Genomic DNA, 57,671 nt, shown 5'->3' with positions numbered 1-57,671 from the left:
CCGTGGCTGACGGCGTCAGTGCCGATCAGGTGCTTGATCGGATTCTCGACAAAGTGGCGATTCCGGCATGAACGATGAGGGTCTGGTCTACGTCTCTCTCGCGCAATTGATGGCGCTGGAGTTCAAGGCCCGTGACCTGAGTTTTCTTGCGCGCCAGCCTCGGGGCAGCATCCTCGCCGGCAACCATGCTTCACGCTTGCGCGGACGCGGCCTGAATTTCGATGAGTTGCGCCGCTATCAGCCGGGCGACGACTTGCGTCACCTGGACTGGCGCGCCTCGTTGCGCACCGGCAAACCGGTGGTACGCACATTCACTGAAGAGCGCGACCGCCCGGCGTTGATCGTCGTTGATCAGCGCATGTCGATGTTTTTCGGCTCACAACGCAGCTTCAAATCCGCCCTCGGCGCCGAACTCGCAGCGTTGGCGGCATGGATGGTGTTCAACGCCGGCGACCGGGTCGGCGGGCTGGTGTTCAACGATCAGCGAATCGACAGCATTGCGCCGCTGCGCAGCCGTAAACGTGTGGAAGCCTTGCTTAACCGCATCGCTGAACAGAATCGGGCACTGAGCGCGGCCAATCCCGACGCCGAAGACGAAGACCAACTGGACAAGGTCTTGCAACGCTGCCTCGCGCTGGCCGGACATGATCATTTGATCTGCATCGTCAGCGACTTTGCCGGGGCCGGCGAACGTACCTTGCAACTGATGCGACAGCTGTCAGCGCACAACGATGTCATCGCGTTGCAGGTCTATGACCCCTTGGCGATGAAGCTGCCGAACAATGGCCGCCTGCTGATCACTCAAGGCGAGTTGCAGGTCGAATTGGCGGTAGAAAAACGCAATGTGCACCAGCCCTTGGGGGATTTCCTCAGCGGCCGGCTAAAGGACGTCGCCACCCTGCTGCGCCGCAGTCAGGTGCCGTTGATGATGTTCAGCACCGCCGAAGAGGCCCACGCACAACTGCGCGCCGAACTGGGTAAAAGTGCCGGAGCAAAACGGTGAATCCGCAGATCCCCAGCATCGAACAGCTTAAAGAGCTGGGCCTGCCGGCGCCGGTCAGCTATGCGCCGCAGACGTGGGGTTGGTGGGTGTTGCTCGCCCTTTTGATATTGGCCGCGTTGCTGATCGGTATCCGCCGTTATCGGCAATGGAGAAGAGACACTTATCGGCGTGAAGGCCTGGCGCGTCTGGCGCAATTGCGTGGTCGCAGCGATGACCTCAATGCCTTGCGCGAATTGCCGGAACTGCTCAAACGCGTGGCGCTCTCGATGCCCACCCACAAACCTTTCTTGTGGAATGCAACCCCTGTGGGAGCGAGCTTGCTCGCGAAGAGGCCGGCACATTCAACATCTGTGGTGTCTGACACACCGCTTTCGCGAGCAAGCTCGCTCCCACAGGGGGTTGCGGCGCTTGGGAGGGAGGATTGGCAAGGCTTTCTGCAACGGCACTGTAAGAAACCGCTCCCGGCCGACTTCAGCACCCAACTCGCGCAACTCGCCTACGCCCCCGAGGACACCCTGCGCGCCCTCCCCGCGCCGCAACGACTGGCGCTATTCGAGACCTGCCAATACTGGATGGAGCATCACCATGTGGCAGTTTGATTACCCGTGGTTATTGCTCCTGCTGCCGATGCCCTGGCTGGCTTACCGCTATCTGCCCGCGTACAACGAGGCCCGCAGCGCCGTGCGCGTACCTTTCTTTGCGGCGATGAGCCGGGCCGTCGGTGAGGCGCCGGGCATCGTTGGCAGTCGCCGTAATCTCTGGCAACTGCTGCTGAACGTTCTGGTCTGGGCTTTGATTCTATTGGCCGCCGCGCGCCCGGTGTTCGTTGAAAAACCCATTGAACGGCAACAACCGGTGCGCGACCTGATGCTCGCCATCGACCTCTCACAGTCGATGGAAACCGAAGACTTCACCAACGCCAGCGGCGCAAAAATCAATCGCCTCGCCGCCGTCAAAGACGTCGTGCAAGGCTTCATCGACAAGCGCAAGGACGACCGCCTCGGACTGATCGTATTCGGTAGCGGCGCCTATCCGCAGGCACCGTTGACCCTCGATCACGCCAGCCTCTCACTGTTGCTGGCCGACACTGGCATCGGCATGGCCGGCCCGAATACCGCGATCGGTGATGCCATCGGTTTGAGCCTGAAGCTGCTGGACAAGGCTCATGAACAGGAAAAGGTGCTGATCCTGCTCACCGACGGTAACGACACCAGCAGCGCGATCACCCCGGATCACGCCGCTGAAATGGCCGCGAACAAAGGCGTGATCATTCACACCATCGGCATCGGCGACCCCAGCGCGTCCGGCGAGGCCAAGGTCAATCTGTCAGCGCTGGAGCAGATCGCTAAAACCACTGGCGGGCAGTTCTTCCGCGCCGAGGACCGCAACGCACTGGATCAGGTTTACGCCACCCTCGATCGCCTCACCCCGCACCAGGTGAAAACCCTCAGCCATCAACCACAACGCGAGTTGTTCTACTGGCCGCTGGGCGCGGCGTTTGCTCTGTTGGCCCTGTATCACCTCGGCGCGCTACTGCGGGTGCGCCTGGCGTTTGCCCGCCAGCGGCAGGTGGCCTGAGATGGAGATCAACCTCAGCGACTTCCATTTCCTCCGTCCCCTTTGGCTACTGCTTGCGCTGTTCGGCACGGTGCTGCCGCTGCTCTGGCGGCGTGGTCGCGACCTGCAACGACGCCTGCGCGGCAATATCGCCGAGCACTTGTTGCCACACTTACTCATCACTCCTCAAGACCATCAGCGCCTGCGCCCGGTGCATCTGCTGTGCGCACTGTTGATCCTCGGTGCGGTTGCGGCCGCCGGGCCGACCTGGGAACAGGATCGACCGGATTTCCTGGAGAATCGTGCGCCGCTGATTGTCGCCGTGGATCTGTCGCCGTCGATGGACGCCAGCGATGTGCAGCCGAGCCGACTGGAAGCGGCGAAACACAAACTGCACGACCTGATCCAGCGCCGCGCCGGCGCCCACACCGCACTGATCGCCTACGCTGGCAGCGCGCATCTGGTGCTGCCACCGACTGACGATCCGGCCCTGCTCGACACCTTCACTCAAGCCTTGGGTAGCGGGCTGATCGACAAACCGGGCAAAGATGTTGGCGCGGTGATCGATCAGGCTAAACGCTTGCTCAGCGCCGAAAAAACGCCCGGCAGTCTGCTGCTGATCACCGACGGCGCTGACACAGCGGAACTCGACGGCCTCGATAAACGTTTGGGCGACAGCCCATTGCAAGTGCTGGTGCTGGCGGTCGGCAGTGAGGACGGCGGCGTCATTCACGACGCCAACGGCCAGCCGCGCACCGATGCCAACGGACGCCCGACGCTGGGCAGTTTCAATCAAGCGGAGCTCAAACAATTGGCTTCCGCCCTTGATGCACCACTGGGCAGTCTGACACTCAATGACGATGACCTCGACTGGATCGAACTGCACGCGCAACAGCACTTTCAGAGCGCCAGCGCCGAGCAGCGCGAATTGCACTGGAAAGACGCCGGTTACTGGCTGTGCTGGCCGCTGTTGTTGCTGGCCTTGTTCAGCGTGCGAAAAGGCTGGAGCGTCAACTGGATGCCGGCGTTGGCACTGGCGGTGGGCCTTGGCTGGCCAGCGGCCCCGGCGCAGGCCAATGCGTTGACCGACGCCTTCTTCACCCGCGACCAACAGGGCCGCTGGGCCTTTGAGCACGAGCACTTGCCGCAAGCTGCCGCGCTGTTTGTCGACCCGTACTGGAAAGGTGTCGCGGCGTATCACGCGGCCGATTACGACCTCGCCTTGGCGACCTTCGCGCGGCTCGACACGCCGCAGGCATATTTCTATCTGGGCAACATTTACGTGCGTCGCTTCAAGTTCGATGAAGCCATCGCCGCCTATACCCAGGCCTTGAAGCTGCAACCGCAGTTCCCGGAAGCGACGGCCAATCTGGCCTTGGCGCAGGCGTTGCTCAAGGACACCGAAAGCGCCGAGAAAAACGCCCCGGAGACCAAACCTGACGAGGTGAAATTCGACAAGGCGCCGGGCAAGGGTCAGAGCAAAAAGGTCGAGACCGAGCAGGCCGCGTCCGATGCCTTGTGGTTGCAGAACCTGACCACCTCGCCAGCCAGGTTTCTCAAGCAGAAGTTCAGCTTGCAGGATCAGCAGGAGGCCAGACCATGAACCGAGTCGTGGCCATCGCGAGCAGGCTCACTCCTACATTGGTTTTGTGTCCGCCAACAATCCCCTGTAGGAGTGAGCCTGCTCGCGATAAGGCCAGCAAAGGCGCCCGAACACTCAGCACCTTACTCATCAGTGGCCTGTTCACACTCCAGGCTTTCGCTGCCGAACCCCACCTCAAAGTCCAGGCCCACCTGCAACCCGCCGAAGGCGCCATGCTCGGCGGTCTGGTCGAACTGCAAATCGATGTCCTCACCGACACCTGGTTCACCAGCGCCGCCACCCTGCCCGACCTGAAACTCGACGGCGCACTGGTCATGCCCCCGGACGGTCAGGCTCAGCACCTTAATCAAACCATCGACGGTCAGGCCTTCAGCGGTTTGCGCTACAGCTACCTGATCACCCCGAACGTCGCGCGCAGGTTCGACATCCCGGCGCTGACCGTGCGCGCTACACCCGGTCAGGCCACCGGAGAAATCAGTGCGCAAAGCCAGCCGGTGCAATTCAGCGCGGCCCAACCGCCCGGCTTCAAACCCGGGGAAACACCGCTGGTGGCCAGCGGTTTGCGTTTCACCCAGACCATCACAAACTCGGCAACACCCTTAAAAGTAGGCGACAGCATCACCCGCCAACTGACCCTGCAAGCGAACGGCGCATTGGCCATGGCCCTGCCGATTCCGACATTCAGTGATATCCCCGGCCTGAGCCGCTACGCCAAAACCCCGCAAGTCACCTCGCTGGATGACGGACGTGGTGACATCCTCGGTGGTCAACGCATCGACAGCGTCACCTACCGCATCGACAAGGCCGGTGCACACACCCTCCCGGCCATCGAGGTGAAATGGTGGGACACCAGCACTCGCCAATCACGCACCGCACAAGTGCCGGCGGTGACGTTCGAAGCAGCAGCCGGCACGCCTTACAAACCGGTGTTTTCGATCAGCGAAGACCTAAAGCAACTGGGCCAGAATCATCTGCGTTTCTCCACCCGCTGGCTGTTGTGGCTAACGCTGATTGCCGCTGTCGTTGCCGCCGCTTATCTGCTGCGCCCGGCGTTCAACCGCGCCTGGCAACAGTGGCAAGCACGCCGGCAAGCGCAGCGACGGGCCTGGCAGCAATCTGCTGATTTCGCCTGGCAACAAATCAATACCCAACTGCAGACCAGTCCGGCGCAATTGACGGCGCTGTACCTGTGGCTGCGGCGCAGTCGCCTGGGCCTGAAACTGGTCGATGCCGGCCCGCGCCTGCAAGGCCTGTTACGCGGGCTTTACGGTCGTCAGCCAAGTACCGAGCAAACACTCGTTCAACTGCGCGAATCATTGACTACGCTTCACAGTCAGGCCGAACAGCAACATGCAAAACCGGCCACGGCCCTGCGCCCGCTCAACCCCGTTTACGAGAAGGATTTCCCATGACGACTGCGCTACGGCAACGCCAACGTTTCGGACTGGCCCTGTTGTTTGGCCTCGTCCTGCCACTGCTGGCTCAGGCCAACGAGCCGCTGCCGTCGTGGAATGACGGCCCGGCGAAGAAGAGCATTATCGAATTCGTGCAGACCGTGACCGACCAGACCAGCAAGGACTTCGTCAAACCGGCCGACCGTATCGCCGTGTTCGACAACGACGGCACGTTGTGGAGTGAACAACCAGCGTATTTCGAATTGCTGTTTGCCTTCGATGAGGTCAAGCGCACCGCCGCGCAACATCCGGAATGGAAGACCACCCAGCCGTTCAAGGCCGTGCTGGAAAACGATCACAAGGCCCTGGCCGCTTCCGGCATGGAGGGGCTGCTGAAAATCGTCGGGGCGACCCACACCGGCATGACTACCGACGCCTTCGATGACTACGCCAAGACCTGGCTCAGTCAGGCGCGCCATCCTAAAACCGGCAAGCCGTACACCGAGATGATCTTCCAGCCGATGCTGGAAATGCTCGACTACCTGCGCAAACAGGACTTCAAGACCTACATAGTCTCCGGCGGCGACACCGGGTTCATGCGCGCCTTCGCCGAGAAGGTCTACGGCATCCCGCCGGAACAGGTGATCGGCACCACCTTCATCACGTCATTTCAGTACAAGGACGGCAAGGCCTCGATCGTGCGCACAGCGAAACTGGCGCACAACGACGACGGCCCCGGCAAACCGGAAAGCATAGATGCGGTGATCGGCAAACGGCCGATCCTCGCCTTCGGCAATTCCGACGGCGACCTGCAGATGCTGCAGTGGACCGCCGCCGGTTCCGGTAAACGCTTCATGGGCCTGGTGCACCACACCGACGCCAAGCGCGAGTGGGCCTATGACCGAAAATCCGATATCGGCCGGCTCGACAAAGCCCTCGATGAAGCGAATTCCCGTGGCTGGACCGTGGTCGACATGGCGTCGGAGTGGCGCCGGATCTACCCGTTCGAGCCTGCGGTCACCGGGCAGGTGCAATAAGAAAGCGTGATGCAGGACTGCAATAAACGTTAGTCGCAATAAACGACCCCCGCGAAAAGGAGCAAGTCAGATGACTCGCATACGCAAATGGCTACCGAAACTCGCCTTGGTGGCGACTTCGGTCATGGCGCTGTCGGCTACGGCCACGGCGGCTGAAAAACCCAACATTCTGGTGATCTTCGGCGATGACATCGGCCAGACCAATATCAGCGCCTATTCGATGGGGGTGGTGGGCTACAAGACCCCGAACATCGACCGCATCGCCAAAGAAGGCATGATTTTCACCGATTACTATGCGGAGAACAGCTGTACGGCTGGACGATCGTCGTTCATCACCGGCCAGACGCCGCTGCGTACCGGTCTGTCGAAAGTCGGCATTCCCGGTGCACCGGTGGGCCTGCAGAAACGTGACATCACCATTGCTCAGGCCCTCAAGTCGCAGGGCTATGCGACCGGCCAGTTCGGCAAGAACCACTTGGGCGACAAGGACGAATACCTGCCGACCAACCACGGTTTCGACGAATTCTTCGGCAACCTGTACCACCTCAATGCGGAAGAAGAACCTGAACGTCCGTACTGGCCGAAAGATGACGCCGAGTTCGTCAAGGCTGTGTCTCCGCGTGGCGTGATCCACAGCTTCGCCGACGGCAAGATCGAAGACACCGGCGCGCTGACCACCAAGCGCATGGAAACCATCGACGACGAAACCACCGCTGCTGCGCAAGCGTTCATCGAGAAACAGGCCAAGGCGGACAAACCGTTCTTCGTCTGGATGAACACCACGCGCATGCACTTGTTCACCCACGTGCGTGATTCGATGAAGGGCCAGAGTGGCATGCCCGGCAATGAATATGCGGACGGCATGCTCGAGCACGACGCCGACGTCGGCAAACTGCTGAAAACCCTTGATGACCTGAAAATCACCGACAACACCATCGTTGTCTACACCACCGACAACGGTCCTAACCAGTTCTCCTGGCCAGATGCGGCGACCACGCCGTTCCGCAACGAGAAAAACTCCAACTGGGAAGGTGCTTATCGCGTGCCGGCAATGGTTCGCTGGCCGGGCAAGATCAAACCGGGTGAAGTCACCAACGAGATGTTCTCGGGCCTGGACTGGTTCCCGACCTTGCTCGCAGCGGCTGGTGAAACCGATGTCGCCAACAAGTTGCTCAAAGGCTGGGCGCCAACCTCCGGCGGTACCAGCTTCAAGGTGCATCTGGACGGTTACAATCAATTGCCTTTCCTGACCGGCCAAAGCCCTAAGAGTGAGCGTAAAGAGTTCTACTACTTCAACGATGACGGCGTGCTCGTGTCGATGCGCTATGGCAACTGGAAAGCGGTGTTCTGCGAACAACGCGCCCCGGGCGGTTTCAAGGTCTGGAGCGAACCGTTCGTGTGCCTGCGTGTGCCGAAAATCTTCAACCTGCGGATGGACCCGTACGAACGTGCTGACATCGTTTCCGATCAGTACTACGACTGGACCACCAAAAACGTTTATCTGACCGAAATGGCCGTGATGAAATCGGCGGCGTTCCTGCAGACCTTCGTCGAGTACCCACCGAGCCAGAAACCCGCCAGCTTCAGCATCGACCAGATCCGTGCTGCGGTTGACGCCAAAATTGCCGAAAAAATGAAAGCGCAGCCTGCGCAGTAACACCGCAAGACTGCCGCCCACCCTCACCGGCGGGCGGACTTATTGATCGTTCCCACGCACTGCGTGGGGACGCAGCCCGGGACGCTCCGCGTCCCTTGCCGAAGCGGACGCAGAGCGTCCAATGAGGCATTCCCGCGCAGAGCGTGGGAACGATCAGCCAGTCTCAATGACTTTTGAATTAAGGCCTCCGCATGTCCTCACGTATCGCCAGCAAGCCATCGGCCATACCCGCTTCGCACGCCACCTCCCAGGCCCTGCTCATCCCGGCTCTGCTGCTGTGCATCTCCGGCGCGGCGGCACTTGTCTTTCAGGTGTTGTGGATCAAACAACTGTCGCTGGTGGTCGGCGTCGAGGTTTACGCGATCACAACCGGAATCAGCGCATTCTTCGCCGGGCTGGCTATCGGTGGCTGGCTGTTCGGCCGCTGGGCCGATCGCTTGCAGCAACCGGTGTTGTTGTATGCCGGGCTGGAAGTGCTGGTGGCGATATTGGCGGTCGGTGCGACGGTGGCCATGAGCCTGGCAGCCAGTCCGTTTGCCTGGTTGCAGGAACACCTCGGTCCGCTGGCGTGGCTGTTGCCTTTTGCACTGGTTGGCCTGCCGGCAGTGTTGATGGGCGGCACGCTGCCGGTGCTGGTGCGTTCGCTGGCCACTGACCCGGGCAAGGCCGGCGGCCAGTTGTATGCGGCGAACACCTTGGGCGCGATTGTAGGCACCCTGCTCGCCGCGTTCGTTTTGATCGCCAGCCTCGGCGTACGTGGCAGTGCCTTGTTTGCGGCGATGCTCAATCTGTTGGCCGCCGTCGGTGCTTTGTGGTTTGCCCGGCAACATCCGGCGCCGGTAACCACCACCATCAAACATCACGTAGAAAAAGCCCCGGATCGAACCGCGCTGTGGCTGTATTCCATCGCTGGCGGCGTGGCGCTCGGTTATGAGGTGGTCTGGTCGCAATCGATCGTGCAGTTCATGAGCACCCGCACCTACGCATTTGCCGTGGTGCTGGCGACCTATCTGAGCGGGCTGTTTATCGGCAGCGCCCTGCTCGCGCGCCGGGTCGAGCGTATTCGTGATCCGTGGGGCGTGTTCGGTTTGCTGATTGCCGGTGCCGGGCTGGTCGCGCTACTGGAAATCGCCCTGCTCGGACGCTGGCTGGTGATCGCGCAGAGTCAGGCGGAAATCTGGCTATTGAGTCTGGGCGCCACTGAACTGGCCGGCATGAGCGCGCGCTTTGCGGTGGCAGCGTTAAGCATCGTGTTTGTGCCGACGCTGTTGCTGGGGGCCGCATTCCCACTGGCCTTGCGCCTGAGTGTCGGTCAGGAGCGCATCGGCCGTGATGTCGGTGCGGTGGTGGCGTTCAATACCCTCGGCGGGATTGTCGGGGTGATGCTCTGCGGCTTCCTGTTGATCCCGCTGCTGGGGCTGGTGCGCACCTTGGGCCTGCTGGCGATTATCGCCGCCGGCATCGGCTATTTTGCCGTACGCAAAGGTCATCACGTCAAGAAGGGCCGGCGTCAGGCGGTGGTCGCCCTCGGTCTGGTCTCGGTTGCGTTTGCCGTGTTTACCCCGGTCGACAAACTCGCCAGCCTGTTGCCCGGTGCGCGCAATGGCAGCCTGTCGTTCTACGAAGAAGGCCGCGGTGGCACCGTTGCCGTGGTTGCTCAAGGTCGCGGCGAGAACACCTTCCACCGTTTGTACATTCAAGGCGTATCGAACACCGGCGATGCCATGCCCTCGCTGCGCTATATGCGCGTGCAAGCCCTGCTGCCGCTGTTGATTCACAACGGTGAGCCACGCTCGACACTGGTGATCGGTTTCGGCACCGGCATCACCGCTGGCGCCCTGCTGCGCTACCCGGGGCTGGAACATCGGGTGGTCGCCGAGTTGCTGCCGTCAGTGGTCAAAGCCGCGCCGCTGTTCAAGGGCAACTTCAACGCCGCCAGCGATCCCGGCGTCGATGTGCGTCTGCGCGACGGGCGCCAGGAACTGCTGCGCAGCGCACAAACCTACGACCTGATCACCCTCGAACCGCCACCGCCTTCTGCGGCCGGCGTGGTCAACCTGTATTCGCGGGACTTCTACCAGTTGGCAGCCAGTCGTCTGGAGAACCAAGGCATCGTCGCGCAGTGGCTGCCATTACCGACGCAGAACATCGACGACTCGCGTTCGCTGGTGCGCAGCTTCCTTGATGTGTTCCCGTATGCCTCGCTGTGGACCAGTGAGTTCCACGAGATGTTGCTGGTCGGCTCAATGCAGCCAATGGAACTGGACGCCGCAAAAATCACCGCACGCTTCCAGCAGGACAGCGTACGCAGCACCTTGCAGGATGTCGGCATCGGCTCAGCCGCTGCCCTGCTCGCGACCTGGGTGACGGATCGCGCCGGGCTTGAACGCTTTGCTGCCGATGCGCCTGCGGTGACCGACGATCAACCGCGCATCGAGTACGCACCCTGGGTGCGCAGCAAGGAAATCACGCGCGTGTTGCCGGCACTGTTGGACCTGTATCAGGCGCCGCCACTGGTGAATGCCGATGCCGGTTTCAATGAACGTATGGAAACCCATCGCCAGCGCTTGATGCAGTTCTATCGCGCCAGCCTGCATGCCTATGACGGCGACCGCGATGCCTGGGCACGGGATATCGGCGAGGTGATGCGCGGCGATGGCGGCAACCCGTATTTCCGCTGGTTCGTCGGCAAATGAAAGGAGGCTGAGGACTTTTCGACGCGAAACAGGTAGGGTGCGCACAATCAAAGTGCCACCACTGGACCGCGTCGAAGGTTTTCATGGAGTTGTACACGCAATGAGTTGCTGGACCGTGCTTGGCCTTACGGCCGACGCCGATACGCGCAGTATCAAACGCCAATACGCTGCCCTGCTCAAACAGACCCGTCCGGACGAAGACGCCGAGGGCTTCCAGCGCCTGCGTGACGCCTATGAGCAAGCCCTGAATTACAAGGAATGGGCGCAGGCCAACGAGGACAACGAAGCGCAGGACGACAGCTGGGACTTGACCGGCCTGACCGTGGTCGAAGTCGATGCCTTGCAACAGGCGATTCGCTCGCTGCACGGCACCAGCCTTGCGCAACTGCAACAGCGCCATGCCCTCGCCGTTGAGCAGGGTTGCGCGCACATCCTCGAAGAAACCCTGCTGCAGCATTGCATCGAACACCCTGACACGTCGGCGCCGATGGTCGATTGGGCGGTTCAGACGTATCACTGGTTCGGCGCCTGGCAGCGGCTTGAGCTGGATGAAGAGTCGATCGAGCTGTTGCTCGATCAGCAGCGTGAACGCATGACTCGACCGCTGCGTGATGCCCTCGAACGTGAGGACAGTGCGGCCTTTTTGCAGGCCTACGCACAGAGTGCTCAATGCCTCTGGCTCGACGCTGAAGTACACCGGCTGTGGTTCAACCTGTTCCTCAGTCGATTGCTGCTGGACAGCGAATACTGGTCCTCTGATATTTTCGAACAGGTTTGTGCGGGCCAGAGCTGGCATCCCGGCCCGGCCAACCGTTGCCCGCAAGACGAATGGAAGCGTCTGATCGCTCGCCATGAAAGCCCGCTTTTTATCGCCCGGCAGCGGCAACTCGCCGAAGAGCCGCCCGCCACTGCCGAACACCGCGCCGCACGCCTGTTGCTCGGCACCGGCCCGTTCAGCCAGCGCCGCGCATTGGCCCGGCGCCTGCGCGAAGAGGATTGGCTGCAATGCCGCCAATTGAGCTCGGCGCTGTATGCCAATCATCCCAAAGTCTGCGCCGAGCTACCCGGTGGCACCGCGTTTTTCTGGCGCGACTGGGAGCTGAGCCGTGGCGAATGGCCGACGTACCTTGGCGTGGTGCTGGCTTGCCTGATCGGTGCCTTTGCGCACTTCATCCCGCTGGGGCTGCGCGTCACCGGGTTGTTCAATATTTTCATGGTATCGATCGTGGTGTTTGGCGTAATCGCCGCCGGCCTCAATTGGCTGGCCCACGATCTGGCGCACCGTTATTGGCTGCTGGATGACTGGCTCAGCGCGCGGCTGTGCCCGGGGATCGCGGCGCCATTCGGTGTAATTCGCGACCTGATTCCCTGTGCGCTGATGGTCGCCGGACTCACTTGGCTATTCGGCCCTGTCGGCGGGGTGGTCTATGCGACGACGTTGGCGGTGGTCGGTCTGGTCCGCCGGCGCCAGGTCCAGCCACACGTGTCCTGGGAACAGCGCAATCCGCTGCTGAAGATTTGCCTGGTGGTCCTCGGCGTTGTTGCCCTGGTGATCGCCCTCGGCGTGCTCAATGTGATCGCCAGCAAAGACACGGTGACTCGCAATCAGGGACTGCAACCCTGGGCCGAGCGCTTGTGCAGTCGTCTGCCCGCCACGGCGACCGGCTGCGGTGCACCCGCCACCCGTGAGCAATGGTATGGCGCGGAGGCAAAACCATGAGTTCACGACTGATGTTTGTCAGTGGCCTGCTGCTCGCGCTGCTGGTGATGGGGCTGTCGGGGGCAACGACGCCGTTCCTGCAACTCGACCTGTGGCTGGACAATCGCGACGCGCCCGTGACTGCTCAGGCCAACGCGCTGAGCCCGATCATCACCTGCGTCAACCGTGTCGATGTGCATTGGCAGGTCGCCTACGAGCAATACAAACATCCCAAACCGCCAAAGGATTATTCCGCCGCCAATTGGGTGCCCGAGCCACGGGACTTCGAGGACAGTGATGCGCGCATCGTGCAGGATATCCAGAAGGATGTCTGTCTCTCCAACATGAACCTGAAGCTCGACCTTCTGGGCTATCAGCCGGGACTCTCGCAACGCGCCCGTGACTATGCGCAAGCGCTGCAGGACGTGGCAACGGTATCGATGCCCTCACGATTCGATAGAAGTGCAAGTTTCGTTTCCGTGTTCCCGAATCCGTCAGGGGGCTACCGGGAGCGGTACCTGAGCGCCATTGCTGACTACCTCAAAACGTCGGCGGCCCTGAGAAAAGACCTTGTGACACTCGATATCGCTCAGCGCAGCGAACAACTGAAACGCCTCGAAGCGCGCGTGGGCAAGGAGATTCACTGGTCTCTGCTGGCGTACATGATTGAGGCCCGGGAGACACTGGAGCGACTGGAAGACGGGATGAAGCAACGAACGCTGACACCGCAAACCGTGGCGGACACCACCGCCAGCCTGCAACAGGCGTGGGATCGCCGCGAGCCTTTCATGCGATTGCGCGAGCGCGGATTACGCACCAGGGATGATGACGCAAAGGAACTATGGGAATACATCAGCGAGCCAGCGCAGCACTACCTCGACGCGCTAAACACCCTGCACAAGGACTGGCAGGACCACGCCGAACCGCAACGTTTGAGCGAAGACTACTACGCCGTCACCCGTGGTTACGACGCCCTGCTCAGCCACTACAACCGCCGGGCACGCACCAACTTCTGAGGAGCTGCACCGGCCGGAGAATCCTCGCGGACAATCCGGCCGGGCGCACTTATTTGGCAGCCTTGAGCTTCAGATACGACTGACGCATGTCCGAGGCCCAGCCATCGATCACCGGTTTGACGTCGTTGGCGCTCATCGCCTGCGAATCATTTTCCAATGGCTTGCCGGTGCCTTTGCGCACCACTTGCGAGATAACCTTGTTGCTCGCGCCATCGAGGAACACCGCTTCGGTGGCCAGGGTGGTTTCCTGATCGCGAATACCGCTGGCCGTGCTGACCGCTGCCGCCACCAGGGCAATCGGAATCACCTCATACGCGTGCAGGCCTTCGGTCTTGCTGCTCACGGCGGTGATCGCCGCACGCACCACAATCACGCCCGGGCCAGGACCGGTCGCCAACGGCAGGTCTTTGCCGATTTCACGCTTGAGTGCCTGATCGTAGTAGGAAGTGATGCCATTGAGGGTCTGCTGGGAGATTTTCGCGGTCGGTTGCGGTTTCGGGTACAGCTGGGTCGGCTCGATGTACACACTGGTGAATTTCTTGAAGTCCACCTTCGGATCGATCCAGCGCATGACCTCGGCACCGGACGGTGATTTGGCCTCCTTGAGCTGGCTGTAGTCTTTGAGGAAGCCTGAGTACTCTTTCGGGTCGACGGTTTTGCTGGAACAACCCACCATTGCGACGGTGGCAATGCACAGAGTGCCCATCATCACTGCTAGCTTCATGCTGTAACTCCTGTCAGAAGGCCAAAACTTTGCCCGGGGGAATTACAGGTATAGCTAAAACCTCAGTAATTGCGATTACAAAGCACAATATTCACGCAAGGCTGCGCGGCGGATCACAACCGTCATTTGACAGATGCGGATGATCCGGCAAAGCTGCACCGAGCTTGAACGCACGCCAGACGGCAAATGCACCTGGACTACGGAAGTCGCAATGCCCAAGCATAAAAATAAAACAGCACAACCTGACCCTGATTCGCCTCGTTCTGCAATTTCCAAGTACGTGTTCCCGATCACCATCGGTGTGCTGCTCGCCGCCGTCGCGGGCATCGGCTGGTTTCTGTTCAGCCCTGCGCCCGCCCCCGTAAAACCTGCGCCAATAAGCGTGCCGCCCCCCGTAAAGCCGCAGCCCGTTGTGGCAAGCAAACCGGCAACCATGGTCGATGAGCAACAATGCCAGGGCTGCCACAGCGAACAGGTCAAGGACTGGCAAGGCTCGCATCACCAGCTGGCGATGCAGCCGGCGAACGCTGAAACGATGCTCGGCGATTTCAACAACATCACCTTCAAAGCCGAAAACGAGACCACCCGTTTCTCGCGCAAGGGCGATGAATTCTGGGTCAATACGCCCGGCATCGACGGCAAGAATGCCGACTTCAAAGTCGCCTATACCTTCGGCATCGCGCCGCTGCAGCAATACCTGATCGAGGTCGGCGAAGGTCGCTTGCAGGCGCTCGGTGTGGCGTGGGATACCGAGAAACATCGCTGGTTTCATCTCTACCCCGGCCAGGGCGTCAACTTCAAGAATCCGCTGCACTGGAGCAAGCCGAGCCAGAACGCCAACTTCATGTGCGTCGAGTGCCACACCACCGGCTTCAAGCGCAACTTCGATGCGGCGAGCAACACCTTCAACAGTCAGTGGAACAGCCTCGGGGTCGGTTGCCAGGCGTGCCACGGTCCGGCCTCGAATCACTTGGAATGGACGCAGAAAAAAGGCGATCTGATCCATCAGGGCTTTGACGTCGACCTCAAGGACAAGAACGCCACCGTCGAGATCGAAACCTGCGCCCGTTGCCATGCGCGTCGTGCGCCGCTGGGCGATGGCTACACCGTCGGCAAGCGCCTGATGGACGATTACCTGCCGAGTACCCTCACCCGCGAATTGTATGCGCTGGACGGCAAGATCAAGGATGAAGTGTTCGAACACGGCTCGTTCCTGCAAAGCAAAATGTTCGACAAGGGCGTGCGTTGCAGCAACTGCCACAACCCGCACAGCACCGAACTGAAAGCCCCGGGCAATGCGGTGTGCCTGCAATGCCATAACACCGCTGGCAAGACGTCGGTCGACGGCGTCGACGGCAAAGGCCTGCAAGCGAAGAACTACGATTCCATCGAACACACCCGCCACACCCCGGGGCAGCCCGGTTCGCAGTGCGTGGATTGTCACATGCCCGGCAAGTTCTACATGGGCAATGACTTCAGGCACGACCACAGCTTCAGCATTCCCAACCCGGAACGGGCGCAAAAACTCGGCACACCTGACGCCTGCCTGACCTGCCATCAGGGCAAGGCTGGCGACAAGGTCACCGCGCAGTTCAAGTTGTGGAGCGCTTCCACCGCGCCGTTGGCACCGCGTTATGACGAAAGCCTGTGGTTGATCCGCAATGGCCAACCGGGCGCCGCGGATGCGCTGTATGAGCAGTTGCAGCGCAGCAACCTGCCGGCAATTCAACGCGCCACATTGCTCGCCGAGCTGCCGCTGTACCCGAGCGAACAGGCGTTGAAACTGGCCACACAGGATCTGAAAAACCCGGCGCCGCAAGTGCGCGAAAGTGCGGTGCGAGCGATCAGTGCATTCCTGCCGCCACCCGAGCGTGCGCCGCTGTTGTCGCCGCTGCTCGCTGATCCAGTAAAAGCCGTGCGCATCGTTGCCGCTCGGGACTTGTTGAGTGTTGCGCGCAATAACGGTCTCGGCGCGGCGCAAGCCAATTGGGATGCCGCGATCGCCGAATACGAAGCGGTGCAGAAAAGTCTGCTGGAGCGTGCCGAGGCCAATCTGAACCTGGCGATGCTGTATCAGGCCAGTGGCCGTGGTTCGGAAGTTGAAGGTCTGCTGCGCTCGGCACTCAAACGCGACCCGGATTTCTACCCGGCGCTGGTGACACTGGCGCAGTGGCTGGAGGCCAATAGTCGCGGTCAGGAAGCGCAGACGCTGTTGGATGACAGCCTCAAGCAGCATCCGGACGCGGCGCTGTTGCAGCACACCCGTGGCTTGTCGCTGATCCGCGCCGGCCAGGCTGGCGAGGCCATGTCGCCGCTGAAGAAAGCCGCGCAACTGGAGCCACAGAACGCGCAGTACGGTTATGTGCTGGCGGTGGCACTGCATGAAAGCGGCAAGGTCGATGAGGCGTGTGCGGTGCTGGAGGGTTTGCTCAAGGTACAACCGGCGAACCGCAATGCGCGGTTGTCACTGATTCAGTGGTATCTCGACAGTGGGCAGGAACCGAAGGCGCAGGTGCTGTTGCAGGGGTGGAAGAAGATGAACATGGGGGATCCGGCGCTTAAGTGATTGGCTGGAGATTGTCTTGCCCTCACCCTAGCCCTCTCCCACTGGTAGAGGGGACCGACCGGGGGATATTCAAGAGATACACCGACGTGAACGATTGGCTTTGAATCCATAATCGACTCGGTCTTTCACGTCGGTGCAGGACGCCAGACACCTCGGTCAGTCCCCTCTGCCAGAGGTAGAGGGGCCGATTGGGGAATATTCAAGAGTCCCGCCGACTTGAACGATTGGCTTTGAATCCATAATCGACTCGGCCTTTCACGTCGGTGCAGGACGACAGACAACTCGGTCAGTCCCCTCTCCCACTGGGAGAGGGTTAGGGTGAGGGGCTTTTCAGGGTTCACCCCATTACCAGGACGAAGTCTCGCCACTGCGCAACGCCATCTCCCGCCGACTGTTGATGTGCATCGCCTTGATCAGCGACACCGTGCCCACCAGCAAAATCGCCGCGCCCAACAGGAAGTCGATGTTGTACAACTGAAAATCCTGCACCGGCCCGATCAGCAGCACCCGCACGATCGACGCGCCCAACAGCGTGGCAAGGAAGTCGATCCCCGGCTCATTACGGTAAAACACCAGCAGCAACGGCAGACACAACACCAACAGCAGCAACAACACCACAACCTTGAACGAACCCTTGCGCTCAACGCTGAAGGCACATTCGTGCGGGCCGTAAGCCTTGTAATCCTCGTCGCGAATCATCGAGGTTTTCTCGTTGATGTAGTCGACACGGTTGTACTTCTGGATCGGTGTGAAGGTGTTCGACATTTCCATCAGTGTGGTGATGTTCTTGAAGCGCAGATCAATGCGCTCGCTGCCTTTGAGGTAATAAAGCACCGGTTTGTAGCCGTAACGGTAGGTGTCGAAGGGAAATTCGGTGACTTGACCCTGTACGCCGATAGGGCGCGGTTCAAGTTCGGCGTAGGCGCTTTTGTTGGTGGCCGACAGGTTGCGGCTCAGCGGCTGTACCTTGACCTGCTCAAGGAAGATCGGCGTGACGCCGTAGGACCACTGCAACGGTTCCAGTCGCAAACGCAGTTCGTTGCGGCTGAGGTCGTAACGGTTGAAAGTGCGCTCCGAGACCACCAGCGAACCACTGAGCATGAACTCGCCGCGCAGATTGTTGGTGACCCGCAAGGTCAACTGATCCTTGCCCAGCAGCGCTGCTTCCGTAGTCGGTGGTGTGCCACACCATGCGCTGCTTTCGCCGACGCCGCCGAGCTGGCCGTCGCGGTTTTCCTTGAATACATAAAAGTAACTGGCCCACAGCGTCACCATCAAAAGCAACGCTGTGAGGCCGAGGATTTTTTTGCCCGGACTCACTGATCAGACTCCCTTCTTCGGTTCCATCGTCCAGCCGAAAACCCGCTGGCGACGGCGACTCTACCAAAAGGCCACCACTGACCCAAGGAAAAATGCCCGATTCATCAGGTTTCTAGGGGTTTCCCCGGTGTACATCGAAGATCAAAAGATCGTCCGAACGCGGCCCGAACCTGCGGCAGCTCCTACACGCGATCCACTGTAGGAGCTGCCGCAGGCTGCGATCTTTTTTAACCGTCAACGCCGACGAAAAAGCGGACGCGGCTCGATCACCGAACGCCCATACAGCACGCTCATTCCGGCCAACCCCTTCAGCGCATCCTCGGCAGATTTGTCCTCGCGCACCGCAAAACTGTCGAACCCGCACTGGCGCATATGGCTGAGCTGATCACGCAACACGTCGCCGATCGCGCGCAACTCCCCTGCCCAGCCGAAACGACTGCGCAGCAGATACGCCTGGCTGTAAGCACGGCCGTCGCGAAAACTCGGGAAGTCCAGCGCGATCAGCGGCAATGAGCCCAGCCACGGCACCAGGCTTTCGACCTCATCGTCGGGGCCGAGCCACACGGCGTGAGTCGACGGCGATTCCAGCCAATGCGTCAGCGGCAGCATCAACAAACCATCTGGCCTTGGCGTCGATGGCTCGCGCACCAGCGTCCATGGATCGTCCGTAACAATCCGCGCTACACCCTGCTCCAGCCGCAACAGATTATTCATACCGCGGCCTCCAGCGTCTTCGGATAGACCCGCTCCTTGAACGGCTCCAGGCCGATCCGCGCCACGGTATCGACAAACAATTCCTCGTGCTCGCGATAGCGCACAAACGTGCCGATGATCCGCTCGATAACCTGCGGTACTTCGGCAGCGCTGAACGACGGGCCGATGACTTTGCCCAGCGCACTCTGCTTGCCCTGCGCACCGCCGATGGTGATCTGATACCACTCGCTGCCGTTCTTATCGACGCCCAGAATGCCGATATTGCCAATGTGGTGATGACCGCAGGCGTTCATGCAGCCAGAAATGTTCAGGCTGATATCACCCAGATCGTGCAAATAATCGAGGTTATCGAAACGTGCCTGAATCGCCTGAGCGATCGGGATCGATTTGGCGTTGGCCAAGGCACAGAAATCGCCACCCGGGCAGGCAATGATGTCGGTCAGCAAGCCGACGTTGGCGCTGCCCAGATCGTGTTTGCACGCCAGTTGCCACAGCGCGTAGAGATCGGTTTTCGGCACATCGGGCAGGACGATGTTCTGCTCGTGGGCAATACGAATCTCGCCGAAACCAAAACGCTGCGACCAGTCGGCGACGGCGAGCATCTGCGCGCCGGTCACATCCCCCGGTGGCGAAGCCATACCCGGCTTGGTCGACAGCACCACGCTGGTGTAACCCGGCACCTTGTGCGGCTGCACGTTACGCGCGACCCAACGGGCAAACGCCGGGCTTTCGGCCAGGCGCGTGCCGAAGTCCAGATCGGTGTCGGCCAGGGTGTGATAAACCGGCGGCACGAACGCACTGGCAACGCGCTGATATTCGTCTTCGGTCAGTTGTGCCGGGCCGTCCTTGAGGTGTTGCCATTCCTCTTCGACTTCCTTGGCAAACGCCTCGATGCCCAGAGCCTTGACCAGAATCTTGATCCGCGCCTTGTACTTGTTGTCACGCCGGCCGTGACGGTTGTACACCCGCAGAACCGCTTCGACGTACGACAGCAAATGCTGCCACGGCAAGCCCTCGCGAATCTGCAAACCGAGGATCGGCGTGCGGCCCAGGCCACCGCCGACGATGACCCGCAGCAACATCTGCCCGTCGCGGCCGGGGTAAAGGTACAGGCCGATGTCGTGCATCATGATCGCCGCGCGATCTTGCTTCGCCGAGCAGATAGCGATCTTGAATTTGCGCGGCAGAAACAGGAATTCCGGGTTGATCGTCGACCACTGCCGCAGAATCTCGGCCAGCGGGCGCGGGTCGATCAACTCGTCCGCCGCGACCCCGGCGAACGCCTCGGTAGTGATGTTGCGCACGCAGTTGCCGGAGGTCTGGATCGCGTGCATGTTGACCTGCGCCAGGCGTTCGAGGATGTCCGGCACCTCGGCCAGTTCGATCCAGTTGAACTGCATATTTTGCCGCGTGGTGAAGTGGCCGTAACCGCGATCGTAATCGCTGGCGATGCTCGCCAAGGTGCGCATCTGCTCGGCGCTCAACGTGCCGTAGGGAATCGCCACCCGCAGCATGTAGGCGTGCTTCTGCATGTACAGGCCGTTTTGCAGGCGCAGCGGCAGGAACTCCTCTTCGCTCAATTCCCCGGCCATGAAGCGCTCGACCTGATCGCGAAACTGCGCAACGCGCTCGAACACCAGCGCCCGGTCGTAATCATCGTATTGATACATGCCACTGCCACCTCATCAGGACGCACACAATTCCTGTAGGAGTGAGCCTGCTCGCGATAGCGGTGTGTCAGGCAACTGAGATGTTGACTGACACACCGCTATCGCGAGCAGGCTCACTCCTACAGATTTTGCACGCACTATGGCGTTACGGCGCAGCACGTTACAGATTCACCTGAGGCGATAAAAACCATATCAGGGCGCGGCAGAACGCCGCAGTCAGCCCTTCAATCTGATCCGCACAAATGAAAGATTCCTGAGCCTGTTTTGTTTCTGAAGGGGTTTCTACAGTGCAGCTCATGCCAGACCGGGTGGCCTGGCAAGACTTTGCAACCGTGGATGAACTGACCATGAGCACAGCAACAATCGGACAGGCTTATAACTACAAGGTCGTCCGCCAATTCGTCATTGCGACGATTTTCTGGGGTGTGGTGGGGATGGCGATGGGGGTTTTCATCGCCTCGCAACTGGTGTGGCCGGAGATGAATCTGGACCTGCCATGGACCACCTTTGGCCGACTGCGACCGCTGCACACCAGCCTGGTGATTTTCGGTTTCGCCGGCAGCGCGCAATTCGCCGCCAGTTACTACGCGGTGCAGCGCACCTGTCAGGTGCGGCTGTATTCAGACAAACTCGCCGCTTTCACCTTCTGGGGCTGGCAATCGGTGATCGTGATCATGCTGATCACCCTGCCGCTGGGCTACACCACCACCAAGGAATACGCCGAGATCGAATTCTCCGGCGCGGTGTGGATGGCTGTTGTCTGGGTCGCCTACGCCATCGTGTTTTTCACCACCGTGGTGCAGCGCAAGACCAAACACATCTACGTCGGCAACTGGTTTTTCGGCGCGTTCATTCTGGTGATCGCCATGCTCCATGTGGTCAATCACCTGTCAATTCCGGTGGACTGGTTCAAGTCCTATCCGGTGTATTCCGGCGCCACCGATGCGATGGTGCAATGGTGGTACGGGCATAACGCAGTGGGCTTCTTCCTGACCACCGGGTTCCTCGGGATGATGTATTACTTCGTGCCGAAGCAGGTCAATCGGCCGGTGTATTCGTATCGTTTGTCGATCGTGCATTTCTGGGCGCTGATCACCCTGTACATCTGGGCCGGCCCGCACCATTTGCACTACACCGCGCTGCCGGACTGGGCGCAGTCACTGGGCATGGCCATGTCCCTGATCCTGCTCGCGCCGAGCTGGGGCGGGATGATCAACGGCATGATGACCTTGTCCGGTGCCTGGCATAAGTTGCGCACCGACCCGATCCTGCGCTTTCTCGTACTGTCGCTGGCGTTCTACGGCATGTCGACGTTTGAAGGACCGATGATGGCGATCAAAACCGTCAACGCCCTCTCCCACTACACCGACTGGACCATCGGCCACGTGCACGCTGGCGCCTTGGGTTGGGTGGCGATGATCACCTTCGGCGCGACCTATCACATGGTGCCGAAAGTCTTTGGCCGCGAGCAGATGTACAGCACGCCGCTGATCAACCTGCACTTCTGGCTAGCGACCATCGGCACGGTGTTGTACATCGCCTCGATGTGGGTCAACGGCATCACTCAGGGCCTGATGTGGCGGGCGATCAACGAGGACGGCACGCTGACCTACTCGTTCGTCGAAGCGCTGCAGGCCAGTCACCCGGGATTCATCGTGCGCTTTGCCGGCGGGGTGTTCTTCCTCACGGGTATGTTGCTGATGGCTTACAACGTCTGGCGCACGGTGCGGGTTGCCGACGTCGCGCTGGCCCACCGCGAAGCACAGATCGCCTGAGGCAGGGAGCCGCTCGTGATGGAAATTTTCTTTGATGTGTTGGGCGTGGTGTTTCTGTGGCTGGCGGTGGAGTACTGCTTGCGGCGGGAAACGGCGGACAGTCTGGATGAGGCGAGCATGGTGCCGTTTGCCGATGACCCCGAGGTGGCGCGGCGGGTTGAGCTGGCCACCGGTAAAACCGTGAACGCGGTGGCGCCGGAGGTGGCGAAGCCGGGGTGGGTCAATCTGGAGATGTGAGGGGTGTCAGGTGGGCGGCCCTCACCCTAGCCCTCTCCCAGAGGGAGAGGGAACTGACCGAGTTGTTTGTTCGAGTTACGTCGACCTGAAATATCCAAGGTGAATGCAATCTCAAAACCAACGAAGATCGGCTCCCTTCCCCCCTCGTCCGCGGAGGGAGAGGGAATTGATCGAGTTGTTTGTTCGGGTTACACCGACCTGAAATATCCAGTCGAACTCAGGTTTTGGCCATCCCCCAATCGGCTCCCTTTCCCCCTCGCCCCCCTGGGGGAGAGGGCTGGGGTGAGGGGGTAAGCTCTTGATCTTAACTACGGTCGCGCGGAATCAGGCTCTGCAACTGCTGCGCCAGAAAGCTCGCATCAAACACAAAGGTATCCGGATCCTTCAGTCCATTGGTCTTGCGCCACTGCCACTCGCCATTTGGCAGGCCAACCAACGAAATGCTGCCATAGCGCGCCGCCGTCAATCCCATAACCGCCAGTGAAATCTGCCCTGCGCTACCCATCACATCCGGCACAAACTCCACCGGTTTGCCGGCAATCACAATGCTCAGTTTCTCGGTCTTGAAGGTCGATGTCTCCACCGGCGTGCTCGGCCCGAACGCAACATAAGCCTCACGACTCACCTCCAGCAGATTCGGCGCCTGCACCGGCTCCAACCATTGCTGAATATCGCCGAACAGCGCAGTAATCCGCGAGGCCCAGGCAGCCGATTGCGTCTCGAACAGTTGCTTCTTGTGCGCTTCGCTCTCGGCGTAATGACGAAGCATCTCGCCCAGTTGTTGTACGTCGTCCATAGCGGTGTTCCTCGGAAAGGAGCTGCAAAGGTCGATAGTGGCAGATACCAGCCCCGGCGTACGTTTAACCTGCACCCGCCCCGATAAAGCACCATGACACTTGCGTGAAAGATCAGCGGTACAGTCACTGGCTGCTGGCATCGAAGTGTGAAGAAAAGGAAACTCCGGGCAGACCTGAACGCTCGACACTGTCATTTGCCTGAGGAAATCCAATGCGCACCATCGGCCTGATCGGCGGCATGAGCTGGGAATCCAGCGCCGAATACTATCGACTCATCAATCAGCAAGTCCGTGATCACCTCGGCCCGTTGCGCTCGGCACAATTGCTGATGTACAGCGTCGACTTCGGCCCTGTCGAACAGGCCCAGCACGCCGGGCGCTGGGACGATGCGGCGGCGATTCTGGTGGACGCCGCGCGCAGGCTCGAAGCCGGCGGCGCTGATTGTGTGGTGCTGTGTACCAACACCATGCACAAGGTCGCCGAGCAGATTCAGGCGGCGATCAACATTCCGTTTCTGCACATTGCCGAACCGGCCGCGCAGGCGGCTCTGGAGATTGATGCCCGCACCGTCGGCTTGCTCGGCACGGCATTCACGATGGAGCAGGACTTTCTCAAGCAGCGTTTGATTGCTCAGGGTTTGACGGTATTGGTGCCGGATGAAGCCGAGCGCAAGGACGTGCACCGGATCATCTACGACGAACTCTGCGTCGGCGTGATCAGCGATCAGTCGCGACAAATCTATCAGCGGGTCATTGAATCCCTCACCGCTCGCGGCGCGCAGGCGATCATCCTCGGCTGCACGGAAATCGGCCTGTTGGTCAAACCCGAACACAGCACCCTGCCCCTGCTCGACACCACCGAACTGCATGCGCAGTCGGCGGTGGCCTTCGCGCTAGGCAAATGAGTCAGGTTTTCGGGCGATTGCGCAGGCGGGCCATGCTCAGGGTGTCGACCCACTGCCCATCACGCACCGCGTAATCGCGAAACAGGCCTTCGGTCTCGAAACCGAATTTGCGGTAGAGCGCGATGGCGGCTTCATTGTCGGCGTAAACCGAGAGTTCGACGCGGTGCAGATTCATCCAGTTGTCGGCGACGTCGAGTGCTGCTGTCAACAGCTTCGAACCCACGCCTTTGCCCTGCCACGCCCCGGCGACTGCCATACCGACGCTGCCGGCGTGGCTGCGGCGAATCCGCGAATAGTTTTCCAGCCCCAGATGGCCGATGACCTGGCCCTGATGCAGCGCGACCAGCTTCAACACCCGTTCATTCTCCGCCAGCAGCCGTTGCCGCCAGACGTCGACAGACTGGAACGGCATCTGCAACACCTGCCGGGTGACGGCCCGCTCGTTGTAGAGCGCAGTGACAGCCTCGATGTGCGACTCGCTGAAACGTTCGATGTGAATGGCGGCGTTGTGGTCGGGCATGGCGGATCCTTCCTGGATCGATGTGTGGCTGACCACTCTAAACCGATCAACCGCTGTCTGGCGAATATCAAAATGTGGGAGCGAGCCTGCTCGCGAAAGCGGTGTGTCAGGCAATAGATATGTTGAATGTCAGATTGCTTTCGCGAGCAGGCTCGCTCCCACAAAGGCCTCTAGCGGAGACGCGTTTAGCAACCGCTCGTCAGAAACCCGCACGTACCTGTCAGATCTGACAGGTGCGCATTTCCCCGCCTTAGTGTGAGATGAGCCTTGTCCGATTGGGCAGATTGTCTGTCACGCCAGGAGCGCCTCATGGATATCCAGTCTTCGACGTTCAACGAGTTGTTTGTCTTGTATCCGGTGATCATTCAGGGCTGGGTCACACCGGTGAAACCGGATGGCGTTGCGCACGGGGGGATTCCTCAGGCGCTTTATGACGACCAGACCCAGGGTCTGGAATGTCTGGTCGATCCGTGGACGGAACTGCAACTCCTCTCCTGGACCATGGCGGCGGATGATCGCGTGGACCTGTACGTCAACGACGACCCTAATCCCGTGACCGGCAAGACCGTTGCGCCAGGCGAAGAACAACTGCGCGTGCGCTTGTACCTGGCGCACGGTCGGCTGAATCAGGGTGTGAATCGCCTGCATTACAAGGTCACCCGTGTAGGCGGCAATATTGAGTCGTCGCGAGATCTGTTGGTGCTTTATCACCTGCGCTTGCCGGAGTCACTGGAGCTGGTGATTCCGCCGGATGTGCTGCGCGATGGCGTCGGGCCGGAGCGTGCTGCGCAGGGGGTGACGCTCGGTTTCAATTACAGCAACCGACGCAAATATGACGTCATCGCGTGCTTGATCGGCGATACGACCGTTCGCTTCGATGTGCCTGACGCGCCGGCTGCAATCAACCAGACGCTGTTTACCGACACCTTTCAACGGGCGGGTGACAACCCGAGTGCGGTGCTGGAATTCAGGGTTTTTGACCAGTTGGGCAACGTCGTCAAGTCAGGCGAAAAGCGCCTGGATATTCACCTCGGTCGCGTGACGTTGCTGGCCCCCACCGTGCAAGGCATGAACGGTAACCAGTTCAGCCCGACCATTCCGGAGGTCCGCGTTCTTGTGCCGCAAGGCTCGTTATTGCCCGGCGACATGCTGAAAGTGAAATGGACAGGCGCTACCGCTGTCGCCGCAGGTTCCTACACCAGCCCGCCACGACTGGTCAGCGCAGGGCTGGAAATTGCCGTGCCGCGCTCGGTTCTGGCTTACAGCCTGGGACAACAGGTCACTGTCACTTATTTCATTGAACGCGACGGCAATACAACCGAATCACCGCCTCTGCTGTTGAACATTCTGCCACTGCCGGCAACAGCATTAATCGCGCCGAAAATTGTCGAGGCGGATGCCAACAACTTTGTGGATGTGCTGGCGTTGGGGACTAAAAACGCGACCATTCATACGTTGCTTCATATTCTGATTGAAGCCGGTCAACAATGCTGGCTACGCCTGGAGGGGAAAAAAGCTGACGGTTCGGCACACGACCTGACGCTGTGGAACGGCCTCCCGGCTCAGGTCAACTCGACGTGGATCAATCAGGGTTTCTGGCCAGCAACCCTGGCCAACAGTTACCTCAAGCAACTCGGGCACGGCACAACGCTGACCATCAAATACAAAGTGGCACTGGACAAGAGCAATATTGAAGCCGATGCGGTGGTGTTTCCCGATCGTACCTACACTGTCAAAGCCGCAGTTGCATTGACTATTGATGATTCACAGATGCTCTTGCACGCAGTGAAGCTCCTTCAAAATTATGGTTGGGGTAGCAAGGAAGTCCCTGGCAATGTCGACACACGGCAGGCCACCGGAGGTACGCCACCCTATATTTACCAATCGGACAACCCAGCAGTGGCCTCAGTTACTTTGGACGGAAAAGTCGCTGGACTTAGAAATGGGGCAACAACGATTCGTGTGAGCGATCAGTCTGGTTCAACGGTGTCGTTTGCTGTGGATGTGAGAAACGTTTTTCAAGTGATCAGAGGCTCGGCAACGTATTCTGGCGACCCGCAGGGGGATTTGGATGCTCAACGATGGGTGTACAGCCAGGGCGGTATAAGGTTGCCTGATAACTCTTACCTGGAACCACTTTCGGCCAACTTTACAAATGTATATGGCGATGTTTTCGAGGGAACCCCCGTCGATCGTCCAAGAGGAAAATGTTGCGTGGAATCTGCCGTTCCTCCTAGGGCGTACTATGGCAACTGGATGGCAATGCATTCCGACGGCACATTTTGGTTCTCGACTGGATCACATCCACAACTGACAAGAGCAATTGCCTTCGTGCCCACGTGACTTCGCAACATAAATGAGGTTGTTCGCGGACAGACACACCAAAGGTCGCAAGATGGCTGGCCGGGCGAGCGCCATCGCAGGAAAAGGGGACGCGCAGGAAAAGGGGACGGATTTATTTACGGAAAAGGGGACGGATTTATTTACCAGACATATTTAGCAACTCAACCAACCACAAATACAATTTCCTTCACCTCCTGTGAACACGCAGCTGCGCATACGGCGGAAATATTGTTGCGTGGTGGTTGTGATGTGAGGAATGTGTTCGGGCGGCAGATCAGGGCGCGCATGTGCAGTTAGGTTTTCGGTGGCCGATCGGGAGCTATCGCGAGCAGGCTCAATCCTGCATTTGGATTGGGTGCATACAGCGGGAGTTTCCGAGCGGACCTCATCGCTGGTAAGCCAGCTCCCACAGTTTTCCAGGGTGTTCACACTGTCGGATCTGGCGGAATTCACCTAGGCGCCTGGTCAGGCCGACGCGGTCAAATATTCCAGATACTGAATACAGCGTTGGCTGGTGGAACATCAACTGGTGACGCCTCATGATTTTGTCGCCGTGGGCGCTGCGATATTCAGCATCGTTGGGAGTTCATCAATCGTCATCGCGAGTAGCCTTTCTCCTACAAGAAAGCCCGGCAAACTCCGGAAGAATGCGGCGGTTGACTGACCTGCCCTCACTCCCTATCCTCGCGCCTGTCACGACTCATTCGTGATCGGGTTTGACGGCCTGAACAATTCAAGACGCACATTGCTTTCCAACGTGCGCGCGCACTCCTGTGTCCGACGCGCTGCTCAATGGTGACTGTGTGCGGGGCATCTTCGGGTGCGCCGGGTGTCTTGGACCGGTCCGTCAACCTGCACACAGTTGCCACCTATTCGTTTGACGGCGATGAAGTGGCAGTTCTCCGACTTCCAAGAGGCTGCACCATGACCGATCCAACCACAAAGTCCAAACCCTGCGACCAAGTCGCTCACCACCCTTTCAACGTCCGACCCGACATCTCCCTCCTCGACGCCCTCGAACACGCGGCCGTCTACCTCAACTGCGCCGAAACCCTCGCCCACCAAGCCCCGAGCGTCGCTCGCCCGGAACACAGCAGCTCGATGCGCTGGGCCAGCCAGCAAATGCTTGCCAATGCCCGCGCACTGATGCTGGCCGCCATCGCTCGTGTGCACGCCGCGCAGGCCCGGGGTGACGTATGAACGCGCACATTTCGATGACGCACAACGAGGACAGCATTCCGGTCCTCCTCGTTTCCACTGAAGCGCCGCTAGACGTATTGCACAGCAGCGCCGCCAGCCGCTTTCTCGCAGTGACGCAAATGATGGAAAGCCTCGCCAGTCTGGATATTTCCTCGGCAAAAGGCGCCGACGTGCAGCAACTGGCGCACGCGGCGGCGATGTTGCTGCGTGATGGTTGTGATGTGATGGATGTGTTGGGGCGGCAGATTCGTTTGCGCGTCTGATCCAGGAATAACGATTCCCTTGCTCGCGAAAGCGGTGTGTCAGGCAACAGAGAAGTTGAATGTCAGATTGCTTTCGCGAGCAGGCTCGCTCCCACAGGAATTGTATTCAGGGCTGGAACCATTCGTGGCGTTCGTTGAAGGTGTGGTGGATGAGGTCGGTCAGGGTTTGGACTTCGCTGATATTTTGTGAGTCCGCGTTGACCGCCAGCCACGCCTGCAATTGCATGGGTTCGGCGAATAATCCGGGCAGTGCGATCAGGCCTCGATCAAACCGGCTCATATACGCCGGCAACAACCCGATGCACGCGCTGCAACGAATCATCTCCAGCATCAATTCATAAGACTGCATTTGCACTACCCCGGCCAGACGCTGTTCAACCAGTTCATTCCAAGGGCGAAAGCTGTCGATCTGCCGATCATGCTGCCATTGCACGAGCATGAAGTCGGCGAGGTCATCAGGCGTGTCCGGGCGGGCGGTGACGCGGGAGTAGCGTTTGGCGATGTGCGGCAGGTAGTCGAGGCGTGCCAGCGCTTGCGGTTCGCTGGTGGCGAACGTCGGGCCGGGGTGTGGGGTTTCGCCGTGGGCGAGCCAGAGGACGATGTCGGCGCTGACGGCGCGCAGGGACAGTTCGCTGTCCAGCGCGATGATTTCCAGGCGTACGCTGGCGTTGCGGCGCAGCAGTGCGATGAGGTCGCGGCCGAGGATGTCGTGGAGGATCGATTCGGCGACGGCGAGACGGATCAGCGGTTGTTCGATCACCGGGAGTTTGCGTTCGTTGGCCAGCGCCACCAGTTTGGCCTGCAGTTGCTGGCCTTCGCGGGTCAGGCTTAGCGCGCTGCCCTGGAAGCTGAACAGCGTGTGCTGAAGTTCTTGCTCAAGCTGCGCGAGTTGTTTACGCAGCAGGGTCGAGCGCACGTTGAGGCTGCGCGCCGCTTGCATGAAGCAGCCGCAACGGGCGCTGACCAGGAAGTATTGGGCGACGTCGGCGTCAATCGTCGCGGCGTGCGAGAGCCACGGTTCGCTTTTGTCGTGCGGCCAATGGTAATCGGGGTTGCCCTGTCGTCCTGCGGGTTCGGTGAATGACATCGATGACTCCCTGTCGATCTTTGTATTTGTCTTGAGTGCACCATAGATCCCTGTGGGAGCGAGCTTGCTCTCGAAAGCGGAGTGTCAGTCAGCAAATATGTTGAATGTACTGACGCTTTCGCGAGCAAGCTCGCTCCCACAGGGGTAGCGGTGGAACTGGGATTAGTGTTTTTCCTCTAGGACTTTGTTGAGTTCGGCACCGTCGATGCTGAGTGTTGCGGTGTTGAGCATGCCGTCCAGGTAGGCTTGGGCGATCTGTTCCTGACGTTGAGCACGCAAGGCCTCGGTTAGCTGATCACGCAGCTCATCAAGGGTTGCGGTGCGCGCCGGTTGTTGTTCGGTGAGTTTGATCACATGGAACCCGGCGGCGCTCTGGACGGGATCAGAGACTGCGCCAACTTTGAGCCGCGCCACTGCACCACGCACCTCCGGCACCAATTGCTGCAACGGTTGCAGGCCGGTATCACCGCCACGCTCAGCGGTGACGCGATCCTGCGAATACTGAGTCGCCAGCGCAGCAAATTCTGCCGGCGTCGCTTGGGCTTTTTTGCTCAGTTCGAGCGCCTGCTTACGCACCGTTTCCAGAGTCTGCGGATCATTCAGCCCAAGGAAAATCTGACTGACCCGATACAGCGCCGGTGTCTGCCAGTTCGCTTTGCCTGCGTCATAGGCCTGCTGCAACTCAGCCGTACTCGGGTAATCCGCCGGCACCTGACTGACCGAACGCAAGTAATCCCGGAAGACGATCTGCTCGGTCGCTGCACGGGTTTGCCGCGCCACGTCCGGGCGCTGCGCCCAGCCTTGTGCATCGGCCTGTTCGAGCACTGCTTTCTCGGCCAGACGGGTACGAATCCAGCGCTCCAGCGCTTGGCGATTACCGCGCAATTGTTCGCGGGTCTCGGCTGGAACCGTTGCGAGCAACGCCTGCAACTCCTCCGGCGTCACCTGCTGATTGCCCAACCGCGCCAACGCCGGCCCGCCAGCAACCGCCGCCAACGGCGACGACTGCTGGGCGGCGACCGGGTCACTGCCCGGCCGCACCACCAGCGCCACGGCCACCACCAACAGCGCCACTGCCGCAGCGCTGATCACCATGGCAGGCTTTTTCACAGCGCAACTTCCTCTTGCTCGGCGACGGCGACTTTGGCGGTCTGCGCGCTGCCGTTCTGGGTGAAGTCACGCAGATAAACGATGAACTCCTGCAACAGGCGATCCCACAATTCGAGGTTGCCGCGCAGGTGATCGTTGCTCACGCCTGCGGCAACGACCACGTCCATTTCCATCACCAGAAACTCGCCCTGCAACGACAGCCGGGCAAAACGACGGCTGGCGTTCCACCGTTCGGCCACACCCTGTGGCAACTCACCCTGCACCCGCAGCGCACAGCTGAAAGTGAAATCAACATAACTGCCCTGCTCCACCGCCGGGTTGCCGAAACGCACGGCGTAACCGATGCCCTGACTGGCGCTGAGCAACTGGACGATGCCGTTCTGCTCGGTTTCGTTGACGCGATAACCGGCCGCTTGCAGGACTTCGGTCAGGGATTTTGGCGATACGTGGCTGATCAATTGAGTCATTGTTTCTTCCTTGTTTATCAATCTTTTAAATCAATGTGCGAGCGCAGCTTGCGGCGCGTCGAATTGAGTCTTGTACAGGTCATCGCCGAACCCCTGGGCCAGTTCATCGAACCTGACCCGGGCGCTGCCCGCGAAGGGCTGGCGGATCTTCATTACCTCGGCCACATCGATGTTTTCGTAGGCAGTGAGGATCTGTTTGGCGACGCCGTACATCTGCTGATTCTTGACTGAACATTGCTGCACTTGTGTGTCACGTTCAGTCAATTGCGCTTGAAGCTTAGACCGTTCTGCCTCTTTGGCACGGGCCATGACCAACAGCTCGTCATAGGCCTTTTTGAACTTGCCGGTCTGCTCGGCGCTGGCCGCCACTTGTGCCTGCGCCTGGCTGTGCAGGCTCTGCTGCTGCCCGGCCAGTTGCTCGGCGACGCCTTTGGTTTTGGCCAATTCAGCGGTCAATTGCTTGATTTGCGCCTGCGCAGCCTTGGCCTCATTCTGCGCCGCCAGTTGCGCGGCGCTGGCCTGGGCCTGCTGACTTTGCAGGGCCTGCAACTGTTGCGTGGTGCTGCGCAATTGCGTGCGCAGGCGTTCTTCCATGCCTTCGGCACTGGCTCCAGTGGCGATCAACAGCCCGAGCCCGAGCAACACAAATCGCGTTTTCATAACCCTCTCCCGGCGCCTTAGAAGCGCGTGTTGATCTCAAGCTGCAAGACGTCGATGTCGAACGGCGCGCCGTACACCGCTTCGGTGCTCATCCAGCGACCGGTGGCGTAAACGTTCTTCGCCAGACCGTAGTTGCCGCCGATGAAATAACCTTTGGCGTTGGTGCCGCCGAGGTGGAACGAGGAGTCGTTGAAGCCGTCCGGCAAGGCATCTGGCTGGATGTATTTGTAGCCAGCGAACATGTTCCAGTCGCCCTGCTTTTTCAGGTCCAGCGCGCTGCCGAGGGTGAATTGCACCATCCACGCATTGGCGCCGCTTTCGATGTCGCCGTTGCTGTCGAGGTTGTTGACGATCTGCCCGGCCGAACGCTTGCGCATGTCGCCTTCGTCGTAGGCGAGGTTGTGGATGTAGTTACCCTGGCTGCGCAGTTTGAAATCTTCCGGCAGGTCGGCATCCCACACCACGTTCAGATCAAGCAGATTGAATTCGGACGCGAGACCAACAAACTGCGGCTGCGGCGTGGTAGTCGGGTTGAGCGGATTCGGCGTGATGTCGCGCAGCAGGAACACGCTGTTGCCCTTCTGCATGAACGCCGCACGGCTGCCGTCGCTGTCGCAACCCGGTGCACCGGCCCACGGTTCGCAAGGGCTGGAACGCTGACCCTGAATGTCGTCGAAGCGGTAGTAAGCCAGCGCGCCTTTCAAGCGATTGTTGCTGTTGATCGCCCATTTGGCGCCAATCTGCGCGCCGTACAGCCACTTGTTGTCGCTCTCTTCCTTGTCGAAACCGTTGCTGCTGGCGGTGTCGTTGGTGTAGTCCACCGGGAACGCACCGACGGTGCCGAACACGCCCCAATCGCGGTTGAGTTTGTGGTCGAAAATCGCCGCCACGCCGTCGAAGTTCAAGTCGTTGGAATAGAGCATGTCGGTGGACATGAACGGGTTGGCGAAGCGCCCACCGGTCAGGGTCAGCTCATCCGTCGGCTTCCAGTTCAGGTAGCCCTGATCGAGCCAGATGTCCTTTTTGGCGAAACCACCACCGAGGCTTTGCGTGGTCGACACCGGGTTGTTGTCCGAGCCGGTACCGATGCGAATGCCGGCGGTCCATTGCGGCGAAATCTCCGCTTTCATGCCCAGGCGTGCGCGGATGCGGAACTGGTTGGTGCGGTCTTCGCGGGTGTTGAGCAACGGCGGCAGATTGGTGCTGCTGTTGGGGTTTACGTCATACGGGCCGTTGTTGTTGAGCTTGGCGAAGTCGACGATCTCGTTGCTGTTGCTGTCCGAGTAGTAGCGTGATTCGTCACGCAGACGAATGTCGCCGTCGAAACTGATGCGCGCCGCCCATTCCGGGAAGCTGTTGGGCGCAGCCCAGTTTTCCTGTTTGGCGGTGGCCATGACTTCGGCTTTGACCTGATCGCGGATCTGGTCGCGCACCGCCGCCGGCACATATTGCACGCGGACATCGCCCGGCGCCGCCACTGGCCCGGCGGCCACGGCGGTGGATGCCGCAGCCTGTTTGGCCTGCGCCGCTTCGTTCTGCGCCTGAGCGATCAGTGCGTCGGCCTTGTCCTGTTTCAGAATGCCCTGCTCGACCAGCAAGCGGATCAGATTGATCGTGGCGTTCTCCGAGGGCGCAGGCGCTGCCACGGCCTGACCGACCAGGGTCGCAATGACCATGCCGACCGCCAGGGACAATCGATTCACGTTGGAAATCATCTGCACACAACTCCTTTTGCCAAAGCGTAAATAAATGAATTAACCCGGACGCCGCCCTTGCAGGGACAGGCGCACAGGCAACGTGATGGAGGCCGGTGGCCGTTCGCTCAGCGCCGGCGCGCCACGTAGCGCGGCCAGCACTTGCGTATCAATCTCTGGGTTGCCGCTGGACTTGATCAGCTCGACCCGGGTGATCTCGCCGACGCTGCTCAGCCACACATCGGCCTGCAACGAGAACGCGAGGTTGCGCAGCTCGGGGTTCTCGCGCAGCAAACGCTGGAAGGTGAACGCCAGAAACTGGCTGTAAGTCCCCGTGCCCAGACGCCCACCGCCGGCCCCGGCCATGCCACCGCCCTTGCCCGCGCCGATGTTGAAGGCGTCGTTACCGGATTGCGCATCACCGTCCATTTGCATCGGGTTGGCCAGATCGTCCGCCGGTGATGGCGGCGCTTCTTCCTCGGGCTTGACCTCTTCCGGCTCCGGCGTTGGCACAGGCTCGACGACTTTTTCTTCCACCGGGGTTTCCGGTTCCGGCGGTTTTTCCGGCGGCGGAGGTGGCGGTGGCGGCAACGGAATGATCGTCGGCACCTTCGGCGCTTCGCGGCGGATGCCACTCATGTCGTTGGCCCACTGCCAGAGGAACCACGCGGCGAGCGCGCCGATCAGCAAGCCGGCGCCCCACTTCGCGTAACGCAGCGCTGGTTTTTTCACCGGCAGCGGCTCGATCGGGAGTTGTGCGGTCATGACTCAGCCCTGACTCGGTTTGCCGGTCACAAGACCGACCTGGGACAGTTCGAGCCGGCGCAACAGGTCCAGCACTTCGATGACTTTCTGGTACTGCACCGTCGCATCGCCGCGCACGATCACCGGGAAATCCGGGCTCTGCGCCTTCTCGATGCGCAGGCGCTCTTCCAGCTCGGCCAGGGTCACCGGGTAAGCGTCGAGGAACACCTGGCCGCCGTCATTCACCGAAATCGCTTTGGTCTTGGCCTCGGATAGCGACACGGAGGCGCTGGCCTTGGGCAGGTTGATCTGGATCCCCGAGACCTGCGCGGTGGCGGTGAGGATGAACATCACCAGCACCACCATCAGCACGTCGACCAGCGGGGTGATGTTGATGCTGTCCACCGCTGCATCTTCGTCATCGTCGTGGGAGGCATTTACGGACGCCATGTCAGTGCTCCTCAGGCCGGTACGGAGTGGTTGGCGTGATGGCCGCGATGCGACGCCTCACTGAACTGGCTCTCGCCGTGCATCTCCGCCAACCGCGTGATGAACTCGTCGACGAACACGCGCATGTCAGCGCTGACTTCCTTGTTGCGGGTGATCAGGCGGTTGTAACCAAACAGCGCCGGGATCGCGACGAACAGGCCCATGGCGGTGGCGAGCAAGGCTGCGGCCATACCCGGAGCAATGGCGTTGATGTTGACGTCGCCGGCCATCGCTGTGCCGAGGAACACCACCATGATCCCCAGCACGGTGCCGAGCAGGCCGATGTACGGGCCGCCGGCGATGGCGTTGGACAGGGTCGAGAGCTTCGAGCTGAGCTGCTGATTTTCGCGGGTGCGCACGCCGTCCATGGAGCAGCGGATGGCTTCGATGGTGGCGGCGGACACCGAGGAGGTATCGGCGCCCTGCTCGCGGCGGGTGCGGATCTCTTTCACCGCTACCAAGTACAGGCGCCACAGCGACGAATGCTGCAAGCGCTGGGCGAGTTGCGCGTCGTCGGCGAACATTTCCAGACGCGTACCGACTTTGGCGAACTGCACGCGGAAGTCTTCGTTGGCGGCGCTGACGCGGCTGAGGCTGCGGTTCTTGCGCAGCATGATGATCCACGACTGGAACATCATCAGCACCAGCACGGCGATGATCACCCAGGCGTCGATGGGCACCGCGTTGAGCAGGAAGCCGAGGCTGCCGAAACCGAAACCGGATTGCTCTTCATCGACACCGTAAGCGACCAGTTTCGACTCGGCACCTTGCGAGGTGGCGTCGGCCAGCAACAGCGCTGCCGGGCGTGAAACCTTCGACAGGCGCAATTCATCGATAGCGCCCACAAACGGCTGAAACGGACCTTCGTGCACGTCAGCGCCGATGGCCATGACCGAGTTGAAGGCCGGCATCGCCTGAGCGAGCGTGGCAGCTTCGCGACCGTTGATGAACAAGGTCACTTTCGAGCCTTCAGCGGTCAGTGCGACGTGTTGCCATTGGCCCGGATTCAGCGCTTGGGAGGCGACGACACGTTGGCCGTCGATCTCTACAAACGGCACACCTTGATTGGCACCGACCAGCAGACTGTTGGTGCCCTCACGGCGAGCGAGAATTAGTTGTTCGCCACTGGCCTGATCCAGACGCAGCCAGGCACTGAAGGTGAACGCACTGCCCGCGTTGTGTTGCAACGAAGGACTGGCCGGCAGCAACAACGGCTGGCCGCTGAACTGCAACGCGCGCCCTACTACACCGTCAATCGCCGCGCCGGTCGCACTTTGCGCCGTGTTGCCATAGGCGGTGGTGTCTTTGGCCGGGGTGCCGGTGGCGCCGTCGAAGTGATAGAGCGCGGTGTAATTGGGGTCGAAGGTCAGTTGGCCGTTGCCAGTCGCCGGGGCCTTTTGATTGCCGTAGTACATCCAGATGTCCTGGCGCTGACCGCCCTCGACATTCGGCACATCGACCCAGATCAGCGCCATGCCCATCAGCGCGTCGAAACTTTCGATCTGGTGGTTGAGCACAGTCTTGTCATCGGCGGCGACGAAGCGCAGATCGGCGCCGTCCTCTTTCACCCCGTCAAAGGTGAAATTGCCGGTGTGCAGGCGAACCAACAGCGCGGTACGCCCGAGGGCCTGATTGATCGCCGCACCTTGCGGCGTGGTGTCGACGGCGATCTGTTTGCGGTAGTGCCAGTCGTCCTGCCACCAGGCCTGAGCCGTGGCCGGGAGCACGAAGCCCAGGCAGATCAACAACGAAAGAATGAGGCGCTGCATGAACGTGCTCCTTTAGAAAGTGGCTTGAAGGTTGAAGTGCAGGCGCGATTCCTGTTTCGAGGTGTTCGGCCCTTCGAGTAGCGGATAGCCCCAGTCGAGGCTGCCGGACAGCCATTTGCTCAGGCTGGCGCGGGTGCCGAGGCCGACGCTGGCCAGGGCGTAATTGGCGTCCTGATCCGGCAGTTCGTCGCGCAGATAGAGTTGCGCGCCTTCGGCAAAGGCGTAGAAACGCCAGTCCTGCATCCATGTGCCGGCATACTTGGCCAGTGATGGCGTGCGCACTTCCTGACTGAGCAGCAAGCCGTCATCGCCGGTGCGTTCGGCAGCCAGATAGCCGCGTACTGAAGTGGCACCGCCGGCGGAGAATTGTTCGTTGGAAACCAGTGGCCCGGACGCCAGTTGGAACGCGGCTTTGCTTGCGCTCTGCCAGTCGCTGTCGAAGGTCCAGGTGTAATTCGTATCGCCCTTGAGGACGGCGAAACTCGGTTTGGCGCGGTAGCGTTTGTAGTCGAAATCTTCGTCGGAACTGCCGTAGCCGAAGATGCTGCGAGTGGCGGCAACCAGGCTCAGGCCGAGGCCGAGCTGGCTTTTTTCGGTGTAGCGATAGCCGTTGTAGGCGAAGGTGAACGGTGCGTATTGCAAGGGGACTTTGTCGCTTTCGCCGGACAGGGTCAGACGTTCGTCGAAGTCCTTGAAGTCGATGCCGGCCGACAGCGAGTTCGACCAGTTGCCGCTCGATGGCAACGTGTAAATCGCCGAGACGCCATAGGAATGGCCCTTGCCGAGCACGTTGCTGCCGCCGATGGTGGCGACGTTGCTGTCGGACTGGTAACCGGAGAACTGCACGCTCCAGCGCTCGGTCAGCGGCGCGGTGTAGGAACCCGACCAGACCTTGGCATTGTCGGTTTCCTGCGGCGCAGTGAAGAACGTCAGGTTGATGCTGTGGCCGAGTTGCCAGAGGTTGTTGTAGCCGAGGCTGGTGACCGTGCGCAGCTTTTCCGTGTCGGCGCTGTAGTCGTTGTTGAGGCCGACGCTGGCGGTCCATGGGTTCTGGTCTTCGACCTGCAAATCGACGTCCATGGTGCCGGGGCGCTGACCCTCGCGCACCAGCGGCATGACTTGTCGGCCCGGGGTTTTGTTGAGCTGCGCGAGTTCGCCCTGGACCTTGGCGAAGTCCGGCACCTCGCCTTCCTTCAGCGCCGGAACGTCGTCGCGGATGTCCAGCGGCGAATAGTGTTTGGCGCCGACCACACGCACCCGGCCGACCTTGGTTTCGCTGACTTGCAGGTAAACGATGCCGTCGGCGACGGCTTGTTCTGGCAACTCGACGAACACCGACTGATAGCCGCGTTGCTGATAGGCTTTCTGCAAGGCGTCGCGCGCACCTTCGATATCGCTGAGGGCTTTTTGCGGGCCGAGAAACGGGTACACCGCCTCTTCGATCGCCCGCGCATCGAGCACGGTATTGCCACGCACGAAGTATTCGTTGACGTCGACCAGACGCTGCGCCGCTGCGTTTTCGGCGGCCTCCTCGGCCAATGCCGGCTGCACGCCCGCCGTCACCAGCAGCCAGCCCCACAGCGCCAGCCGTGACTTGAAAATCGGTTCCACACTACCCCCTGAATTCGCGATGACCTGTTGGCGTTTCGAACGCCGCGTGTATGGCGTCAATTGCTGGCTGTCGAGGCGCAGGCGTGTTTGCCCAGCCACGTGTGCAAAAGCGCGAAGTTCAGCGAGAACTCGGGCATTTGCAGCAACGCGCCGCAGAACACTTCGCCGATGATTTTTTGAATGAGCAGCACCGCACGCGGCTCGTTGAGCAACGTGGCGATGTCGCGACTGAGGGCGTTGAAGCTCCAGACTTTCTGGTTCAGGCCGAGGCCGACGAACCAGCGGAACAGCAGGTTGTAATTGAGCTGTTCATACAGTTGCTGCTCGCTGGGCACCGAATACAGCAGTTGCAGAAGCAGAATGTGCATGACCGTTTGCGCGGGAATCAGCATGCCGGGTTCGGCATTGAGGTCATGCAGGAGGTCGCGGTGGGCGTCGAGCAAGTCGTCGATCTGCGGGCGCAGCAACACCAGCGAATGGCCCGGCGGAATGTAGCTGGAGACTTCTTTCAAAGCGCCCTGCCAGTCATCCTGCGAGACGATCCAGACCCACGGCGCGCCGTAGCGATACACCGAAACCGGCTTCTTGCGCGCGGCTTCGACGATCTTCGACAAGCGTTGATCGAGTTCCTGCATGCCCACTTTCGAGTAGCGTTCCATAGTCCCCATTGCCTCACTCCCGGCGTCCCGCCTCGGCTTGTGAAAAGCGCCCCGTTGGGCCCCTCAAGCGCGTTACATAGGCATGACCGGACTGGCGATGTGCTACCGAACTTTTGTCATAAAAGCTTCATTACGTCGTATGGGTGTACACACATCCAATGTAGGAGTGAGCCTGCTCGCGATAGCGGTGTGTCAGCCAAATAAATATCAACTGACAGGACGCTATCGCGAGCAGGCTCACTCCTACAGGGGATTTGTGGTGATTTGGGGTCAGGTGTAGACGGGCCAGGTGTCGACGATTTTGCCGTTGCGCACGGCGAGCAAATCGCCAAATTGCAGGAGTACGGCTTCGGTCTGTGTCGGGCGCAGGAAAACCTGGTCTTCCACAGTGAGGCCGACGGCATTGGAACCGTTGACCATCTCCTGATTAGAACTGCGGCCATACACGCCATTACTCTGCAAACCGGCAGGCGATTCGAACTCGGCCATCCAGTTGCCGCCGTAGATGAAGAAGGTCTGTCGCTGATTCTGGTCCCACCACGAGAACAGCTTAGATTTGTCATCCAGCGCCGGAATATTCACCGCGCCGGTGCTTTTCAACACGGGCGTGGCGATATAAGTCGCAGGCACATGCTCGGTGAGCGATGGCAAATCGTAGTGCGTCGGTTTGAGCATCGCCGTGCCCACCGAAACTTCAGTGCTGAGCTTCTCGTTTTCATGCATGCGATAACTCGGACTGCCGGCGGTGTTCAGGCACAAGCCGTCGTGCCACAACGCCGGAAACTGCTGCCGGGTGAAATCGACGCAGCGCTGATAAATCACCATGACCTTGGCGAACAGCTCCTCCGGCGAGCCGAGAATCCCCGGCACGCCCATGCCCACGAACGGGTCGTAACCCATGAACCCGGCGAATTCCAGATGCTGCGGGTTGGCGCTGATCAGCGTGAGCATTTGGCCCAACACATTCACATCACTGACGCCGCCGCGATGCAGGCCGACGTCCAGTTCGATGTTGATGCGCATCCGTGTGCCCAAACCCTGCGCCAACGCAAGGTAATGCTGCAAACGTTCAGGGCCGTCGAGCAGCCATTGCAGTTGCTTCGCGGGATCAAACGGGCCTTTGTGGGATTGATAGAACAGCTCTGCCGAGCGCACCGGTAACGGCTTGCCGAGCAAAATATCCGACTGCGCAAACACCTGCGCATCGTGATTGAGAAACGGCTGATGGAACGACATCAATTTTTGCGTGCCGGCACGTTGGGCGATGTAGCTCAACAGCCCCGGCGAGGGTAGCGACTTCTCCACCAGCCGCAGGTGTTTGCCGCCGCGCTTGACCGACTGCATCACCACATCAATGTTGTGATCGAGACGATCGAGGTCGATCAACAGCACCGGGCGCATCGGGCCGTTTTCCTTTAACTCTTTGTTCAGTGCGCGGAAGTATTCGCTGTACGGCGCACCGCGGTCGCCCGGTCGCAGCCACGCTCCAGCCCCCACCAACAACGCACCGACACCCAGCGTAACCAATAGAAAATTACGTCGATTGACCGCCATCAGTTCACCCCCAATATCGACGACAGATGCGCGTTGAGAAAGCGTCCGCTCGGATCCAGCGCCTGGCGCACGTCGACAAACTCGCGCCAGCGCGGATACAGCGGTTGCAGGTTCTTCGCGTTGAGCGTGTGCAACTTGCCCCAGTGCGGCCGGCCGTTGTACTTCCAGAAGATCGGCTCGACCGCCGCGAAGAAGTTGTGATGATCCATCTGATAATGCTGGTGCACCGAGATCGAACAGCTGTCGCGGCCCTCGAACATGCTCAACGGAATATCGTCAGCCTTGACGTAGCGGTACTCAATCGGAAACCAGGTGCGCAGATCCTTGTCCTGAATCAGCTTGAGAATCTCACGCAGGCAAGCAGGGCCATGTTCGGCGGGCACCGAGTATTCCATCTCGTTGAAACGCACGGTGCGCACGTTGGCGTAGATGTCGAAAGAGTCGCCGACGCGCTCATCGAAACTCGCCAGATGGCGCAGGCTGTTGAGCAGCGTGCGGCGCAGGTCGGGGAAGTCGCTGCCGTACTTGTCGATCTTCTCGATCAGGGTGACAAACTCGTTGCCGCCCTCCTCTTCGGGCGGAATCGGTGGTGTGGCCGGGTCATCGGTTTCGTTTAGGGCGATGGACAAGGCGTAATCGGAATGCGTGACGACGAGCATTTCCCAATGCTGGTTTTCACGGGTGTTTTTGTCGATGTCCTCCAGCAGTTCTTCAGTCTTGGCGATCCACTGGCGCTCGCGCAGGCGATAGTCCGGACGGTTTTGCAGACGGATCTTCGTCGCCACGCCGAGGGCGCCGAGAGAAACCCGGGCGGCATTGAATACTTCAGGGTGACGCTGACTGTCGCAGTCCAACACTTCGCCATTGGCCGTCACCAGTTGCATGCCGCAGACATGTGCCGAGTAGGACTGGAAGTTTTTTCCGGTGCCGTGGGTCGAGGTCGAAATGGCTCCGGCGAGGGTCTGGTAGTCGATGTCGGCCATGTTCTGCAAAGCCTGGCCGATGTCTTTCAGCGGCTGGCCCATGCGTGACATCGGTGTACCGGCGGCGAATTCGGCTTGCAGGGTTTTCGCGTCATGGTCGAGCATTCCGTTGAAGTAGCTCAGCGACAACAGCGTGCCGTCGGTGGGCACCAACGCGCTGAACGAATGCGCCGAGCCGACCGGGCGAATCTTGCCTTGTGCCTGTTTGATGAGCGTCGTCAGTTCATCGAGATTCTTCGGCGCCAAGCGCGCCGCCGGCAGGCAACTCTGCCCGCCCGACCAGTTGCGCCACGGAATCAAGCGTGGCGCCCGCAGCAATTGGCCCAATGCCGGACTGCTCGCCAACGCACTGAACGCGCCGACAATGCTTGCCCGTTGCAATAACTGACGCCGTGTCAGATCCATCGTCATGCCGGACACCTTATTGAGGGAGGGGCTGGTCGGCCATGAAACCGATCAATTGCAGGAATTGTTCTTCCGAGCACTCGACGCACTGGCCCATCGGCGGCATGCCGTTGTAGCCGTTGATGGCGTGGTCGAGCAGTGTGTCGGCGCCCTGCTGGACGCGTGGCTCCCAAGCTTTGCGATCACCGGTGAGGGGTGCGTTGGCGGCGGGGTTGGCGTGGCAGAGCTGGCAGCTGTTGGCGTAGATCTGCGCCAGTGCCGGGTCTTGGGGCATGGCGTTATGATCGGTGGTGGCCGGGGGTTTGGGGTCTTCGCCGCAGCCTGGCAGCGCCATGGCCAACGCCAGCAGCAGAGTGAGTCGGATTACCCGCATAACGGCCTCGCTTATTGTTGTGCTCACACCTTAAGGCAGCGGCTGCAACGGGTTGAGGGCATTGCGGGACAGTGAGGGGGGCAAACGGGGCCAGCCCTCACTCCGTAATCGTTCCCACGCTCTGCGTCCGCTTGGAACGCGGAGCGTCCCTTGAGGCATTCCCACGCAGAGCGTGGGAACGATCAGGCCAGCGGTTTCGTGCTCCTTGAAGCTCTGCTCTGCGCCTTTGCGTGACATTCGCGTGACATTTGCGGGTTTAAATTCCGGCGCATTCAGGCGTATAACCTGTAGAGACTTTTTGATCTGAATGCGGACATCAACACGGGGTAGCGACATGACCACAACAAACATCCTTGGCAATCTGTTCCCTTCTGTCAGCGACATCCCGGAAAAATACCGCCTCGACGCTCAGGTCGAGCAACGCGAATATCTGGTCGATGGCCAGTTGCGCCGCTGGGACGGCCCGCTCGCAACCGTGCGCAGTCCGGTCTATCTGAAAGGTGAGAATGGCGACGAACAAGTGATTCTCGGCAGCACGCCGCTGCTCGATGCCGACACCGCGCTCACCGCCCTCGACGCCGCCGTGCGTGCCTACGACCGTGGCCAGGGCCTGTGGCCGACCATGCGTGTAGCCGAACGCATTCAGCACGTCGAAGCCTTCCTCGGCCGCATGCGCCAACAGCGCGATGCCGTGGTGAAGCTGTTGATGTGGGAAATCGGCAAGAACCTCAAGGACTCGGAAAAAGAGTTCGACCGCACCTGCGACTACATCGTCGACACCATCAATGCGCTTAAGGAACTCGACCGCCGCTCCAGCCGTTTCGAGCTGGAGCAGGACACCCTCGGGCAGATCCGCCGCGTACCGCTCGGCGTCGCCCTGTGCATGGGGCCTTACAATTATCCGCTGAACGAAACCTTCACCACGCTGATCCCGGCGCTGATCATGGGCAACACCGTGGTGTTCAAACCGGCCAAACTCGGCGTGCTGCTGATTCGTCCGTTGCTGGAAGCGTTCCGCGACAGCTTCCCGACCGGTGTGATCAACGTGATCTACGGCAGCGGCCGGGAAACCGTCAGCGCGCTGATGGCCAGCGGCAAGATCGACATTTTCGCCTTCATCGGCACCAACAAAGCCGCCAGCGACCTGAAGAAACTGCACCCTAAACCACACCGCTTGCGCGCCGCGCTGGGGCTGGATGCGAAAAACCCGGGCATCGTTTTGCCGGAAGTCGATCTCGACAATGCGGTCAGCGAGGCGGTCACCGGCTCGCTGTCGTTCAACGGCCAACGCTGCACCGCGCTGAAAATCCTCTTCGTGCATGAAGATGTCGTCGACAGCTTCATCGAGAAATTCAACGCAAAACTGGCCACGCTGAAACCGGGCATGCCGTGGGACAACGGCGTGTCGCTGACGCCGCTGCCGGAATCGGGCAAGGTGGATTATCTGCATGGTTTGGTGGCCGACGCGCGCGCCAAGGGTGCCGAAGTGGTCAACCCCAATGGTGGCGAATCCCGCGAGTCGTTCTTCTATCCGGCGGTGCTGTACCCGGTGAACCCGCAGATGCGCGTCTATCAGGAAGAGCAATTCGGTCCGGTCGTGCCGATCGTGCCGTACCGTCATCTCGATACTGTGATCGACTATGTGCTGGAGTCGGATTTCGGCCAACAGTTGAGCATCTTCGGCACCAACCCGGTGGCGGTCGGCCGACTGGTCGACACCTTTGCCAACCAGGTCGGGCGGATCAACCTCAATGCCCAGTGCCAGCGCGGACCGGACACCTATCCGTTCAATGGCCGCAAGAATTCCGCCGAAGGCACGCTGTCGGTACACGATGCATTGCGGGTGTTTTCCATCCGTACGCTGGTGGCGACCAAGTACCAGGACAGTAACAAAGACCTGATCAGCGAGATCATCCGCGGGCGTGATTCGAGCTTCCTGACCACCGATTACATCTTCTGAGCAACTGTCACCGGGATCGTGAATAAACAAAAAGGCGACGGCGTCCGCTTCTGATCCAAAGTCGCCAAGCGCCCGGCGAATCAGTGTCTACACTGATGCCAGCACTGTGCTGGATGCCGGGAGCTTGATCATGCTGGATTACTTTGCGTTAGGCGTGTTGGTGTTTGCCGGGCTCGTGCTGTTTTACGGGATCATCGTGCTGCATGACATCCCGTACGAAATTGCTGTCCACCGTAACCATCCGCATCAGGACGCGATCCATGCTACTGGCTGGGTCAGTCTGTTCACGCTGCATGCGCTCTGGCCGTTCCTGTGGATCTGGGCGATGGCCTATCGAGAAGATCGCGGCTGGGGGTTCGGTGACGGCAACTCCGTGCAAAATCATGTCGTTCGCCTGGAGCAACAGGTGGTCGAACTGCAAGGACGCCTCGAGCGACTCGAAGCGCTGAACGCCACTGCTCCCCACAACAGGGAGGGCTGAACGCCATGGATCTGCTCCTTATCCTGACTTACGCCGCGATCTGCGTCGCAGTGTTCAAGATCTTCCGTATCCCGCTGAACAAATGGACGGTGCCCACCGCCGTACTGGGCGGCATCCTGATGATCGGCGCCTTGATTTTCACCATGAACTACAACCATCCCTACTCCGAGGTGGCACGTACCTATTTCGTTTCTGTGCCGGTCATCCCCATCGTCAGCGGCCAGGTGATTGATGTGCCGGTGAAGGGTAACGAGCCACTGGAAAAAGGTGATGTGCTGTTCCGCATCGACCCTACGCCGTTTGAAAACCGGCTGAAATCACTCAAGGCGCAACTGGTCGCTGCCAAGGGTGATCGCTACCGCATCACCGAGTTGATCCGGCGCAACTTCGGCACCCAGCGCGAACTGGATGCCGCGATCGCCCGCACCGATGATCTGCAGGCGCAACTGGATAACGCCCAGTTCGAACTGGACAACACCACCGTCCGCGCGCCGAGCAAAGGCTTCGTCACTCACGTGTCCTTGCGGCCGGGGATGATGGCGAGCAAGTTGCCGTTGCGTCCCTCGATGGTGTTCATTCCCGAGGAAGGCCAATACTTTGCCGCGTGGATGCGCCAGAACAGCCTGCTGCGCCTGACTGTCGGCGACGAAGCGGAAGTCGCGTTCGATGGCATTCCCGGCAAGGTTTTCGCCGGTCGGGTGAAGAATGTCATCGGGGTGATTGCCGAAGGACAAGTGCAACCGTCCGGTACTTTGATCGGCTATACCGGTTCGCCGCCGGCCGGGCGCGTGCCGGTGATCATTGAAATCACCGATCCCGAGTTCGCCCAGTACAGCAAGTTGATGCCGGGCGGTGCTTACGGGCAGGCCGCGTTGTACAGTCAGCACTTCCACCACATTGGCACGATGCGCAAAATCCTCCTGCGCATGGCAGCATGGATGAATTACATTTTCCCTTTCCATTGACCTGAAGCCCAATCACGAGAGGCCCGCACTGAGTACTTACAGCACCCACCGATTACCACCCTTGCTGCGTCGTGTCCTGCGTCCGTTGCTTGATCCTTATCGACGTTACCGGCACGCGCGGCTGATTCATGCGGTACGCGTGGCCCTCGGGTTACTGGCAACGATCCTGCTGACCACCGGCATCAACCTGCCACACGGCGAATGGGCCTCGGTGACCATGTTGGTGGTGATCGGTGGTTTGCAGCACCATGGCAACATCGGCAAGAAAGCCGCCGAGCGCGCCACCGGCACGTTGATCGGTGCCTGCGTCGGTTTGCTGCTGGTGGCGCAGCAGGCGTGGCTCGGCATGCCGTGGCTGACGTATTTTGCGATGGCGGTGGTCTGCGGTTTCTTCTCTTATCACGCCATCGGCAAGGGTGGGTACACCGCCCTGCTTTCGGCGATCACCGTGTTCATTGTTGCCGGGCATGGCGACAATCCGATCACCGATGGGTTGTGGCGCGGCGTCGACATCCTCATCGGCATTGCCCTCGCCCTGGCCTTCTCTTTTGCCCTGCCGCTGTATGCGGTGTATTCGTGGCGCTACAACCTCGCCGATGCCCTGCGCGATTGCGCCACCGTGTACGGACGCATCATCAGCGGCCAACCGGTCAGCGCCGATGAGCATTTGAAACTGATGGGCCGACTCGGCGCGGTAATGGTCCAGTTGCGCTCGCTGATGCCGTCGGTGTCCAAGGAAGTGAAGATTTCCATGACCGAACTCGACGCGATTCAACGCAATCTGCGCATGTGCATCAGCACATTGGAAATCCTCGGCAACACGCGACCGGATGCCAATGATCCAGAAGCCATGGCCCATCTGCAATCAGCGCTGAAGGCCGAGCATCGGCAGATTCGCGTGCAACTGATCGGCATGGCCCGAGCGTTGAAAACCGGCGCTTCGCAACGCCTGGACAGGCCTTTGGAATTGCCGGAGGCCAGCCTCGATGCGCCCGTTTACAGTGCGCTGGATGGCTACCGACTGTTGACCCGGCAACTGGCGACGAACATCGCCGAGATGCGCCAGCGCCTGGCGAAAACCGCACCGCGCTGGAACATCTGAGGGTTACTGCGCGGCCAGTCGCCGGCTCTTCAGGCCCCAGCCCTGTTGCATCCCGGCGGCAGCCAGCAGGATCGCCGCCACGCCGACCCATTGCAGGGTTTCCAGGCGATGGCCGAACGCGAACCAGTCAACGAAGATCGCCGCCATCGGGTAGATGAACGACAGAGCGCCGGTCAACGCCGTCGGCAATTTCTGAATCGCGCCGTACAGCAGTACATACATCAAACCGGTGTGGACGATGCCCAGCGTCACCAGACTGGCCCAGGCACTTGGCGCTTGCGGCAGCGCACTGAAATGCGCGAACGGCGCCAACAGCAAAATCCCGGTGCATACCTGAATCAGCGCGATCAGATGCGGTGGCGTGCCGGTCAGGCGTTTGATGATCAGCGCGGCAATCGCATACAGAAACGCCGCACCCAACGCCAACGCGATGCCCATCAGATAGTCATTGCCGCTCTCGCCCTGAGTGCCATGGGCGCTGACGATCGCCAACATGCCCATGAACGAAATCGCCAGCCAGAAGAGCTTCTGCAAAGTGATTTTTTCGCCGAGAAACAGTGCCGCCAACCCGACCAGCATGAACGGCTGCACGTTGTACACCGCCGTGCCGATGGCAATCGAGGCGCGGGAATACGAGGCAAACAACAACACCCAGTTACCGACAATCGCCATCCCGCTCAGCACTGCGAGCAGGAATGTGGTGCGGGTCAGGATGCCCGGGCGCAGAAAGCCGAAAGCGGCACAGATCAGCAGCAAGGTGCCGGCCCCGAATACACAGCGCCAGAACACCACGTCGAGCACCGGTTGCCCGGAGACCAGCACGAACCAGCCGATTGTCCCGGATATCAGCATGGCAGCGGTCATTTCAAATGAGCCGCGCCGGAGTGTGTTGTCCATCATCAATCTCCTGAGTGTGTGTGAAAAGTATGGCAAGCGAACCCGCAGGCGCTCCAGAGCAAAAAGCAGGCTAAACTCGCAATCTGCCTTTTTTATCGTGGGTAGTTTTCATCAATTGCCTAATGCTGGAGTTTTTTCATGACTGACGATATTGATCAGATCCTCATCGGCGCATTGATGGAGGATTCACGGCGCTCGCTCAAAGCCCTGGCACAAATCAGTGGACTGTCGTCACCAAGCGTGGCCGAGCGTTTGCGTCGACTGGAAGAGCGCGGTGTGCTCAAGGGCTATACCGTGGAGATCGATCCGAAATGCTTTGGTTACCAATTGCAGGCCATCGTCCGGGTGCGGCCATTGCCGGGGCAATTGCAGGAAGTCGAGCGGCAGATTCTGGCGATTCCCGAGTTCACCGAGTGCGACAAGGTGACGGGCGAAGACTGCTTTATCGCGCGCCTGCATGTGCGCTCGATGGAGCAACTGGACACCCTGCTCGACCGCCTCAATACCTTGGCAGAAACCAACACCGCGATCGTCAAGAAGACGCCGGTCAAGCGCCGTTTGCCGCCGATGGCCTAAATGCTTTTTCCGCACGTTTGGCGTAGATTGAGGTTTTTCCGGCGATGGATTGGCGGTAATGAGATTTCAGGCAATGGTGCTGGCAGCGTTGACGCTTGCCGGTTGCGGGACCGTACAGACCGTGGTGCGCAGTGATCAGGCTGCGGTGGACAGCCTCAAGGAGCAGAAAAGTTATTGCGGGGCGGTGCCAAGGATTTACAGCGGCCTCGCTTACGACTTTTGCAGCCTGCATGCGCCTCTGGGCAAGGGCGTTGATGCCGACGATTACAAAAACGCCGCGATTCCCGTGGTGTTGATCGATGCCGTGGTGTCCGGGGCACTCGACACGCTGTTGCTGCCCTACACCGTCTACAAACAGCAGACTGACGGCAGCATCGTGATCAATTGACCCGCTTCGGGCATATGTTCATTCAGCTTTCCAGCAGACAACAAAAAACCCGCCGAAGCGGGTTTTTCGTTATTTCACAGTCAGCAATCAGTCGTCGCGGCTCATGATGCCGAAGATCTGCAACAAGCTGATGAACAGGTTGTAGATCGATACATACAGGCTGATGGTCGCCATGATGTAGTTACGCTCGCCGCCGTGAATGATGGCGCTGGTCTGAAACAGGATGCACACCGACGAGAACAGCACGAAACCTGCGCTGATCGCCAGTTGCAGGCCGCTGATCTGGAAGAAGAAGCTCGCCAGCGTTGCACCCAGCAACACGAAGAAACCAGCGGTGATGAAACCACCGAGGAAGCTCATGTCCTTGCGGGTGATCAGCACGTAGGCCGACAGGCCACCGAACACCAGCGCGGTCATCGCGAATGCCGAGCTGACCACTTCAGCGCCGCCCTGCATGCCCAGGTAACGGTTGAGGATCGGGCCGAGCAGGAAACCCATGAAACCGGTCAGCGCAAAAGCGGACACCAGGCCCCACGCAGAATCACGCAGCTTGTTGGTGAGGAAGAACAGCCCGTAGAAGCCGATCAGCACCACGAAAATGTTCGGGTAGCCAACGCGCATCTGCTGAGCGACGAAAGCCATGACGCCGCTGAATGCGAGGGTCAGAGCCAGTAGGCCATAAGTGTTGCGCAGGACGCGGCTAACCTCTAGCTGCTCAGCCTGCACGCTGTTATTAACTGCGTAATCCTGTTCGCGCATGGCGACACTCCTGTTGGTTTGAAACGTTCAGTCGCAAAGATCATAACAGACGCTCTGTAACAAGCCATGCAGAGAGTTTGACAGTGTGTTTCATTCAGGTATTATGGCGCCCGCAACGCAACGGAGGTGTGGCCGAGTGGTTTAAGGCAACGGTCTTGAAAACCGTCGACTGTAACAGGTCCATGAGTTCGAATCCCATCGCCTCCGCCATCTTATGTACGACAAAGCCCTGATTATTCAGGGCTTTGTCGTTTCTTGCATTTAGAAATTCTGTTCCTCCCTCTCTCGATCATTTCCGCAACCCTACTCTTCCGACATCACTCGTTCGACCTTGACATGATGAGAGATGTGGCTGTCTTCAACAGACAACTTTCTGCTAATAGCTGCCGCTCACGACCGCCTTCATTCGGCCAAAAGCGGTCGGTGAGGTACTGCGCGAGTCCAATCCGCTGCAACTGCCGCGCCTGATCGACGGCCAATAAGGGGTTTCACAGATGGCGGCGTCCTGATTTGACGCCGCCTCAGGTCATTACACGACCACGTTCAACAGCAACACCACAATCAAACCGACCACGGCGACGATCGATTGCACCACCGAAATAGTCTTGGTGGCTTCGCCCATCGTCATGCCGAAGGATTCCTTCACCATCCAGAAACCTGCATGGTTGGCGTAGTTGAAGAACAGCGAGCCGCAGCCAATGGACAAGGCCAGCAGCGGCAGGTTGAGGCTGGGATCAGCACCGGCAAGCGGCGCCAGCAAGCCGGCAGCCCCCACGATACCTACCGTGGCGGAACCGGTAGATACCGAAAGCAACATGGCGATCAACCAACCGAGGATCAGCGGAGGGAACGCCGACTGCTGAGTCAGGTGCACAATCGCATCGCCCACCTTGGCGCTGGTCAGCAGTTCCTGAAAGGCACCGCCGCCGGCGATGATCATGATGATCGAGGCGATTGGCTTGAGGCTCTTGCCCAGCGATTCGCGCAATTGCCCCGCATCGCCGCCGCGCGCGAGTACCAGACTGGCCCCGGCGAACAGCACGCCCAGCAGCATCGCTATCAGCGGATTGCCGAGGAAACCGGCCATTTTCAGCAGCGCATTGTCCTTGGCCAATACCATCTCGGCGACGGCATGGATCAGCATCAGGATCGCCGGCAGCAAGGCTGCCAGCACGCCAAGGTATACGGAGGGGCTTGGTTTATCGTCGGCTTTTTCAGCCAGGGTGAACTGATCCAGCAACACCTGATCTGGCCGAGTGCTCATGCGCGGGGAAATGAATGCGCCATACAGTGGGCCGCCTAAAATCATGGCCGGGATAGCTGCCAGGAAACCATAGAGCATGGTCGGCCCGACCGAGGTTTTCAGCGCGGCGATGGCCGTCAACGGGCCAGGGTGCGGCGGGACCATACCGTGCATGGCGGCCAGTGCGGCAATCACCGGAACGCCCACATAGACATACGCTGAACCCTTGAAGCGCGCCTGACTTTCCAGCTTGCGCGCCACGCTGAAGATCAGCGGCAGCATGATCACCAGGCCGACCTCGAAAAACATCGGAATGCCAATCACAAACGCGACCATCATCATCGCCCACGGAATCATCCGATCCGATGTGCGCTTGAGGATGACGGCAGCAATCTGCTCGGTGACGCCGGCGTCAGCAAGAATTTTACCGAGCATCGCCCCCAGCGCGATGACCACCCCCACTGCCCCCAGTGTCTTGCCGGCGCCGGTGACCAAGTGGGAGACGATGCCATCTGGCTCCATACCGGTTGCAAAGCCTACACCGACGGAAACTACCAGCAAAGCCAGCAGCGGGTGCATTTTGAGGCGCGAGACGATCAGCGCTACCAGCACCAGGACGCTGATCAATGCGGTCAGTAACAGATCTATATCTAAGGGAGTCATGAAAGGTTCTCGGTTGGGCTGGTGCCCAAATTCTTGTAAGTGGGTGAGATGAATGGCATCTGCAACGGCCAAGTTTCAGCGTTCGACTTTCTAAAAACCGAATAACCTTCGAGGCGCTTGCACCAGCAGCGAGTCGCTGGCTTGCGCCGAAAGTTCCAAGGCTTGCAACTGGTCGACGACGGTGGCGAAACCGATGCTTTGCTCATGCTGCGTATGCGGCCAGTCGCTGCCCCATACCAACTGATGCAGGCCGAAGCTTTGTTCCAGCAACGGTAATGCCCTTCGAGCGAAATCAATGTTCTGTTGTGGCGCACCTCCCAAGCGATAGATTCCCGATACCTTGATCCAGATCGAACCTTTCGATCCGGCCTCAAGCAACTCGCCAAACCCGGGCTGATCGAGACCCGCATTCGCGTCCGGCCGCCCAAAGTGATCGATCACCAACTTCAGGCCGAACGGCGTCAATTGCTGGATCAGGCCCGGCAGATCCTTGACTTCCCGGTGCAACTCGACATGCCAGTCGAGATCAGCGATATCGCTGAAAAACCCTTGCCAGGCACTATCACGAAAATCAGGTAACGCCTTGCCGATCAGGTTCAAGCGCACGCCGACCACGCCCAGTCGAGCCATGTCATTCAAGGTAGAACGACTGACGCTTGGCTCCAGCACCACCACACCGCGCAACTGCTGCGGCGCTTGCTTCAACGCCGCCAACAGGTAGCTATTGTCGGTGCCAAGGAAACTTGGTTGCACCAATACACCGTGACTCAGACCATGCGTTTGCAAATGCTCAAGGTACTGGTCAAGCGTGGCGTCGTACTCAGGGGTGTAGCGCCGTGCACCGATCAGATGCAGATCACGGTTGAACACATGGGCATGGGAGTCGATGCCGGTGATCGACTTGGGGCGGGTATCTGACATGGGTTTTATCTACTGAAGGTTAGGATCATCACGCCCGAGCACGTTGATTGCCGTTGATACCGGCCTTAACGGAGGTGGCATTGGCTTCAAGGTCGCTGCCCCGGGTTTCAGGCAGGCAAAGTGCGGCAAGCACCGCCACGCCGTAGGCGATCCCGGCATCGATACCAATCGCCGAACCCAGCGACATGGAGTCACTCATGTGCCCGACCAGGAATGGAAATACAGCGGACAGCACCCGGCCAAAGTTGTAGCAAAAGCCAACGCCGGCGCCGCGTACATCGGCAGGGTAAAGTTCGGTGAAGAGCGCTCCCAGACTGGCCGGAATACCGGCGGCGAAGAACCCCAACGGGAACCCAAGGAACAGCATCTGCGTATTGGTCAGCGGCAAAAATACGTAGCACTGCACCGTGACCACGCAGCACAAGGCAAACAGCACAATGTTTTTACGACGGCCAATGCGATCGATCAAATAGCCGCTGGCCACACAACCACACCAGAAGGCGATGATGATCACCGCCAGATAGCCGCCCGAGTTCAGCACAGACAGATTGCGCTCGGTTTTGAGGAAGGTCGGCAACCAGGTCATTACCGCGTGATAGCCACCGTGCGCGCCCAGTCCCAGTAGCCCCCCAAACAGGGTCACGCGAATCAGTTCCGGGCGAAAAATGCCGGCGAGCGACTTGAAGAAACTCTGCGGGATGGCGTTGTCTTTTTGCAGACGCTGGAAGCTGTCCGGCTCCTCAACGTTACGACGCACCCAGATGATCAGGAACGACGGCAGCAACCCGACAAGGAACATCACACGCCAGGCCATGTCCTGTGGCACCCAGGTGTAGATCAGAGTGAACACCCCGACCGCCAGGCCCCAACCCACCGCCCAGGCACTTTGCACAGTGCCCATGACCTTGCCGCGATAGTGCGGATTGATCGTCTCGGCCATCAGCACCGCGCCGGCCGCCCACTCCCCGCCAATCCCGAAACCCTGCAGCGCTTTGACCACCAACAGCTGATTGAAGCCCGTGACGAAGGCCGAGAGAAAGGTGAAGAACGAGAACCACAAAATCATCAACTGCAACGTGCGCACACGGCCATAACGGTCAGACAACGTCCCCCCCACCCAGCCACCGAGTGCCGAGGTGACGAGGGTAACGCCGCTGATCAATCCGGCATCGCCCTTTGTCAGCGCGAACGCGGCAATCAGCGCCGGAATCGCCAGACCGAACATTTGTACTTCCAACGCGTCGAGCGACCATCCGCCGAAGCAGGCCCAAAACGTTTTGCGCTCCCGAGGAGTGACTTGGCGATACCAGCTGAACATGATTCTTATCCTTATAGGTGTTACGCAAGGCAGCCGACAGCCAACCGCAACGCGACAGGGTCAGCTTTGGCAAACAAACAGAAATCGGGCGGCGATCTAGCCGCCGCAGAACGCTCCGCGACGCAGGCAGGCGTCAGCGAATATCCACGCTGTAGCGGAAGTGCTCCGCATGGCCGCGCGAGCGACGCCATTCCAGCGGGCTACCCGCGTAATCGCGGGCCAAACGCTCGATCACGATCACCGGACTGTTGACCGCTACCTGCAGCAATCGGGCATGCACGTCATTCACCGATTCAGCGGTCAGCGTTTCTTCGGCCGATGCAACAACCTGTCCGCACACTTCTTCGTAGATCGGATACAGCAGCGGCCCTTCGCGACTGAGGTCGATCTCCAGCAGCGCCTGAAACCGCTGGCGGGGCAACCAGATTTCTTCGGCGAGCACCGGCTTAACATCGAGCAGACGCACACGGACAATACGAATGACCGGCGCATCGGCGGGCAACCCCAGCGCTTGCGCTACGGCCGAAGGTGCGGCAACGGGCTCGATCGAGAGGATGCGACTCTCCGGGACCTGGCGCTCACCGGAAACAGTCTGGAATCGGAAGAAACGGAACAATGAGGATTGAAACTGCGCCCGGCGAATGAACGTCCCTCGCCCTTGCTGACGCTCCAGAATGCCCTCACTGACCAACGCATCAATCGCTTTGCGCACCGTGCCGGTGGACAGTTGGTATTCGGCAGACAGCGCCGCTTCAGTAGGGATCGCCTCCCCCGGACGCCAGCGATTATTGGCGATCTGCTCAGCCAATTGGTCACGCAGGCGTTGGTACAGCGGCAGTCGGGCATCACTGGATAAAGAATTCATCGACTTTATTCACCTTGTTATCTAGTCATCTATATGAATCTTGCGCCGAGTATTTGCCCAGATAAGTTGCCTGTCAAGGAGGGGCTTTTCGTCCTGCTGACGAATGGCTGCCCCACTGCCCTTCTCATAGACATGCGGATTTTCGCCGGCAATGTCAGATTCTGGCCGAATGCGCACGGTCAGGAGCGACAGCTATCGGCCAGAAGCGGCCTGTCGACACCGGCGCACCCAATCCTTGTGCGATACTGCGTTCATGAAACTAGACACTGTCCTAGGCGACTTCTTCCTAACGTTCGGCAAAGACCTCCACATAGAGGCCAACCATGCTCTATTACGGTCGGGTGACTTCGCTAAAAACCTCTACCTCATCAAAGCTGGTGCAGTGCGGATCTGCGTGCGCGACCCAGAAGGTATGGATATCAGCGTCCAATTCTTTTTTGAGGGTGAGGTCGTTAGCTCTCTGGAGAGCCTGGTTAGCGGCTGTCCAAGCGAGTTGGAAATTATCACGATGGAAGCGTGCCACCTGTGCGTGCTAGACCGGGACACCGTTCTGGCGCAGATCCTGTCGAAACCAATCTTGCAGACTCAGTTGCTGGCACTCACGCAGTTGCGACTGGCCGACTACATCAAGCTCTACACCAGTGCCATCTCGCAAACCCCTACAGAACGATATCTGGGCATGCTCTCCACTCAGTCAGATCGATTGGCAAGAATCCCCATGCACGTGCTTGCAGGTTATCTGGGGGTGACCCCAGTTCACTTGAGCCGAATTCGACGAAAGCTGAAAGCGAGCGCAGACAAAACCGGCATCTGAACATATGTAAATGACAACATAACGCCAGAGAAGCACGATTGGCCTTCACCACTGCTCTGGCCAATCTCCGGCAGCTAACGGGCTGATGTTTCGAAACATCCCCCTACCCTTAGTTACCACAGTAGTGATGAGACTTTTCAAGCATCCATCCACTTCTGGAGGTACCTCGATGGCATTGAATTTACTGGCTGTACTGCAGATTTCCGGCGCAGCACTTCTGACTTGGGCAATGGTCAAGCTAGCACGGTGGCTTTGGATCTACCTCTGGCTACCAGCGCGATTCAACGGCCAATCTTTAGCCAAGCGCTACGGTCAAGGGAGCTGGGCATTCATCACTGGTGCCAGCGACGGTTTGGGCAGAGCTTTCGCCCGCGAATTAGCACACTGCGGCTTTAACCTGATCTTGGCAGCACGTACCCAGTCCAAACTTGACCGCCTCCAGAGCGAGTTGCATGAGTTGGGTGTTCAAGTTCGAACTGTCGCGCTTGACCTGTCGGATTCGGCCCCACACACCTATCAAGCACTGGCCGCCGCCGCAGAGGATGTTGATCTTTCGGTGCTGATCAACTGTGTAGGCACCACAGTACATCGGCGTTATGCGGATGTGCCGACTGCCACTCTACGCCGTTTGCTGGCAGTGAATGTCAGTACCACCGCTATCGTGACCCATACGTTGCTGCCTGGACTCCTCAGGCACGCCTCCTCGACGGGAAGACGTGCAGCACTTCTTAACGTAGGCTCCATAGTGGGGCGCTTTTATTGGCCGGGTACGCAGATCTATGGAGCCTGCAAGGCTTTCGTTGATCATCTCACTGTTCCGCTGGCATTTGAGTATTCAGATCAACTCGACGTTTTGTCCTTCCAGCCCACCGTCATGGCGACAGCTATGGCAGCAGGCACAGAACCTGCTGCCATCACCATTACACCAGAAATGGCTGCCAGCGCAGCACTGTCTCATTTAGGCCACACACTCGCATCTCATGGCCACTGGCGACACGGTCTACTGGCAGCCCTTTTCACTATCCTTCCCGCCCGTGTACTAAATGCAGTGCAACTCAGCGGAGCGTTGGAGATGGGGAGAGTTGAAATGACCAAGGGCGAATAGACCCTGGGCGTCGAGTGTCCCCTTTGCTTGTTTCTCGCCAATGCACCCCAGACCAGCAGCTTTAGGTCGGTAGCTGCTCTTCGCTAAGGGCATCTATGGGGCGGACGCAGACAGCTGCGACAGACCGATTCTGGCCGTTAGCTGCCGCTCATGACCGTCAACTTCCGGCCAGAAGCTGACGTTCGGGAATAACCGCTTTCGACTCAAGCAGACATATTTAATGACCACAATTCGCCGTGTTCAACCACCGGACAGGTGTGCATATTCAAGGCGCTGCTGGATAGAACTCACCATCATCACCCTGAACTCTCGCGTTCAAACTGCGAGCCATCTCTTCGAGTTTGGAGATCGCCTTGTCAGTCGGATTTTTTGTATACAGCTCACCAAGATCTGAGCGATACCAGAGCGGAAATGACTCTCCAGGTATGGAGACCATAAAGTCTTGTGGGCTATTGGCAACATCCCTGATGACCTCTGGGTCGGTTTTCAAATGTTCTTGCCATTCGTCGAAGGTGATTTTGGGACCGAAGTCGTCAGCCCAAAAATCCTTGCGACTGATATGTAGATCGTAACCGGCGACCGCAAAGGTGCTAACACCCATAAGAAGCACTGAAAGGAAATTACGCATATGTCCCTATTTGAGGATGTCTGTGGGATTTATGCTGACGTCCTGAGACTTTCCTTACAAGGGGAACCTGCTACAAAAGTCCGCTCTTGGCCGACTGCTGCCGATTGCAATCTCCGCTTCCGACCAATTGCAAACGCTTAATTCAGATTTTCAGATCCTCCTGATGCTACTGCCAGGATTGCGCCATATGCGCCTTCCTCAGGGACATAGGAAACAAATCTTTCACTGTCATATTTTTGCACCCAAAGGCGTCCACAGTTCTGGCACTCGTAGGCGCTCGACATTCGGTGAATGTAGAGGCTGGATATCCGGTCTTGCAGCTTGTCAGCAGCGCTGAACCAGGGTGAAAACTCGCCAAATGCATCGGCGATCGCAGCCTTGTCTCCGGACTCCGCCGCCTCTACCAGAGGTCTGAGTTCACGGTGCACCTCATCCCAAAATTCATTTTCTACCTCGTCGCGAAGCAGGCTCGCCTTATAGGGCAAGCCGTCGGTCTGATCGGTAATCACATGACCACATGTGCAACCCAATTTACTCATTTTCGGTTAATCAACCTGATGTTCGATCACTCATTAAATGGCGGACAACTCTTTGTTACAACTCCTGATTGATCGTCCGCTTTTGGCCGAAAGCTCCCGCACCGCGACTGAGGTTTTCTATGCAAACTGCCTGTTCACCCCTCGGCG

At 59.6% G+C, this 57,671-nt stretch carries 53 protein-coding genes and 1 tRNA gene (1 of these 54 only partly in view); 27 read left to right on the top strand and 27 right to left on the bottom strand.

From position 1 onward, the window contains the following. The 11 genes from FGA82_RS25855 to FGA82_RS25805 all read left to right on the top strand — a co-directional run. Nucleotides 1–71: the 3' end of an AAA family ATPase gene (locus FGA82_RS25855; protein ID WP_141129278.1), read on the top strand. Its footprint begins 910 nt before the window's first position; only the last 71 of its 981 coding nucleotides appear in the window; the start codon falls outside the window, past its left edge; it ends in the stop codon at nt 69–71. Continuing rightward, a complete protein-coding gene (locus FGA82_RS25850) occupies nt 68–1,003 on the top strand; it encodes a DUF58 domain-containing protein (protein WP_141129277.1) in 936 nt (311 codons plus the stop codon). Before FGA82_RS25855 ends, FGA82_RS25850 begins: the two co-directional genes overlap by 4 nt. Next, complete coding sequence (locus tag FGA82_RS25845) at nt 1,000–1,602, top strand: DUF4381 domain-containing protein (protein WP_141129276.1); 603 nt, start codon at nt 1,000–1,002, stop codon at nt 1,600–1,602. Before FGA82_RS25850 ends, FGA82_RS25845 begins: the two co-directional genes overlap by 4 nt. Then, complete coding sequence (locus FGA82_RS25840) at nt 1,589–2,581, top strand: vWA domain-containing protein (RefSeq protein WP_141129275.1); 993 nt, start codon at nt 1,589–1,591, stop codon at nt 2,579–2,581. Before FGA82_RS25845 ends, FGA82_RS25840 begins: the two co-directional genes overlap by 14 nt. Nucleotide 2,582: 1 nt before the next feature. Continuing rightward, nucleotides 2,583–4,163 carry a VWA domain-containing protein gene (locus FGA82_RS25835; RefSeq protein WP_141129274.1) on the top strand — a complete coding sequence of 527 codons (1,581 nt, stop codon included), beginning with the start codon at nt 2,583–2,585 and terminating at the stop codon, nt 4,161–4,163. Beyond that, complete coding sequence (locus FGA82_RS25830; RefSeq protein WP_141129273.1) at nt 4,160–5,575, top strand: BatD family protein; 1,416 nt, start codon at nt 4,160–4,162, stop codon at nt 5,573–5,575. The genes FGA82_RS25835 and FGA82_RS25830 overlap by 4 nt, the downstream gene beginning before the upstream one ends. Further along, nucleotides 5,572–6,594, top strand: a complete 1,023-nt coding sequence (locus tag FGA82_RS25825) for an HAD family hydrolase (RefSeq protein WP_141129272.1) — start codon at nt 5,572–5,574, stop codon at nt 6,592–6,594. The genes FGA82_RS25830 and FGA82_RS25825 overlap by 4 nt, the downstream gene beginning before the upstream one ends. A gap of 70 nt (nt 6,595–6,664) precedes the next feature. Next, the gene (locus FGA82_RS25820; protein ID WP_141129271.1) at nt 6,665–8,251 is read left to right on the top strand and encodes an arylsulfatase; all 1,587 of its coding nucleotides are present in this window, start codon (nt 6,665–6,667) and stop codon (nt 8,249–8,251) included. Nucleotides 8,252–8,442: 191 nt separating this feature from the next. Further along, nucleotides 8,443–10,947, top strand: coding sequence for a fused MFS/spermidine synthase (locus FGA82_RS25815; RefSeq protein ID WP_141129270.1), 2,505 nt, complete (start codon nt 8,443–8,445; stop codon nt 10,945–10,947). Between the two features lie 100 nt (nt 10,948–11,047). Continuing rightward, complete coding sequence (locus FGA82_RS25810) at nt 11,048–12,667, top strand: J domain-containing protein (RefSeq protein ID WP_141129269.1); 1,620 nt, start codon at nt 11,048–11,050, stop codon at nt 12,665–12,667. Continuing rightward, complete coding sequence (locus FGA82_RS25805) at nt 12,664–13,662, top strand: DUF3829 domain-containing protein (protein ID WP_141129268.1); 999 nt, start codon at nt 12,664–12,666, stop codon at nt 13,660–13,662. Before FGA82_RS25810 ends, FGA82_RS25805 begins: the two co-directional genes overlap by 4 nt. A gap of 49 nt (nt 13,663–13,711) precedes the next feature. On the opposite strand, the gene FGA82_RS25800 is transcribed toward FGA82_RS25805, so the two are convergent. Then, nucleotides 13,712–14,386: a DUF3313 domain-containing protein gene (locus FGA82_RS25800; protein WP_141129267.1), complete on the bottom strand. Its 675-nt coding sequence runs from the start codon at nt 14,384–14,386 to the stop codon at nt 13,712–13,714. Nucleotides 14,387–14,597: 211 nt separating this feature from the next. Between FGA82_RS25800 and FGA82_RS25795 the strand changes: the two genes are divergently transcribed. Continuing rightward, nucleotides 14,598–16,952 (top strand): tetratricopeptide repeat protein, encoded by a 2,355-nt coding sequence (locus tag FGA82_RS25795; RefSeq protein ID WP_141129266.1) that lies wholly within the window; start codon nt 14,598–14,600, stop codon nt 16,950–16,952. A gap of 345 nt (nt 16,953–17,297) precedes the next feature. Here the strand turns inward: FGA82_RS25795 and FGA82_RS25790 are convergent, their stop codons facing one another. The 3 genes from FGA82_RS25790 to FGA82_RS25780 form a co-directional block, all read right to left on the bottom strand. Then, nucleotides 17,298–18,272, bottom strand: coding sequence for a hypothetical protein (locus tag FGA82_RS25790; RefSeq protein ID WP_141129265.1), 975 nt, complete (start codon nt 18,270–18,272; stop codon nt 17,298–17,300). A gap of 234 nt (nt 18,273–18,506) precedes the next feature. Beyond that, entirely contained in the window at nt 18,507–18,986 is a 480-nt protein-coding gene (locus tag FGA82_RS25785; RefSeq protein WP_141129264.1) for a DUF934 domain-containing protein, read from the bottom strand. Beyond that, entirely contained in the window at nt 18,983–20,656 is a 1,674-nt protein-coding gene (locus FGA82_RS25780; protein ID WP_141129263.1) for a nitrite/sulfite reductase, read from the bottom strand. Before FGA82_RS25780 ends, FGA82_RS25785 begins: the two co-directional genes overlap by 4 nt. A 347-nt stretch (nt 20,657–21,003) precedes the next feature. Between FGA82_RS25780 and ccoN the strand changes: the two genes are divergently transcribed. Both ccoN and FGA82_RS25765 read left to right on the top strand, forming a co-directional pair. Then, complete coding sequence (ccoN, locus tag FGA82_RS25770; RefSeq protein ID WP_095119025.1) at nt 21,004–22,431, top strand: cytochrome-c oxidase, cbb3-type subunit I; 1,428 nt, start codon at nt 21,004–21,006, stop codon at nt 22,429–22,431. 18 nt (nt 22,432–22,449) lie between these two features. Beyond that, a complete protein-coding gene (locus FGA82_RS25765) occupies nt 22,450–22,668 on the top strand; it encodes a cbb3-type cytochrome c oxidase subunit 3 (RefSeq protein ID WP_141129262.1) in 219 nt (72 codons plus the stop codon). A 304-nt stretch (nt 22,669–22,972) separates the two neighbouring features. Here the strand turns inward: FGA82_RS25765 and FGA82_RS25760 are convergent, their stop codons facing one another. After that, complete coding sequence (locus FGA82_RS25760; RefSeq protein ID WP_141129261.1) at nt 22,973–23,464, bottom strand: hypothetical protein; 492 nt, start codon at nt 23,462–23,464, stop codon at nt 22,973–22,975. Nucleotides 23,465–23,676: 212 nt separating this feature from the next. Here FGA82_RS25760 and FGA82_RS25755 point away from each other — a divergent pair, with 212 nt between their 5' ends. Continuing rightward, on the top strand, nt 23,677–24,369 hold the full coding sequence (locus FGA82_RS25755) for an aspartate/glutamate racemase family protein (protein ID WP_141129260.1): 693 nt from the start codon (nt 23,677–23,679) through the stop codon (nt 24,367–24,369). Nucleotide 24,370: 1 nt separating this feature from the next. On the opposite strand, the gene FGA82_RS25750 is transcribed toward FGA82_RS25755, so the two are convergent. Next, the gene (locus tag FGA82_RS25750; protein ID WP_141129259.1) at nt 24,371–24,889 is read right to left on the bottom strand and encodes a GNAT family N-acetyltransferase; all 519 of its coding nucleotides are present in this window, start codon (nt 24,887–24,889) and stop codon (nt 24,371–24,373) included. A gap of 309 nt (nt 24,890–25,198) precedes the next feature. Here FGA82_RS25750 and FGA82_RS25745 point away from each other — a divergent pair, with 309 nt between their 5' ends. The 3 genes from FGA82_RS25745 (at nt 25,199) to FGA82_RS25735 (ending at nt 28,695) form a co-directional block, all read left to right on the top strand. Beyond that, entirely contained in the window at nt 25,199–27,232 is a 2,034-nt protein-coding gene (locus FGA82_RS25745) for an Ig-like domain-containing protein (RefSeq protein ID WP_141129258.1), read from the top strand. 924 nt (nt 27,233–28,156) lie between these two features. Further along, nucleotides 28,157–28,432 (top strand): DUF3077 domain-containing protein, encoded by a 276-nt coding sequence (locus FGA82_RS25740; protein ID WP_141129257.1) that lies wholly within the window; start codon nt 28,157–28,159, stop codon nt 28,430–28,432. Next, a complete protein-coding gene (locus FGA82_RS25735) occupies nt 28,429–28,695 on the top strand; it encodes a short-chain dehydrogenase (protein WP_141129256.1) in 267 nt (88 codons plus the stop codon). The genes FGA82_RS25740 and FGA82_RS25735 overlap by 4 nt, the downstream gene beginning before the upstream one ends. Nucleotides 28,696–28,801: 106 nt before the next feature. Here the strand turns inward: FGA82_RS25735 and FGA82_RS25730 are convergent, their stop codons facing one another. The 13 genes from FGA82_RS25730 to FGA82_RS25660 all read right to left on the bottom strand — a co-directional run bounded on the left by FGA82_RS25730 (nt 28,802) and on the right by FGA82_RS25660 (nt 42,300). After that, nucleotides 28,802–29,782: a LysR family transcriptional regulator gene (locus FGA82_RS25730; protein ID WP_141129255.1), complete on the bottom strand. Its 981-nt coding sequence runs from the start codon at nt 29,780–29,782 to the stop codon at nt 28,802–28,804. Between the two features lie 162 nt (nt 29,783–29,944). Further along, complete coding sequence (locus tag FGA82_RS25720; protein ID WP_141129254.1) at nt 29,945–30,892, bottom strand: peptidylprolyl isomerase; 948 nt, start codon at nt 30,890–30,892, stop codon at nt 29,945–29,947. Next, the gene (locus FGA82_RS25715; RefSeq protein WP_141129253.1) at nt 30,889–31,359 is read right to left on the bottom strand and encodes a YbjN domain-containing protein; all 471 of its coding nucleotides are present in this window, start codon (nt 31,357–31,359) and stop codon (nt 30,889–30,891) included. Before FGA82_RS25715 ends, FGA82_RS25720 begins: the two co-directional genes overlap by 4 nt. 30 nt (nt 31,360–31,389) lie before the next feature. Further along, nucleotides 31,390–32,019: a DNA repair protein gene (locus tag FGA82_RS25710; protein WP_141129252.1), complete on the bottom strand. Its 630-nt coding sequence runs from the start codon at nt 32,017–32,019 to the stop codon at nt 31,390–31,392. Between the two features lie 17 nt (nt 32,020–32,036). Continuing rightward, nucleotides 32,037–33,734 carry a putative porin gene (locus FGA82_RS25705; RefSeq protein WP_108224805.1) on the bottom strand — a complete coding sequence of 566 codons (1,698 nt, stop codon included), beginning with the start codon at nt 33,732–33,734 and terminating at the stop codon, nt 32,037–32,039. Nucleotides 33,735–33,773: 39 nt separating this feature from the next. Continuing rightward, on the bottom strand, nt 33,774–34,478 hold the full coding sequence (locus FGA82_RS25700) for an energy transducer TonB family protein (protein WP_141129251.1): 705 nt from the start codon (nt 34,476–34,478) through the stop codon (nt 33,774–33,776). Nucleotides 34,479–34,481: 3 nt separating this feature from the next. Next, on the bottom strand, nt 34,482–34,907 hold the full coding sequence (locus FGA82_RS25695; protein ID WP_007915482.1) for an ExbD/TolR family protein: 426 nt from the start codon (nt 34,905–34,907) through the stop codon (nt 34,482–34,484). A gap of 11 nt (nt 34,908–34,918) precedes the next feature. Beyond that, nucleotides 34,919–36,715 carry a DUF2341 domain-containing protein gene (locus FGA82_RS25690; protein WP_141129250.1) on the bottom strand — a complete coding sequence of 599 codons (1,797 nt, stop codon included), beginning with the start codon at nt 36,713–36,715 and terminating at the stop codon, nt 34,919–34,921. Between the two features lie 12 nt (nt 36,716–36,727). Then, nucleotides 36,728–38,326 carry a ShlB/FhaC/HecB family hemolysin secretion/activation protein gene (locus FGA82_RS25685; protein ID WP_141129249.1) on the bottom strand — a complete coding sequence of 533 codons (1,599 nt, stop codon included), beginning with the start codon at nt 38,324–38,326 and terminating at the stop codon, nt 36,728–36,730. Between the two features lie 56 nt (nt 38,327–38,382). After that, the gene (locus FGA82_RS32980; RefSeq protein ID WP_080750810.1) at nt 38,383–38,994 is read right to left on the bottom strand and encodes a transposase; all 612 of its coding nucleotides are present in this window, start codon (nt 38,992–38,994) and stop codon (nt 38,383–38,385) included. A gap of 261 nt (nt 38,995–39,255) precedes the next feature. Then, complete coding sequence (locus FGA82_RS25670) at nt 39,256–40,464, bottom strand: DSD1 family PLP-dependent enzyme (RefSeq protein WP_171057360.1); 1,209 nt, start codon at nt 40,462–40,464, stop codon at nt 39,256–39,258. Nucleotides 40,465–40,538: 74 nt separating this feature from the next. Then, nucleotides 40,539–41,867 carry a D-arabinono-1,4-lactone oxidase gene (locus FGA82_RS25665; protein ID WP_171057359.1) on the bottom strand — a complete coding sequence of 443 codons (1,329 nt, stop codon included), beginning with the start codon at nt 41,865–41,867 and terminating at the stop codon, nt 40,539–40,541. Nucleotides 41,868–41,943: 76 nt separating this feature from the next. Next, nucleotides 41,944–42,300 (bottom strand): c-type cytochrome, encoded by a 357-nt coding sequence (locus FGA82_RS25660; protein WP_141129246.1) that lies wholly within the window; start codon nt 42,298–42,300, stop codon nt 41,944–41,946. Nucleotides 42,301–42,634: 334 nt separating this feature from the next. On the opposite strand from FGA82_RS25660, the gene FGA82_RS25655 reads away from it, so the two are divergent. The 4 genes from FGA82_RS25655 (at nt 42,635) to FGA82_RS25640 (ending at nt 46,808) form a co-directional block, all read left to right on the top strand. Next, a complete protein-coding gene (locus tag FGA82_RS25655; protein WP_141129245.1) occupies nt 42,635–44,260 on the top strand; it encodes an NADP-dependent glyceraldehyde-3-phosphate dehydrogenase in 1,626 nt (541 codons plus the stop codon). A gap of 130 nt (nt 44,261–44,390) precedes the next feature. Next, nucleotides 44,391–44,741 (top strand): DUF3302 domain-containing protein, encoded by a 351-nt coding sequence (locus FGA82_RS25650; protein WP_141129244.1) that lies wholly within the window; start codon nt 44,391–44,393, stop codon nt 44,739–44,741. Between the two features lie 5 nt (nt 44,742–44,746). Beyond that, nucleotides 44,747–45,706 carry an HlyD family secretion protein gene (locus FGA82_RS25645; RefSeq protein WP_141129243.1) on the top strand — a complete coding sequence of 320 codons (960 nt, stop codon included), beginning with the start codon at nt 44,747–44,749 and terminating at the stop codon, nt 45,704–45,706. A 61-nt stretch (nt 45,707–45,767) separates the two neighbouring features. Further along, complete coding sequence (locus FGA82_RS25640) at nt 45,768–46,808, top strand: FUSC family protein (RefSeq protein WP_171057357.1); 1,041 nt, start codon at nt 45,768–45,770, stop codon at nt 46,806–46,808. A 3-nt stretch (nt 46,809–46,811) separates the two neighbouring features. On the opposite strand, the gene FGA82_RS25635 is transcribed toward FGA82_RS25640, so the two are convergent. Further along, the gene (locus tag FGA82_RS25635) at nt 46,812–47,705 is read right to left on the bottom strand and encodes a DMT family transporter (RefSeq protein ID WP_141129242.1); all 894 of its coding nucleotides are present in this window, start codon (nt 47,703–47,705) and stop codon (nt 46,812–46,814) included. Between the two features lie 138 nt (nt 47,706–47,843). Here FGA82_RS25635 and FGA82_RS25630 point away from each other — a divergent pair, with 138 nt between their 5' ends. Both FGA82_RS25630 and FGA82_RS25625 read left to right on the top strand, forming a co-directional pair. Next, nucleotides 47,844–48,281 (top strand): Lrp/AsnC family transcriptional regulator, encoded by a 438-nt coding sequence (locus FGA82_RS25630; RefSeq protein WP_064118307.1) that lies wholly within the window; start codon nt 47,844–47,846, stop codon nt 48,279–48,281. A gap of 58 nt (nt 48,282–48,339) precedes the next feature. Beyond that, on the top strand, nt 48,340–48,669 hold the full coding sequence (locus tag FGA82_RS25625) for a YceK/YidQ family lipoprotein (RefSeq protein WP_007915447.1): 330 nt from the start codon (nt 48,340–48,342) through the stop codon (nt 48,667–48,669). 87 nt (nt 48,670–48,756) lie between these two features. On the opposite strand, the gene FGA82_RS25620 is transcribed toward FGA82_RS25625, so the two are convergent. Further along, the gene (locus FGA82_RS25620; protein WP_008081508.1) at nt 48,757–49,428 is read right to left on the bottom strand and encodes a Bax inhibitor-1/YccA family protein; all 672 of its coding nucleotides are present in this window, start codon (nt 49,426–49,428) and stop codon (nt 48,757–48,759) included. Between the two features lie 122 nt (nt 49,429–49,550). On the opposite strand from FGA82_RS25620, the gene FGA82_RS25615 reads away from it, so the two are divergent. Then, a tRNA-Ser gene (locus FGA82_RS25615) sits at nt 49,551–49,638 on the top strand. A gap of 319 nt (nt 49,639–49,957) precedes the next feature. On the opposite strand, the gene FGA82_RS25610 is transcribed toward FGA82_RS25615, so the two are convergent. The 4 genes from FGA82_RS25610 to FGA82_RS25595 all read right to left on the bottom strand — a co-directional run bounded on the left by FGA82_RS25610 (nt 49,958) and on the right by FGA82_RS25595 (nt 54,438). After that, a complete protein-coding gene (locus FGA82_RS25610; protein WP_141129241.1) occupies nt 49,958–51,334 on the bottom strand; it encodes a GntP family permease in 1,377 nt (458 codons plus the stop codon). Between the two features lie 90 nt (nt 51,335–51,424). Further along, nucleotides 51,425–52,255, bottom strand: a complete 831-nt coding sequence (locus FGA82_RS25605) for an amidohydrolase family protein (RefSeq protein ID WP_141129240.1) — start codon at nt 52,253–52,255, stop codon at nt 51,425–51,427. Between the two features lie 28 nt (nt 52,256–52,283). Continuing rightward, the gene (locus tag FGA82_RS25600) at nt 52,284–53,573 is read right to left on the bottom strand and encodes an MFS transporter (RefSeq protein WP_141129239.1); all 1,290 of its coding nucleotides are present in this window, start codon (nt 53,571–53,573) and stop codon (nt 52,284–52,286) included. Nucleotides 53,574–53,706: 133 nt separating this feature from the next. Beyond that, complete coding sequence (locus tag FGA82_RS25595) at nt 53,707–54,438, bottom strand: GntR family transcriptional regulator (protein ID WP_047294081.1); 732 nt, start codon at nt 54,436–54,438, stop codon at nt 53,707–53,709. 253 nt (nt 54,439–54,691) lie between these two features. Here FGA82_RS25595 and FGA82_RS25590 point away from each other — a divergent pair, with 253 nt between their 5' ends. Then, nucleotides 54,692–55,252, top strand: a complete 561-nt coding sequence (locus FGA82_RS25590; RefSeq protein ID WP_141129238.1) for a Crp/Fnr family transcriptional regulator — start codon at nt 54,692–54,694, stop codon at nt 55,250–55,252. A 169-nt stretch (nt 55,253–55,421) separates the two neighbouring features. Further along, the gene (locus FGA82_RS25585) at nt 55,422–56,357 is read left to right on the top strand and encodes an SDR family oxidoreductase (protein WP_171057356.1); all 936 of its coding nucleotides are present in this window, start codon (nt 55,422–55,424) and stop codon (nt 56,355–56,357) included. Between the two features lie 265 nt (nt 56,358–56,622). Here the strand turns inward: FGA82_RS25585 and FGA82_RS25580 are convergent, their stop codons facing one another. Both FGA82_RS25580 and FGA82_RS25575 read right to left on the bottom strand, forming a co-directional pair. Then, the gene (locus tag FGA82_RS25580) at nt 56,623–56,985 is read right to left on the bottom strand and encodes a hypothetical protein (protein WP_141129236.1); all 363 of its coding nucleotides are present in this window, start codon (nt 56,983–56,985) and stop codon (nt 56,623–56,625) included. A gap of 137 nt (nt 56,986–57,122) precedes the next feature. Then, nucleotides 57,123–57,524 carry a hypothetical protein gene (locus FGA82_RS25575; protein WP_141129235.1) on the bottom strand — a complete coding sequence of 134 codons (402 nt, stop codon included), beginning with the start codon at nt 57,522–57,524 and terminating at the stop codon, nt 57,123–57,125. Nucleotides 57,525–57,671: the final 147 nt, after the last annotated feature.

This window comes from Pseudomonas fluorescens (assembly GCF_005938625.1).
Lineage (GTDB): Bacteria > Pseudomonadota > Gammaproteobacteria > Pseudomonadales > Pseudomonadaceae > Aquipseudomonas > Aquipseudomonas fluorescens_BD.
The sequence above is the reverse complement of the archived record's forward strand: the minus strand, read 5'-3'. Positions and strand labels throughout refer to the sequence as shown.

Coding starts and splice junctions, on each gene's coding strand:
- FGA82_RS25850 (WP_141129277.1), top strand. CDS start 68: ATGAACGATGAGGGTCTGGTCTACGTCTCTCTCGCGCAATTGATGGCG.
- FGA82_RS25840 (WP_141129275.1), top strand. CDS start 1,589: ATGTGGCAGTTTGATTACCCGTGGTTATTGCTCCTGCTGCCGATGCCC.
- FGA82_RS25835 (WP_141129274.1), top strand. CDS start 2,583: ATGGAGATCAACCTCAGCGACTTCCATTTCCTCCGTCCCCTTTGGCTA.
- FGA82_RS25830 (WP_141129273.1), top strand. CDS start 4,160: ATGAACCGAGTCGTGGCCATCGCGAGCAGGCTCACTCCTACATTGGTT.
- FGA82_RS25825 (WP_141129272.1), top strand. CDS start 5,572: ATGACGACTGCGCTACGGCAACGCCAACGTTTCGGACTGGCCCTGTTG.
- FGA82_RS25820 (WP_141129271.1), top strand. CDS start 6,665: ATGACTCGCATACGCAAATGGCTACCGAAACTCGCCTTGGTGGCGACT.
- FGA82_RS25815 (WP_141129270.1), top strand. CDS start 8,443: ATGTCCTCACGTATCGCCAGCAAGCCATCGGCCATACCCGCTTCGCAC.
- FGA82_RS25810 (WP_141129269.1), top strand. CDS start 11,048: ATGAGTTGCTGGACCGTGCTTGGCCTTACGGCCGACGCCGATACGCGC.
- FGA82_RS25805 (WP_141129268.1), top strand. CDS start 12,664: ATGAGTTCACGACTGATGTTTGTCAGTGGCCTGCTGCTCGCGCTGCTG.
- FGA82_RS25800 (WP_141129267.1), bottom strand. CDS start 14,386: ATGAAGCTAGCAGTGATGATGGGCACTCTGTGCATTGCCACCGTCGCA.
- FGA82_RS25795 (WP_141129266.1), top strand. CDS start 14,598: ATGCCCAAGCATAAAAATAAAACAGCACAACCTGACCCTGATTCGCCT.
- FGA82_RS25785 (WP_141129264.1), bottom strand. CDS start 18,986: ATGAATAATCTGTTGCGGCTGGAGCAGGGTGTAGCGCGGATTGTTACG.
- FGA82_RS25780 (WP_141129263.1), bottom strand. CDS start 20,656: ATGTATCAATACGATGATTACGACCGGGCGCTGGTGTTCGAGCGCGTT.
- ccoN (WP_095119025.1), top strand. CDS start 21,004: ATGAGCACAGCAACAATCGGACAGGCTTATAACTACAAGGTCGTCCGC.
- FGA82_RS25765 (WP_141129262.1), top strand. CDS start 22,450: ATGGAAATTTTCTTTGATGTGTTGGGCGTGGTGTTTCTGTGGCTGGCG.
- FGA82_RS25760 (WP_141129261.1), bottom strand. CDS start 23,464: ATGGACGACGTACAACAACTGGGCGAGATGCTTCGTCATTACGCCGAG.
- FGA82_RS25755 (WP_141129260.1), top strand. CDS start 23,677: ATGCGCACCATCGGCCTGATCGGCGGCATGAGCTGGGAATCCAGCGCC.
- FGA82_RS25750 (WP_141129259.1), bottom strand. CDS start 24,889: ATGCCCGACCACAACGCCGCCATTCACATCGAACGTTTCAGCGAGTCG.
- FGA82_RS25745 (WP_141129258.1), top strand. CDS start 25,199: ATGGATATCCAGTCTTCGACGTTCAACGAGTTGTTTGTCTTGTATCCG.
- FGA82_RS25740 (WP_141129257.1), top strand. CDS start 28,157: ATGACCGATCCAACCACAAAGTCCAAACCCTGCGACCAAGTCGCTCAC.
- FGA82_RS25735 (WP_141129256.1), top strand. CDS start 28,429: ATGAACGCGCACATTTCGATGACGCACAACGAGGACAGCATTCCGGTC.
- FGA82_RS25730 (WP_141129255.1), bottom strand. CDS start 29,782: ATGTCATTCACCGAACCCGCAGGACGACAGGGCAACCCCGATTACCAT.
- FGA82_RS25715 (WP_141129253.1), bottom strand. CDS start 31,359: ATGACTCAATTGATCAGCCACGTATCGCCAAAATCCCTGACCGAAGTC.
- FGA82_RS25710 (WP_141129252.1), bottom strand. CDS start 32,019: ATGAAAACGCGATTTGTGTTGCTCGGGCTCGGGCTGTTGATCGCCACT.
- FGA82_RS25705 (WP_108224805.1), bottom strand. CDS start 33,734: ATGATTTCCAACGTGAATCGATTGTCCCTGGCGGTCGGCATGGTCATT.
- FGA82_RS25700 (WP_141129251.1), bottom strand. CDS start 34,478: ATGACCGCACAACTCCCGATCGAGCCGCTGCCGGTGAAAAAACCAGCG.
- FGA82_RS25695 (WP_007915482.1), bottom strand. CDS start 34,907: ATGGCGTCCGTAAATGCCTCCCACGACGATGACGAAGATGCAGCGGTG.
- FGA82_RS25690 (WP_141129250.1), bottom strand. CDS start 36,715: ATGCAGCGCCTCATTCTTTCGTTGTTGATCTGCCTGGGCTTCGTGCTC.
- FGA82_RS32980 (WP_080750810.1), bottom strand. CDS start 38,994: ATGGGGACTATGGAACGCTACTCGAAAGTGGGCATGCAGGAACTCGAT.
- FGA82_RS25660 (WP_141129246.1), bottom strand. CDS start 42,300: ATGCGGGTAATCCGACTCACTCTGCTGCTGGCGTTGGCCATGGCGCTG.
- FGA82_RS25655 (WP_141129245.1), top strand. CDS start 42,635: ATGACCACAACAAACATCCTTGGCAATCTGTTCCCTTCTGTCAGCGAC.
- FGA82_RS25650 (WP_141129244.1), top strand. CDS start 44,391: ATGCTGGATTACTTTGCGTTAGGCGTGTTGGTGTTTGCCGGGCTCGTG.
- FGA82_RS25645 (WP_141129243.1), top strand. CDS start 44,747: ATGGATCTGCTCCTTATCCTGACTTACGCCGCGATCTGCGTCGCAGTG.
- FGA82_RS25635 (WP_141129242.1), bottom strand. CDS start 47,705: ATGGACAACACACTCCGGCGCGGCTCATTTGAAATGACCGCTGCCATG.
- FGA82_RS25630 (WP_064118307.1), top strand. CDS start 47,844: ATGACTGACGATATTGATCAGATCCTCATCGGCGCATTGATGGAGGAT.
- FGA82_RS25625 (WP_007915447.1), top strand. CDS start 48,340: ATGAGATTTCAGGCAATGGTGCTGGCAGCGTTGACGCTTGCCGGTTGC.
- FGA82_RS25620 (WP_008081508.1), bottom strand. CDS start 49,428: ATGCGCGAACAGGATTACGCAGTTAATAACAGCGTGCAGGCTGAGCAG.
- FGA82_RS25610 (WP_141129241.1), bottom strand. CDS start 51,334: ATGACTCCCTTAGATATAGATCTGTTACTGACCGCATTGATCAGCGTC.
- FGA82_RS25605 (WP_141129240.1), bottom strand. CDS start 52,255: ATGTCAGATACCCGCCCCAAGTCGATCACCGGCATCGACTCCCATGCC.
- FGA82_RS25600 (WP_141129239.1), bottom strand. CDS start 53,573: ATGTTCAGCTGGTATCGCCAAGTCACTCCTCGGGAGCGCAAAACGTTT.
- FGA82_RS25595 (WP_047294081.1), bottom strand. CDS start 54,438: ATGAATTCTTTATCCAGTGATGCCCGACTGCCGCTGTACCAACGCCTG.
- FGA82_RS25590 (WP_141129238.1), top strand. CDS start 54,692: ATGAAACTAGACACTGTCCTAGGCGACTTCTTCCTAACGTTCGGCAAA.
- FGA82_RS25585 (WP_171057356.1), top strand. CDS start 55,422: ATGGCATTGAATTTACTGGCTGTACTGCAGATTTCCGGCGCAGCACTT.
- FGA82_RS25580 (WP_141129236.1), bottom strand. CDS start 56,985: ATGCGTAATTTCCTTTCAGTGCTTCTTATGGGTGTTAGCACCTTTGCG.
- FGA82_RS25575 (WP_141129235.1), bottom strand. CDS start 57,524: ATGAGTAAATTGGGTTGCACATGTGGTCATGTGATTACCGATCAGACC.